The organism is Micromonospora sp. HK10, from assembly GCF_000982955.1.
Lineage (GTDB): Bacteria > Actinomycetota > Actinomycetes > Mycobacteriales > Micromonosporaceae > Micromonospora.
Window position 1 is genome coordinate 57,672 of record NZ_KQ058832.1, and the last position, 55,142, is coordinate 112,813.

Consider the following 55,142-nt stretch of genomic DNA (forward strand, 5'->3'; position numbering starts at 1 on the left):
GACGGCGGCTCCGGCACGAGCCTTCGGTGGCATAAGTCTGTGCGCTCCTAGTTGACTTTCCGGACCGGGTTGCGGCCTTCGCCCACCTCGGCGGTGGCCGACCCGTCATCCGGTTAAGAACTACTTCTTGCCGGGCTTCTTCTTGCCGGCGACGGTCCGCTTCGGGCCCTTGCGGGTGCGGGCGTTGGTCCGCGTCCGCTGGCCACGCACCGGGAGACCACGGCGGTGGCGGATACCGGCGTAGCAGCCGATCTCGACCTTGCGGCGGATGTCAGCGGCGACCTCGCGGCGCAGGTCACCTTCAACCTTGTAGTTGGCCTCGATGTGGTCGCGGAGCTGCACGAGCTCCTCGTCCGTGAGGTCCCGAGCGCGCTTGTCCGGCGAGATGCCGGTGGCGGCGAGCGTCTCCAGGGCACGGGTGCGACCGACCCCGAAGATGTAGGTGAGCGCGATCTCCATCCGCTTCTCGCGGGGGAGATCCACGCCGACTAGACGTGCCATGTGCGGGCGTACTCCTCGTGATGTTGTGGCGGAGGTGTGGACCCGTCCCACCCCGCTACCGACCGTCCCTGTCCTTCCGGCGTCACGCCGGCGACCGGGAGCGGTCGCTGCCCGAGCGGGCCCCGGCCTCCGACCGGGGGTCAACCACGAGGGAGTACGCGCTGCGTACCGCTCGCGGCTGGGACGAGCTGATGATGTGTTCCGGGGATCTGCGACCGGGACCGATCCGACCGGCCGTCACGGCCGGTAGGACTGGTTCAGCCCTGGCGCTGCTTGTGGCGCGGGTCGCTGCAGATGACGATGACCCGGCCGTGCCGGCGGATCACCTGGCACTTGTTGCAGATCCTCTTGACGCTCGGCTTGACCTTCACGGTTGCCTTACTTCCCATCTGGCCCGGGACCGCGCCAACGCGCGACCCGGACGTCGAAGACGGACACGGGGACGTCCCGGCCGCCGTCAGGCTTACTTGTAGCGGTAGACGATGCGCCCGCGGGTCAGGTCGTACGGCGAGAGTTCGACGACGACCCGGTCCTCCGGCAGGATGCGGATGTAGTGCTGCCGCATCTTGCCGCTGATGTGAGCCAGCACCTTGTGACCGTTCGCGAGCTCCACCCGGAACATGGCGTTCGGCAGGGGCTCGATGACCCGACCCTCGATCTCGATGGCTCCGTCTTTTTTCGGCATGTCCTCCGCTGTCCTGACGTCGGTTACTCCGGACGGCCCACAACGTCTTACACGGATGCACTGACCAAGATCAGGACACCCGCGCCAGCCGCGGCTCCGACTCCCACCGAAGCGCTGGGTGGGCATGGCGGAGTGGACGCTGTGCGCCGATCAGAAAGTGTACGCCGCCCCGCACGCCCTCGCCAAACCGGCCGGCGTGCCGGTCACCCGGACAGCTCGGATATGACGCTGGTCACGCGTCAGGCAGCTCCCGCTTGGCCCGCCGCCGCGCCTCCCGCTCGACCCGCCGACGCCGCCGGCGCTCGGCCTCCCGCGCCGGCGCCCCGGTGGCCACCCCCTGCACCGTCTGGTAGACCACCACGGCGCCCCACGGGCCGAGCACCCAGAGCGGCCAGTAGTCGTCGAACTCACCCGAACCGAGCTCGGACACGAACCAGATCGCGGTGAGGATCAGGGCCACCTTCAACCAGGGCCCCCAGATCCCCAGCAGCCAGGCGCTGCGGGCCGCGTCCCCGGCCACCGGCACGGGGGCGGGAGCGGGCGGCGCCACGGCGCTCTCCGCGGCCGCGCGGGGGGCCGGCAGGCTGCCCCCGGCCGGGCCGACGCCGGGCAGGTCGGTCAGCAGCTCGTCCAGCTCGCCGTAGGTCTTCGACCCGTACGCCCGGCGCAGCCGCTCGTCGTACTCGTGCAGGTCGAGCCGGCCCTCGTTCAACGCCGCCCGGAGTTGCTCCGCGGTGGCCTCCCGGTCCGCGTCGGCCGCCCGCATCCGGTTGCGCTCCTCCATGGGAGCAAGCATCGCATCCGGCCGCCACCGCGCCCAGCCTGGACCGGGCACCGGGACGGTCGGCAGCCGTTCCGGTCAGACCGCCGGTGAGTCGGCCGGCTCGCGGGAGGTGACCAGGTCACCCAGGCGGGCCCGGCCGCCGTCCTCGGCGGTCAGCACCCAGACGCCGTCGGCCAGCAACGCCATCGAGTGCTCGACGTGCGCAGCCATCGACCCGTCCCGGGTCACCACCGTCCAGCCGTCGGCCAGCTCAGCGGTACGCGGCGAGCCCATCGTGATCATCGGTTCGATGGCCAGCGCCAGGCCGGGCACCAACCGGGGACCCTTGCCCGGACGACCGTGGTTGAGCACGTGCGGATCCTGGTGCATCTCGGTGCCGATGCCGTGCCCGCCGTAGCCGTCGACGATGCCGTACCGGCCACCCTTGCGAACCGCGTTCTCCACCGCGTGGGAGATGTCGGTGAGCCGGCCCCTGCCGCTCGCGGCGCCCCGGGCGGCGGCGGCGATGCCGGCCCACATCGCGTCCTCAGCCACCGCGGCCATCTTCAGCAGGGCCGGGTCGACCTCGCCGACGCCGACCGTGATCGCCGCGTCGCCGTGCCAGCCGTTCAGCACCGCGCCGCAGTCGATCGAGATCAGGTCCCCCTCGCGGAGCACCTGTGCCGACGACGGGATCGCGTGCACCACCTGCTCGTTGACGGACGAGCAGATCGACGCCGGAAAGCCGTGGTAGCCCTTGAACGAGGGGACGGCGCCGGCCTCCCGGATGGTCGACTCGGCGATCGCGTCCAGGTCGGCGGTGCTCACCCCGGGGGCGACCGCCTCCCGCATCCGGCGCAGCGCGCGGGCGACCACCAGACCGGCGGCCCGCATCAGCTCGATCTGCTCGGGGGTCTTCAGCTGGATGTCCAGCTGGGGACGACGCATGGAGCCGTTACCTTTCGTCACACGGAACAGCGGGGCACGTCGCGCGTACCCCGCTGTTCGCACTCTATCCGCCGGACCGCCGGCCGGACGTCAGCCGCCGTACGAGCGCAGTGCGTCGATGGCGCGGACCGTGACGTCCTCCACCGGCCCGGTCGCGTCGATGCCGACCAGCTTGCCCTGGGCGCCGTAGTAGTCCACCAGCGGCGCGGTCTTCTCGGCGTACTCGCGCAGCCGGGCCGCGATGGTCTCCGGCTTGTCGTCGTCCCGCTGGAACAGCTCCGCACCGCAGCGGTCGCAGACGCCGTCCTGCTTCGTGGCGTCGAACTCGACGTGCCAGATCTTGCCGCAGCCCCGGCAGGTACGCCGGCCGGAGAGCCGCCGGATCACCTCGTCGTCGTCGACGACCAGCTCCAGCACCAGATCCAGCGCGGTGCCCAGGTCGGCGAGGAGCTTGTCCAGCGCGGCCGCCTGCGGCGTGGTCCGCGGGAAGCCGTCGAGGAGGAAGCCCTCGCTGGCGTCCGGCTCGGCGAGCCGGTCCCGCACCATGTTGATGGTGACCTCGTCCGGGACCAGCTTGCCGGCGTCCATGTACCGCTTCGCCTCGACTCCCAGGGGCGTGCCCTGGGAGACGTTGGCCCGGAAGATGTCACCGGTCGAGATCTTCGGCACCGAGAGGTGGGCGGCGATGAACTCCGCCTGTGTGCCCTTGCCCGCGCCCGGCGGGCCAACCAGAACGAGTCGCATCTACCGCAGGAACCCTTCGTAGTTCCGCTGCATGAGTTGGCTTTCGATCTGCTTGACGGTCTCCAGACCGACGCCGACCATGATGAGCACAGCGGTGCCGCCGAACGGGAAGTTCTGGAACTGCTGGTTGTCGAGCCAGATGAAGAAGAAGTTCGGCAGGATCGCGACGATGCCCAGGTAGAGCGCGCCCGGCAGGGTGATCCGGCTGAGGATGAAGTCGAGGTACTCGGCGGTCGGCTTGCCGGGGCGGATGCCCGGCACGAAACCGCCGTACTTCTTCATGTTGTCCGCGACCTCGGTCGGGTTGAACGTGATCGACACGTAGAAGTACGTGAAGAAGATGATCAGCAGGAAGTAGATCGCGATGTGCTCCGGCGCGCTCGCCTTCACGATGTGGTTCGAGATCCAGGCCTGGGTCTTGCCCGGGTTGTTCTGGTCGAAGAACTGAAGGATGAGCGTCGGCAGGTAGAGCAGCGACGAGGCGAAGATGACCGGGATGACGCCGGCCTGGTTCACCTTGAGCGGGATGTAGGTGGAGGTGCCGCCGTACATCCGCCGGCCGATCATGCGCTTCGCGTACTGCACCGGGATGCGGCGCTGCGCCTGCTCGATGAAGGTGACCGCGGTGATGACCACGAGGACCAGGACGATGACGAGGAGGAACATCCCCCAGCCCTTGGTGGTCTTGATCTTCCAGCCCTCGCTGGGGAGCCGGGCCGCGATCGAGGTGAAGATCAGCACGGACATGCCGTTGCCGACGCCGCGGTCGGTGATCAGCTCGCCCAGCCACATGACCACGCCGGTGCCGGCGGTCATCGTCATAACCAGGATCGTCAGGGTCAGCCAGTCCGGGATGCCGGTGCCCTCGGGCACGATCGGGAACTGGTCGCAGCGGTTCTGGAAGAGCTGCCCGGAGCGGGCCAGCGCCACGAACGCCGAGGACTGGAGGATGCCCAGGCCCAGGGTCAGGTACCGGGTGTACTGGGTGATCTTCGCCTGGCCGGCCTGGCCCTCCTTGCGGAGCTGCTCCAGCCGCGGGATGACCACCGTCAGCAGCTGCAGGATGATCGACGCGGTGATGTAGGGCATGATGCCCAGCGCGAAGACGGAGAGCTGCAGCAGCGCGCCACCGGAGAAGAGGTCCAGCAGGCCGAGGACGCCGGTGCCGCTCCCCTGGATGGCGTCGAGGCACTTCTGCACGTTGCCGTAGGAGACGCCGGGGCTGGGCAGCGTGGCGCCAAGCCGGTAGACCGCGATGATGCCTACTGTGAACAGCAGCTTCTTGCGCAGGTCAGGCGTACGGAACGCACTGAGAAAGGCGGACAGCAACTTCTTCCTCCTGCGCGAGGCGGGCCGCCGGTGGTGGTCCCTGGCGGGGCGGGGTGGGTGCCGGGCGAGCGCCCGATATCCATAGCTGGGAAGGGACTCTAACAGCCCGATCCCGGTCCGGGCAGATGCGCCCGGCTACATAAACCGAATCCAATGTTACCCGGCGCACACCGGGCCTGTAGACCATGGCGCCCGCCCAGTTGGGAACAACTGAGCGGGCGCCATGACATGCCTTACAGCTCGGTGACCGAACCACCGGCGGCAGTGATCTTCTCCTTGGCCGACGCGCTGAACGCGTGCGCCGACACCTGGAGCGCCACACCGCCGAGGTCGCCGGTGCCGAGCACCTTGACCGGGTGGCCCTTGCGGACCGCGCCGGCCTCGACCAGCTCGACCGGGCCGACCTGGCCGCCGTTCGGGAAGAGCTCGGCGAGCCGGTCCAGGTTGACCACCTGGAACACGACCTTGAACTTGTTCTTGAAGCCCTTGAGCTTCGGCAGGCGCATGTGGATGGGCATCTGCCCACCCTCGAACGCCGGCGAGATGTTCTTCCGGGCCTTCGAACCCTTGGTACCGCGACCGGCGGTCTTGCCCTTCGAGCCCTCACCGCGACCCACGCGGGTCTTCTCGGTCTTGGCCCCGGGCGCCGGACGCAGGTGGTGGACCTTGATCGTCATTACTCGACCTCCTCGACCTTCACGAGGTGGTTGACCGTGAAGATCATGCCCCGGATCTCCGGACGATCCTCCTTGACCACCACGTCGTTGATCCGCTTGAGACCGAGCGAACGCAGCGAGTCACGCTGGTTCTTCTTGGTCCCGATCTCGGATCGGACCTGGGTGACCTTCAGGCGCGCCATCAGGACGCCACCCCCGCCCGCGACGCCAGCATGGCGGCCGGCGCGACGTCCTCGACCGGCAGGCCACGACGGGCCGCGACCGCCTCCGGCGACTCGAGCGCCTTCAGGGCCGACACCGTGGCGTGCACGATGTTGATCGGGTTGGACGAGCCGAGGCTCTTGGAGAGCACGTCGTGGATGCCCGCGCACTCCAGCACGGCGCGGACCGGGCCACCGGCGATGACGCCCGTACCGGCCGAGGCCGGCTTGAGCAGCACCACACCGGCCGCGTCCTCACCCTGCACCGGGTGCGGGATCGACTGGCCGATCCGCGGCACCTTGAAGAAGTGCTTCTTGGCCTCCTCGACACCCTTGGCGATCGCCGCGGGCACCTCCTTGGCCTTTCCGTAGCCCACGCCGACGGTGCCGTCGCCGTCGCCCACGATCACCAGGGCGGTGAAGCTGAAGCGACGACCACCCTTCACGACCTTGGCGACGCGGTTGATCGCGACGACCCGCTCGAGGTGCGGGGTCTTCTCGACGGGCGCGTTTCCGCGGCCGCCCTCACGGCGGTTGTCGCGGCGACCACCCTCGTTGCCACCGGACCCGCCGCCACGGCGCTGTTGACCTGGCATCAGCAGCCTTCCTTCTCTCTCGTGACGGGGTTTCTAGAACTCGAGCCCGGCTTCGCGGGCGGCGTCGGCAAGCGCGGCGACCCGCCCCGCGTACCGGTTGCCACCGCGGTCGAAGACGACCTTCGAGACGCCGGCGGCCTTGGCCCGGTCGGCGAGCAGGGCGCCGACCTTGCCGGCCAGGGCGCTCTTGTCGCCCTCGGCGCCGCGCAGCGAGGCGTCCATGGTCGAGGCCGACGCCAGGGTGTGACCCCTGGTGTCGTCCACGATCTGGGCGACGATGTGCCGCAGGGACCGGGTGACGACCAGGCGGGGACGCTCGGTGGTACCGCTGATGTTCTTGCGGACCCGGAAGTGCCGGCGCGCACGCCCGACGGCGCGCTTGGCGGCGACGCCGCGGCGGCGCTTGAGCAGCGTGGCGCTCACTTCTTACCTGCCTTTCCGGCCTTGCGGCGAATCACTTCGCCCTGGTACTTGACGCCCTTGCCCTTGTAGGGCTCCGGCGGGCGGATCTTCCGGATGTTGGCGGCAACCTCGCCGACCTGCTGCTTGTCGATGCCGGCCACGTGGAACAGGGTCGGCTTCTCCACCGTGAAGGTGATGCCGTCCGGGGCGGGCACGAGCACCGGGTGCGAGAACCCGAGCGCGAACTCCAGGTCCTTGCCCTTGGCGGTCACGCGGTAACCGGTGCCGGCGATCTCCAGGCTCTTGCGGTAGCCCTCGGTGACCCCGACGATCATGTTGGCCACCAGCGTCCGGCTCAGGCCGTGCAGCTCCTTGGCCTTGCGCTCGTCGTTGGGCCGGTTGACGTGCACCGCGCCGTCCTCGCCCCGCTCCGCCTTGATCGGCTCGGCCAGCACGTGGCTCAGCTCGCCCTTGGGGCCCTTGACCTTGACGGTCTGGCCCTCGATCGTGATCTCGACGCCGGCGGGCACCGGGATCGACTTACGTCCAATTCGCGACATTTCTACCGTTCTCCCGTTACCAGACGAAGGCGAGGACTTCCCCGCCAACGCTCCGCTTGCGGGCCTGCCGGTCGGTGAGCAGTCCCTGGGACGTCGAAATGATCGCCACGCCCAGCCCGCCGAGCACCCGCGGGAGCCCGTCCGACTTGGCGTAAACCCGCAGACCGGGCTTGGACACGCGCTTGATGCCGGCCAGGCTCCGCTCCCGGTTCTGGCCGTACTTCAGCTCGACGACCAGTCGCTTGCCGACGGCGCCCTCCTCGGGCTCCTCGACCGACCAGGTGGCGATGTAACCCTCGGCCTTGAGGACCTCGGCGATGTTCGCCTTGATCTTCGAGTAGGGCATCGTCACCCGGTCGTGGTACGCCTGGTTGGCGTTACGCAGACGCGTGAGCATGTCTGCGATCGGGTCGGTCATCGTCATGAAATTCGTCAACCTTTCTCGCCGGGGTTCCCCGGGCCAGGCCCGGGGCCTACGGCGAAGAGACAGTTCAGCTGACGCGCGGAGCGCGCCGGGCTATTACCAGGAAGCCTTGGACACGCCGGGCAGCTCACCGCGGTGGGCCATCTCCCGGATGCACACCCGGCAGAGACCGAACTTGCGGTAGACCGCCTTCGGACGCCCGCACCGCTGGCAGCGGGTGTACGCGCGAACCGAGAACTTCGGCTTCGCGGCCGCCTTGAGGATCAGCGCCTTCTTGGCCATCTCAGTTCTCCTTGAACGGGAAGCCCAGGAGCTTGAGCAGCGCCCGGCCCTCGTCGTCGGTCGTGGCGGTCGTGACCACCGTGATGTCCATGCCCCGCTGGCGATCGATCTTGTCCTGGTCGATCTCGTGGAACACCGACTGCTCGGTCAGACCGAACGTGTAGTTGCCGTGCCCGTCGAGCTTGCGCCCGTCCAGGCCGCGGAAGTCGCGGATACGCGGCAGCGCGATGGAGAGCAGCCGGTCCAGGAACTCCCACATCCGGTCGCCGCGCAGGGTCACCTTCGCGCCGATCGGCATGCCCTCGCGCAGCTTGAACTGCGCGATCGACTTGGTCGCCCGCCGCACCTGCGGCTTCTGGCCGGTGATGGTGGCCAGGTCGCGCACGGCGCCGTCGATGAGCTTGGCGTCCCGGGCGGCCTCGCCGACACCCATGTTGACGACGATCTTGACCAGCCGCGGCACCTGCATGGGGTTGCCGTAGTTGTGCTGCTCCTGCAGCTGCGCCACGATCTCGTTGCGGTACCGCTCCTTGAGGCGCGGCAGGGTCTTGGTTTCGGTAGCCGTGGTCATCACAGGTCCTTACCGGTGCTACGCGCGATGCGGACCTTCTGGCCATTGTCGTCGATCCGGTAACCGACCCGGGTCGGCTTGCCGTCGGAGTCCAGGACCATCACGTTCGAGACGTGGATCGGGGCCTCCTGGGTGACGATGCCACCGGTCTTGGCGCCACGCTGGGTGGTGCTGATACGGGTGTGCTTCTTGACCCGGTTCACGCCTTCGACGAGGACCTTGTCCTGCCGCGGGTAGGACGCGATGACCTTGCCCTTGGCACCCTTGTCCTTGCCGGCGATGACGATGACCGTGTCGCCCTTCTTGACCTTCACGGTCACAACACCTCCGGCGCGAGGGAAATGATCTTCATGAACCGCTTGTCCCGCAGCTCCCGACCCACCGGGCCGAAGATACGGGTACCGCGCGGGTCCCCACCGTCCTTGATGATGACGGCAGCGTTCTCGTCGAAGCGGATGTACGAACCGTCCGGACGCCGCCTCTCCTTGGCGGTGCGAACGACGACGGCCTTGACGACGTCGCCCTTCTTCACACCGGCACCCGGGATCGCGTCCTTGACGGTCGCCACGATGACGTCGCCGATGCTCGCGTAGCGCCGACCGGAGCCACCGAGAACCCGGATGCACAGGATCTCCCGGGCACCCGTGTTGTCGGCGACGCGCAGTCGCGACTCCTGCTGAATCACGTCTATCTCCTATGTCTGCCGGTTCTCCGGCCGCCCTGGCGGACGGCCGGAGCCTGGCGGAACCTGCGCCCGACCGAAACCGGCCGAGCTCGAGCCTTCGCTACTTGGCCTTCTCGAGGATCTCCACGATCCGCCAACGCTTGGTGGCGGACAGCGGCCGGGTCTCCATGATCAGGACCCGGTCGCCGATGCCGGCAGCGTTCGGCTCGTCGTGGACCTTCAGCTTGCGGGTCCGGCGCATGATCTTGCCGTACAGCGCGTGCTTGACCCGGTCCTCGACCTCGACCACGACGGTCTTGTCCATCTTGTCGCTGACCACGAGGCCCTCACGCACCTTACGGCGGGCCCGCGCGTCGGCGGCGGTGGTGTTCTCACTCATGATGCAGTCACCTCAGTCGGCGCGGCCGAGAGACCCAGCTCGCGCTCACGCATGATCGTGTAGATCCGGGCGATCTCCCGACGGATGACCTGCAGCCGCCGGTTGTTGTCCAGCTGACCGGTCGCGGCCTGCACGCGGAGGTTGAACAGCTCCGCCTTGGCCTCGCGCAGCTTCGTGACCAGCTCCTCCTCGGAGAGCTCACGCAGCTCGGAGGGCTTGACGCCCGCTGCCATCAGGATTCACCCACTTCGCGCGTAACAATGCGGCACTTCATCGGGAGCTTGTGGATCGCGCGACGCATCGCCTCTCGCGCGATCTGCTCGTTGGGGAAGGACATCTCGAAGAGAACCCGCCCCGGCTTGACGTTCGCGACCCACCACTCGGGCGAGCCCTTACCGGAACCCATCCGGGTTTCCGCCGGCTTCTTGGTGAGGGCCTGGTCCGGGAAGATCGTGATCCAGACCTTGCCACCACGCTTGATGTGCCGGGTCATCGCGATACGCGCCGACTCGATCTGACGGTTCGTCACGTACGCCGGCTCGAGAGCCTGGATCCCGAACTCGCCGAACACCACCCGGTTACCACCCTTGGACGCGCCACTGCGGTCCGGGTGGTGCGGCTTGCGGAAGCCCTTCGGGGGCTTGCGCGGCATCAGCATCTGTCAGCCCTCCTGCTGCGTTTCTGCCGGCTGGGTAGCCGCCGGAGCCGAAGCCGCTGCGGCGACCGCGGCGCTGTCGACCGGCTCACCGGCCGGCGTCTCCGCCTGCTGCGCGATGGTGGTCGCGGCAGCGCGGCCGGCCTCGGTGCCACCGGCGGTCGTACCGGACGAGCCCGACCGGCCACGGCGCGGCCGCTCCGGCCGGTCACCGCGGTCGCGGCGCGGGCCGCGCGACGGGGCGGCCTCGGCCGGGGCCTCGCGGCCCGGGACGGCGTCGCCCTTGTAGATCCAGACCTTCACGCCGATCCGACCGAAGGTGGTACGGGCCTCGAAGAAGCCGTACTCGATGTTGGCCCGCAGCGTGTGCAGCGGCACCCGGCCCTCGCGGTAGAACTCGGTCCGGCTCATTTCGGCGCCGCCGAGGCGACCCGAGACCTGGACCCGGATGCCCTTGCAGACCGGGTTCTTCATCGCGGACTGCATCGCCTTGCGCATGGCCCGACGGAAGCTGACCCGGCTGGACAGCTGCTCGGCGACGCCCTGGGCGACCAGCTGCGCGTCCGACTCGGGGCTCTTCACCTCGATGATGTTCAGCTGGACCTGCTTGCCGGTGAGCTTCTCCAGCTCGCCCCGGATCCGGTCGGCCTCCGCACCCTTACGGCCGATGACGATGCCCGGCCGCGCGGTGTGGATGTCGACCCGGACCCGGTCCCGGGTGCGCTCGATGTCGACCTTGGAAATGCCCGCGCGCTCCAGGCCCTTGGACATCATCCGGCGGATCTTGACGTCCTCGCCGATGTAGTCCTTGTAGAGCTTGTCCGCGAACCAACGGGACTTCCAGTCGGTCGAGATGCCGAGCCGGAACCCAGTGGGGTGAACCTTCTGACCCATTACTCGGCACCCTCCGTCGTGCTCTGCCCCTCAGCCGTCCCGGCCTGGTCGGCCGACTCGGCCTTCTTCGCCGGCGCGGCCTTCTTGGCCGACTTCTTCGGCGCGGCCGGCGCCACCGCCTCGACCGCCACGGTGATGTGGCAGGTCCGCTTGCGGATCCGGTACGCCCGGCCCTGCGCCCGCGGCCGGAACCGCTTCATGGTCGGGCCCTCGTCGACGAACGCCTCGCTGACGAGCAGCGCGTCGGGGTCCAGCCGCTCGTTGTTCTCCGCGTTGGCGATCGCGCTCGCGAGCACCTTGTACACCTGCTCGCTCGCAGCCTGCGGCGCGAACTGCAGCACCGTGAGCGCCTCCTTCGCGGGCAGGCCGCGGACGAGGTTGACCACCCGGCGCGCCTTCATCGGCGAGATGCGCACGTGCCGCGCAACCGCCCGCGCGCCCGGAAGCACCGGAGCGTCGCCCTTTCCTGGCATCGCTGTAACCCCTTGTTCCTCTATCCGTATGCCCGCGGCGTCAGCGCCGGCGGCTCTTCCGGTCGTCCTTCTCGTGACCCTTGAACGTGCGGGTCAGCGCGAACTCGCCGAGCTTGTGCCCGACCATGGCCTCGGTCACGAACACCGGGACGTGCTTGCGTCCGTCGTGCACGGCGATCGTGTGCCCCAGCATCTCGGGGATGATCGTCGAGCGCCGCGACCAGGTCTTGATGACGTTCTTCGAGCCCTTGTCGTTCTGCGTCTCCACCTTCTTGATCAGGTGGTCGTCGACGAACGGGCCCTTCTTCAGGCTGCGAGGCATGCTCTATCTCCCTCAGCCGCGCTTACGCGTGGCGTAGCGGCGGCGGACGATCAGCCGGTCGCTCGGCTGGCCCTTACGACGGGTGCGGCCCTCGGGCTTACCCTGCGGGTTCACCGGGTGGCGACCACCGGAGGTCTTACCCTCACCACCACCGTGCGGGTGGTCGACCGGGTTCATCGCGACACCACGGACGGTCGGGCGCTTGCCCTTCCACCGCATCCGGCCGGCCTTACCCCAGTTGATGTTCGACTGGTCGGCGTTGCCGATCTCGCCGATGCTGGCGCGGCAGCGCACGTCCACGCGCCGGATCTCACCGGACGGCATGCGCAGGGTCGCGTACGCGCCCTCCCGGCCGAGCAGCTGGATGCCGACGCCGGCCGAGCGGGCCAGCTTGGCGCCGCCGCCCGGACGGAGCTCCACGTTGTGGATGGTGGTACCGACCGGGATGTTGCGCAGCGGCAGGTTGTTGCCCGGCTTGATGTCGGCGCCCGGGCCCGACTCGACGGCGTCGCCCTGCTTCAGGTCCTTCGGCGCGATGATGTAGCGCTTCTCGCCGTCGGCGTAGTGCAGCAGCGCGATACGCGCGGTGCGGTTCGGGTCGTACTCGATGTGGGCGACCTTCGCCGGCACGCCGTCCTTGTCGACCCGCTTGAAGTCGATCAGACGGTACTGGCGCTTGTGGCCGCCACCGTGGTGCCGCGTGGTGATCCGGCCGTGGGCGTTGCGTCCGCCCTTCTTCGGCAGCGGAGCCAGCAGCGACTTCTCCGGCGTGGACCGGGTGATCTCGGCGAAGTCGGCGACGCTCGAGCCACGGCGGCCCGGCGTCGTCGGCTTGTACTTACGGATAGCCATTGTCTACACCCCTCAGCTGACCGGGCCGCCGAAGGCCTCGATACGGTCACCGTCAGCCAGCTTCACCATCGCCCGCTTGGTGTCCTTGCGCTTGCCGAACCCGGTACGGGTCCGCTTGCGCTTGCCCTCGCGGTTGAGCGTGTTCACCGTCAGGACGCGGACGTTGAAGATCTGCTGGATAGCGATCTTGATCTCGGTCTTGTTCGCGTCCGGGTGCACCAGGAAGGTGTACCAGTTGCGGTTCAGCTCGCTGTAGCTCTTCTCCGAGACGACCGGCGCGACGATGACGTCACGCGGATCGGCGATCGTGCTCACTTGCCACCCTCCTCGGTGGTCTCGGCGGGAACGCCCAGGAACTCGTCCAGGGCCTCCTTGGTGAAGACCACGTCGTCGGCCACCAGCACGTCGTACGTGTTGAGCTGGCCGGCCTCGATCAGGTGCACCCGCGGCTCGTTGCGCAGCGACACCCAGTTCAGCTCGTCGGTGCTGCTCAGCACGACCAGGACGCGCCGGGCGTCGGTCAGCTTCGCCAGCGTGGCCAGCGCGGCCTTGGTCGACGGCTTCTCACCCGAGACGAACGCCTCGACGACGTGCACCTGGCCGGCGCGGGCCCGGTCGGAGAGGGCGCCACGCAGGGCGGCGGCCTTCATCTTCTTCGGGGTGCGCTGGCTGTAGTCGCGCGGCACCGGGCCGTGGACCACGCCACCGCCGGCGAACTGCGGCGCGCGGGTCGAGCCCTGGCGGGCACGACCGGTGCCCTTCTGCTTGTACGGCTTCTTGCCTCCACCGGAGACCTCGCCGCGGGTCTTGACCTTGTGCGTGCCCTGCCGGGCCGCCGCGAGCTGAGCCACCACGACCTGGTGCATCAGCGCGATGTTGGCCTGGACGTCGAAGATGTCGGCCGGCAGCTCGACGGAGCCGCTCTTGGCGCCTTCGACGTTGCGGACGTCAACGGTGGTCACTTGGCCGCACCGCCCTTCTTCACCTTGGTCTTGGCCGCGGTACGGACCAGGACCAGCGCGCCCTTGGGGCCGGGGATGGCACCGCGGACGAGCAGGAGGTTGTTCTCGGTGTCGATCGCCTGGACCGTCAGGTTCTGGACGGTGTAGCGCACGCCACCCATCCGACCCGCCATCCGGGTGCCCTTGAAGACGCGACCCGGGGTCGCGCAGGCGCCGATGGAGCCCGGCGAGCGGTGCTTGCGCTCCACACCGTGGCTGGCGCGCAGACCGTGGAAGCCGTGCCGCTTCATCGGGCCGGCGTAGCCCTTGCCCTTGGTCTTGCCGGTGACGTCGATGATGACGCCGGCGGGGAACTCCTCGACCGTGACCTCCTGGCCCGGCGAGTAGTCCCCGGCGTCCGTGGTCCGCAGCTCGACGATGTGCCGGCGCGGCGCGACGTCCGCCTTCGCGTAGTGCCCGCTGATCGGCTTCTTGACCTTGCGCGGGTCGATCGTGCCGTACGCCAGCTGGACCGCGGAGTAACCGTCCTTCTCGGCGCTACGAACCTGGCTGATGACGCAGGGGCCGGCCTGAACCACGGTCACCGGGACAACCTTGTTGTTGTCCCAGACCTGGGTCATGCCGAGCTTTGCGCCCAGGATCCCCTTGACTTGCCTGTCCATTTGTCCGGTCCCTACAGCTTGATCTCGATGTCGACGCCAGCCGGCAGGTCGAGGCGCATGAGCGAGTCGACCGTCTTCGGGGTCGGGTCGATGATGTCGATCAGACGCTTGTGCGTACGCATCTCGAAGTGCTCGCGCGAGTCCTTGTACTTGTGCGGCGAGCGGATTACGCAGAAACGGTTGATCTCCGTGGGCAGCGGCACCGGGCCAGCGACCTGCGCCCCGGTACGCGTCACCGTCTCGACGATCTTCCGAGCCGAGGAGTCGACGACCTCGTGGTCATAGGCCTTGAGCCGGATGCGGATCTTCTGTCCCGCCATGGTGGCTTCTGTTCCTTCTCTCGATGCCGCTGTGTTGCGGGCACCTGTACCGGCTGGTACAGGCCCACTTCCGCCGACCCCCGCGGTCGGGCGTGTCGCGCCCGTGGACCAGGCTCCGCCCCGGGACTCCGGAGCGATTCTCTGACCACGCGGTGGGTCATGGCGCCGGCCGCGATCACCGCGACCTGAACGCCGTGCGAGGGTGGTTGACCGCCCTGGGGCGATCAACCACCCGACGCGCGACTGTTTGTCGGCCCGGAGGTCCAGCATGCACCGGACGCAGGCGACTAACCGTCGTTACGCAACCTGACTAGTATGCCGCACGACCGGCGGCGACGCTAATCGGGGTTACCCAGCTCACTTGATGATCTTGGTGACGCGACCCGCGCCGACCGTACGGCCACCCTCCCGGATCGCGAACTTGAGGTTCTCCTCCATCGCGATGGGCTGGATCAGCTTCACGGTCATCGTGGTGTTGTCGCCCGGCATGACCATCTCGGTGCCCTCGGGCAGCGTGACGACGCCGGTGACGTCCGTGGTCCGGAAGTAGAACTGCGGACGGTAGTTCTGGAAGAACGGGGTGTGCCGGCCGCCCTCCTCCTTGGAGAGGATGTAGACCGTCGCCTCGAACTCCGTGTGCGGGGTCGTGGTGCCCGGCTTGATGACGACCATGCCGCGCTCGACGTCCTCGCGCTTGATGCCGCGCAGCAGCAGACCGACGTTCTCACCCGCGCGGGCCTCGTCGAGCAGCTTGCGGAACATCTCGATGCCGGTGCAGGTGGTCTTCATCGACTTCTCACGGATGCCGACGATCTCCACCTCCTCGTTCGGCTTGAGGATGCCGCGCTCGGCGCGACCGGTGACCACGGTGCCGCGGCCGGTGATCGTGAAGACGTCCTCGATCGGCATGAGGAACGGCTTGTCGGTCTCGCGCTCCGGCTGCGGAATCGCGGTGTCGACAGCGTTCATCAGGTCCAGGAGCTTCCCGGTCCACTCCGGGTCGCCCTCGAGGGCCTTCAGCGCCGAGACCCGGACGACCGGCAGGTCGTCACCCGGGTACTCCTGCGAGGAGAGCAGCTCGCGGACCTCGAGCTCGACGAGCTCCAGGAGCTCCTCGTCGTCGACCATGTCGCTCTTGTTGAGCGCCACGACGATGTACGGCACACCGACCTGACGGGCCAGCAGCACGTGCTCGCGGGTCTGCGGCATCGGGCCGTCGGTCGCCGCCACCACCAGGATCGCGCCGTCCATCTGGGCGGCACCGGTGATCATGTTCTTGATGTAGTCGGCGTGACCGGGGCAGTCGACGTGCGCGTAGTGCCGCGCCTCGGTCTGGTACTCGACGTGCGCGATCGAGATCGTGATGCCGCGGGCCTTCTCCTCCGGCGCCTTGTCGATCTCGTCGAACGGCGTGTACGGGTTCAGGTCCGGGTACTGGTCGTGCAGGACCTTGGTGATGGCCGCCGTCAGCGTCGTCTTACCGTGGTCGATGTGACCAATGGTGCCGATGTTGACGTGCGGCTTAGTCCGCTCGAACTTCGCCTTCGCCACTGGTGTCCTCCTGTGGACTTTCTTGGTTCGTTCGCCCCGGTGCGCCGGTCGGCGCGTAGGACTCTGTCGACAGCCTTTCCGGCCTGACGGCCGGAGAGCCTTGGTGGGTTCTGCGGCGATGAAGCCTACAGGCCCGGATTCACACAACCCGACCGAGGTGGCCGCGGGCGGGAGATCCCTCCCGCGACCGACCCCGAATCATCCGATCAGCTCAGGGTGAGCGTCACTCACCCGTCGCCTTGGCGATGATCTCCTTCGCCACGCTCTGCGGAACCTCGGCGTAGGAGTCGAACTGCATGCTGTAGCTAGCCCGGCCCTGGGTCTTCGACCGCAGGTCGCCGACGTAGCCGAACATCTCCGACAACGGCACCAGAGCCCGGACGACGCGAGCGCCGCTGCGCTCCTCCATCGCCTGGATGATGCCGCGACGGGAGTTGAGGTCGCCGATGACGTCACCCATGTTCTCCTCAGGAGTGGTGACCTCAACGGCCATCATCGGCTCGAGCAGTGCGGGGTCGGCCTTGCGGGCCGCCTCCTTCATCACCATCGAACCGGCGATCTTGAACGCCATCTCGGACGAGTCGACCTCGTGGTACTGGCCGTCCAGCAGCGTCAGCTTGAGACCCACCAGCGGGAAGCCGGCGAGAATGCCGTACTGCATGGCGTCCTGGGCGCCCGCGTCCACCGACGGGATGAACTCCCGGGGGATGCGGCCACCGGTGACGGCGTTCGCGAACTCGTAGGTCGGCGAGTCGTTGCCCATGGGCAGCGGCTCGAGGCTCACGATCACGCGGGCGTACTGGCCGGAGCCACCGGTCTGCTTCTTGTGGGTGTACTCGACCTTGTCCACCTTGCGGCGGATGGTCTCACGGTACGCCACCTGCGGCTTGCCGATGTTCGCCTCGACGTTGAACTCGCGGCGCATCCGGTCGACCAGGATGTCCAGGTGCAGCTCGCCCATGCCGGAGATGACCGTCTGACCGGTCTGGTCGTCCAGCTTGACGCGGAAGGTCGGGTCCTCCTCGGCCAGCCGCTGGATGGCGGTGCTGAGCTTCTCCTGGTCGGCCTTGGTCTTCGGCTCGATGGCCACCTCGATGACCGGCTCCGGGAAGGTCATCGACTCGAGGATGACCGGGTTCGCCGGGTCGCACAGGGTGTCACCGGTGGTGGTCTGCTTCAGACCCTGGACCGCGATGATGTCGCCGGCCTTGGCGGAGCTGCGCTCCTCCCGCTTGTTGGCGTGCATCTGGTAGATCTTGCCGATGCGCTCCTTGCGGTCCTTGGTGGAGTTGATCACCTGAGAACCGGACTCGAGCGTGCCGGAGTAGATCCGGACGTACGTCAGCTTGCCGAGGTGCTTGTCGGTCTGGATCTTGAAGGCCAGGCCGGAGAACGGCTCCGAGGTCGACGGCTTGCGCAGCATCGGCGTCTCGCCGTCGGTGGCCGTACCCTCGATCGCCGGGACGTCCAGCGGCGACGGCAGGTACGCGACGACCGCGTCCAGCATCGGCTGGATGCCCTTGTTCTTGAAGGCGGTACCGGTGAGGACCGGGTTGGCCTTGCCGGCGATGGTGGCCCGACGGATGGCGGCCCTGATCTCCTCAGCGGAGATCTCCTCGCCCTCGAGGTACTTCTCCATCACCGAGTCGTCGACGTCGGCGAGGGTCTCCATCAGCTTCTCGCGCCACTCCGCGGCGGAGTCGGCGAGGTCGGCCGGGATCTCCTCGATCGCGTAGTCCTCACCCTTCTGGGTCTCGCCACGCCAGGTGAGCGCGCGCATCTCGACCAGGTCGACCACGCCGATGAAGTCAGCCTCGGCGCCGATCGGAATCTGGAGGACCAGCGGGGTGGCGTTGAGCCGGTCGATCATCATCTGCACGCAGCGGAAGAAGTCGGCGCCGGTCCGGTCGAGCTTGTTGACGAAGCACATCCGGGGGACGTTGTACTTGTCCGCCTGGCGCCAGACGTTCTCCGTCTGGGGCTCCACACCGGCCACGCCGTCGTACACCGCGACCGCACCGTCCAGAACGCGCAGCGACCGCTCTACCTCGACCGTGAAGTCGACGTGGCCGGGCGTGTCGATGATCTGGATCGTGTGGCCCTTCCACTCGCACTTCGTGGCGGCGGAAGTGATGGTGATACCGCGCTCCTGCTCCTGCTCCATCCAGTCCATGACGGCAGCGCCCTCGTGGACCTCACCGATCTTGTACGTGATGCCGGTGTAGAACAGGATCCGCTCGGTGGTAGTGGTCTTACCGGCATCGATGTGCGCCATGATGCCGATGTTGCGTACGTTGGCGAGCGCGTCTGCGGCGGCCACTTCAATCCCTACTTATCGTCGTCTCGACACAACTGGTGGCGGTTCCGGCGCCCGGGTGGGCGCCGGAACCAAGGTGTTACCAGCGGTAGTGCGCGAAGGCCTTGTTGGACTCGGCCATCTTGTGCGTGTCCTCGCGCCGCTTCACGGCGGCACCGAGGCCGTTGCTCGCGTCCAGCAGCTCGTTCATCAGCCGCTCGACCATGGTCTTCTCGCGCCGGGCGCGGGAGTAGGTGACGAGCCAGCGCAGACCGAGGGTGGTCGCGCGGGCCGGCCGGACCTCGACCGGAACCTGGTAGGTGGCGCCACCGACGCGGCGGCTGCGCACCTCGAGGGTCGGCTTCACGTTGTCCATCGCCCGCTTCAGCGTGACGACGGGGTCGGTGCCGGACTTCTCGCGGCAGCCCTCCAGGGCGGCGTACACGATGCGCTCGGCGAGCTGCCGCTTGCCGCGCAGCAGGATCTTGTTCACCAGCTGGGTGACCAGCGGCGAGTTGTACACCGGGTCAGCGACCAGCGGCCGCCGCGGAGCGGGTCCCTTACGCGGCATGTCAGCTCTTCTCCTTCTTCGCGCCGTAACGGCTGCGCGCCTGCTTGCGGTTGCGGACACCCTGGGTGTCCAGCGAGCCGCGAACGATCTTGTACCGCACGCCGGGGAGGTCCTTCACACGACCACCGCGAACGAGCACGATCGAGTGCTCCTGCAGGTTGTGGCCGACGCCCGGGATGTAGGCGGTCACCTCGATCTGGCTGCTGAGCTTGACACGAGCGACCTTGCGCAGCGCCGAGTTCGGCTTCTTCGGGGTGGTGGTGTACACGCGGGTGCACACACCGCGACGCTGGGGGGACCCCTTCAGCGCCGGGGTCTTGGTCTTGGTCGTCTTGGCCTGGCGGCCCTTTCGGACCAGCTGCTGAATGGTGGGCACCGGGTTTCTCCGCTCCCTTCGGCCGCTGCGAGGCGACCGCGCCGTCTGCTCTAGCCGGCCTGATGGACGGCTCTCCTACATTCCAACCAGGGCCACCTGACGGGGGTCCCAGCACCCGCGGTCGGGCGTGTCGCCCGGATCACGGTTCCCGGTGCGTCGTTCGCACGGCGTACCGGTGGTTCTGTCACCGGCACAGGACTGCTCCGACGCCGGATCTTTGGGGCTGTGTCGTGCGGCCACGCGATCACCGGCTGACCGGTTCCGGCGCACGCACGCATTGCCCGGGCTTGCCCGGGCACAAGGGGAAAGAGTACCTACCACAGCCGCGCAGGTCAAAACGGAGCGGCCCGGGAGAGCTGCGTCGCAGCCCCGGCCGATCGTCTCGTGCCTGCCCGCCCACGATGGGCACCTACAGTCACCAGTGTACCGGCTTCCGCCGTTGCCGGCCCGGCAGCCCCGCTTCCACCCCGGCAGCGACCCGCCGGCCACCGCTGTCACGCCTGTTCACCGCCGCCGCCGGGCGGCCGGGCACCGGTCAGGTGATCTGCACCACCAACGCCACCGCCAGCCCCAGCAGACTCAGCAGCAGGCCCACCGCCCCGCACACCAGGCCCGCCACGGCCAGGCCACGCCCGGTGAAGCGGACCGCCGGCGGCGGCGCCGGGCGCCGGATCTGCCGGCGGGCCAGCAGCCCCGCGACCACCGCGCCGGTCCCGGCGAGGCCGCCGAGCAGGGTGAACGCCCCCGCCGCCCAGGCGCCGCCGTAGTTCGGCCCGGCGATCCCGAAGCAGAACACCAGCAGCGAGACCAGGATCGAGGCGATCCCGGCGGTCAGCGACCCGACGGCCAGCCCGGAGGTCACCGGCGGCACGTCGAGGTGGACCACGCCGAACGGGGTGCCGGGCACCGCATCCACCCGCTTCGGCGGACGGGAGGCCTCCCGCGGGGGCGGCGGCACCGCGGCCGGCCGGGGTGCCATGGGCGGGGGACCACCCCAGCCGCCGCCGGCCGGCGCGCTCCCCCGGTCCGCCCACCCACCGCCGGACGCCGGCGGGCTTCCCGGGTACGCCCCGGACGCCGGCCAGCCGGGCTGCGGCGAGCCGGGCTGCGACCAGCCGGGATGCGGCGAGCCGGGATGCGGCGAGCCGGGATGCGGCGAGCCGGGATGCGGCGTGACCGGTGCGGGGTCGTACCCCGCGGCGGCGTCCGGCCGCTGCGGGGACCAGGCCCCCGGCGCCCCCCACGGGCTGCTGGCCGGGACCCCCGGCGACGTACCGGCGGCCGCCGAGCCGGCCGGGTCGGCGCCCGGCGGCGGGGCGTCCGATCCGGCGCCGGACCGGGTCGGGTCGCCTCCCGGCGGTGGGGCCGGTTCGGTCACGGGGTCCTCCTGTCGATGTGGCTCACCCGCCACGGGGGCGGACACGGGCCAGGCTACCGTCGCGCGTCCCGCGGGCGGGGCCGGGCGCGGGACGCTCCCCCGCGCGGTCAGTCGACGTTCGGCGCGTAGTCGTGACCGAACGGGGTGCCGGCGAGCCGGAGCACCCCGATCACCATCGCCGCCACCACCGCGGTGACGGCCAGCACCAGGCCGGCCCACGCCAGCCGCTCCCCCCGGCGCAGCCGGTCCCCGCCGGTGAGGAAACCGCCCGAGGCGTACGCCTCCCGGCGGGCCTGCCGGGCCAGGATGAGCGCGATGGTCGACGGCACCACGCCACCGATGAAGAACCCGGTCAGCGCCCCGATCAGCCCGAGGGCGAAGACCGCGCGGGCCTTCGTCGACCGGACCGGCTCAGGGTCGAGCGGGTGGCGCGGCCCCTGCTGGGCGACGGGCACCTGCCCGGGCGCGGTCGTCATGCCCACCATCATGCCCCGACGCGGCCGCGCCCGGTCCCGCCGACGCACGGACCGACGCCGGCACCGTGCTGCCCGGCGGCGTGCTGGCCGACGCCGTGCTGGCCGGCGCCGTGCTGGCCGGCACCGTGCTGGCCGGCGGCGTGCTGGCCGGCGGTGTGCTGGCCGGCGGTGTGCTGGCCGGCGGTGTGCTGGCCGGCGGTGTGGTGCCCGGTACCGTGCTGGCCGGCGGTGTGCTGGCCGGCGGCATGGGGAGCCGGTCCGCCCGGAGCAGCAGCAGCGCGGCGACCGCCACCACGGCCGCCTCGGTGAGCAGCACCGCCCGGTAGTCGAGCACGCCGATCAGGTACGCCCCGAGCCCGATCGACGCGGTCTGCGGGACGGTGGTGGTCACCTCGAAGGCGGTGTACACCCGGCCCTGAAGCCGGTCGGGCGCGCCCCGCTGCAGGACGGTGAGCAGGGCGATCGCCATGACGGTCAGGCCCAGCCCGGAGCTGACCCGGCCGGCCAGCACCACGCCGAGCGTCGGCACGGCGGCCAGCACGGCCCCGGCCGACCAGGCGAGGAACGCCGCCGCGGCGACGCGGATCTCGCCGAACCGGCGGATCGCGACCGTGCTGAGCAGCCCGCCGAGGACCGCACCGATCCCCTGGGCGGCCTGGAGCACGCCGAGGAACTCCGGGGCCCGGTGCAGGCCGCGGTCGACGACCGCGTACCCGGTGGACTCGGCGAAGCCCAGCACCAGGGCGAGCACGGTGCAGGCGAGCGCCACCCGGCGCAGCAGCGGATGGCCGGCGAGGTGCCGGAAGCCCGCGCCGGCCTCGCCCAGCCAGTGCCGGAGCACGCCCGCGGTGCGCTCCGGCCGGTCCGGGGTCGGGTCGGGGCCGCGCAGGGTCCACAGCAGGGCCGCCGCGCCGACGAAGGTCGCCATGTCCAGCACGGCCACCGCCGCGCCGCCGAACAGGGCGAACAGGCCGGCGCCGGCGAGCGGGGCGAGCAGCCGCAGGCTCTCCCGGACGGTGCGCAGCAGCCCGTTCGCGGCGGCCAGCAGGTCACCGGGGAGCAGGCTGACCAGCAGGGCGGACTGGGCCGGTTCGATGACCAGGTGCAGGCCGCCGTAGAGCAGCATCACCGCGTAGATCAACGGCACCTGGCCGGGGCCCCGGACCGCCAGCAGCGGCAGCAGGATCGCCACGCCGGCCAGGTTCGCGACCAGCAGCAGCCGCCGGCGCGGAAGCCGGTCGGCGAGCAACCCGGCGACCGGCGCGAGCAGAGCCGGGAGGCTGAAGAAGAGGAAGGTCAGGCCGGCCGCGCCGTCGCTGCCGGTCAACTCCTTCACCCAGATGCCGCAGGCCAGCCACATCGCGCTGTCTCCGACCAGGGAGAGGGTCTGGGCGGTCAGGTAACGGCGGGCGCGGGGGTCAGCGAGCAGCCGTCGGGTCGACATCCGGCACCTCCGGGGGGCGCGTCGGGTAGCCGAAGAGGAGCAGCTCGACCGGGAGAGCGCCGGCGGGGCGGGCGTCGGAATCGGTGCGCCGCCGGTCGAACCGGGCGGTGAAGCCCGCCACCAGGTCGCGGTACGCGGCGACGAACTCGGCCAGCTCGTCGGCGGTGAGGTGGAAGAGGTGCTGCTGCCCGGTGGCCGCCGCGTACCAGTCGGGTGGATAGGTGGGGGCGTCGTCGACGAACCGGCGCAGCCGCTGGACGTACCGGTCGAGCAGCACCCGGTCGAGCGCCTGGCTGGCGCGGGTCCAGTCGGGGTCCTCCGGGCGGGCGGGCGCGGACCAGCCCTGCCGGGTCAGCCGCCAGGGCCGGGCCCGGCCGCGGCCACCGCCGGCCTCCTCGACGAAGCCGTAGCGGGCCAGCTGCCGGAGATGGAACGAGCAGGTGGTGGCGGTTTCCCCGATCAGCTCGCCGGCCTGGGTCGCGGTCAGCGGACCGCCGCCGAGGGCCTCCATGAGGGCCAGGCGTACGGGGTGGCTCAGCGCCCGCAGCTCGCGGGCGTCGGTGAGGGTGCGCTGTTCCTCGTTCTCCATACCGTCGAGAGTAGTCTGTCGAGAGAGTTCTCTCGACAGACTTCTCTTCATATGGCGCACCCTGAGACGCGACGAGGCCCCCGGCGGACGCCGGGGGCCTCGTCGTTCCTCGTGCTTAGCGGTACGACCCGAAGTCGAAGTCGTCCAGCGGCACCGCCTGGCCGCTGGCCGGCCCGAAGCCGTAGTCGGTCTCCGGGTAGCCGGTCATCGAGTAGACCTTGGCCTTCGCCTCCTCGGTCGGCTCGACCCGGACGTTGCGGTACTTGCTGATGCCCGTACCGGCCGGGATGAGCTTACCGATGATCACGTTCTCCTTGAGGCCGATCAGCGAGTCGCTGCGGGCGTGGATCGCCGCGTCCGTCAGCACCCGGGTGGTCTCCTGGAAGGAGGCCGCCGACAGCCAGGAATCCGTGGCCAGCGAGGCCTTGGTGATACCCATCAGCACCGGGCGACCGGCGGCGGGCTCGCCGCCCTCGGAGACGAGCCGGCGGTTCTCCGACTCGAACAGCGCCCGGTCGACCAGCACACCCGGCAGGAACTCGGTCGAGCCGGAGTCGATGACCGTCACCCGCTTGAGCATCTGGCGGATGATGATCTCGATGTGCTTGTCGTGGATGAGCACACCCTGCGAGCGGTAGACCTCCTGGACCTCCTGGGTCAGGTGGACCTGGACCGCGCGCGGGCCGAGGATGCGCAGCAGCTCGTGCGGGTCGATGGTGCCCTCGGTGAGCTTCTCACCGACCTCGACGTGGTCGCCGTCGTGGGCCCGCAGCTTCACGCGCTTCGAGATCTTGTCGTACACGATCTCGTCGCTGCCGTCGTCCGGGATCACCACGATCTTCCGGGACCGCTCGCCGTCCTCGATCCGGATCCGGCCCGGGGTGTCGGCGATGGGCGCCTTACCCTTCGGGACCCGGGCCTCGAAGATCTCCTGGACCCGGGGCAGACCCTGGGTGATGTCCTCACCCGCGACACCACCGGTGTGGAAGGTACGCATCGTCAGCTGCGTACCCGGCTCACCGATGGACTGGGCGGCGATGATGCCGACGGCCTCACCGATGTCGACCGACTTGCCGGTCGGCAGCGAACGGCCGTAGCAGGCCGCGCAGACGCCCAGCTTCGACTCGCAGGTGAGCACGCTGCGCACCCGGACGGTCTCCACCCCGGCCGCGACGATCTTGTCGACGCCGATCGAGTTGATGTCCTGACCCCGCTCGGCGACCACGGTGCCGTCCGGCCCCTTGATGTCGTCGGCCAGGGTCCGGGCGTGCACGCTGGTCTCGGCGTGCGTGTGCACGACCAGCTTGCCGTCCAGCCGCTCGCCGATCTGCATCGGGATGGCGCGGTCGGTGCCGCAGTCCTCCTCGCGGATGATGACGTCCTGCGACACGTCCACCAGACGCCGGGTCAGGTAACCCGAGTCGGCGGTCCGCAGCGCGGTGTCGGCGAGACCCTTGCGGGCACCGTGCGTGGAGATGAAGTACTCCAGCACGGAGAGACCCTCGCGGTACGACGCCTTGATCGGACGCGGGATGATCTCACCCTTGGGGTTGGCCACCAGACCACGGATGGCCGCGATCTGCCGGAGCTGGAGCAGGTTACCGCGGGCACCCGAGTTGATCATCTTCCACAGCGGGTTCTCCTGCGGCAGCGCGGTGTCCATCTCCTTGGCGACCTCGTTGGTCGCCTTGGTCCAGATCTCGATGAGCTCGCCGCGACGCTCCTCGGCGGTCATCAGACCACGCTGGTACTGCTTGTCGATCCGGTCGGCTTCCGTCTCGTACCGGGCCAGGATCTCCGCCTTGCGCGGCGGCGCGATGACGTCCTCCATACCGATGGTGACGCCGGACCAGGTGGCCCAGTGGAAACCGGCCTCCTTGAGCCCGTCCAGGGTGGCCGCCAGGGCCACCTTCGGGAAGCGCTCGGCGAGGTCGTTGACGATCGCGGAGAGCTGGCCCTTGCGGATCTCGTAGTTCACGAAGCGGTAGCCCGGGGGCAGCGTCTCGTTGAACAGGACCCGGCCCAGGGTGGTCTCCACCGTGACCGTGTCGCCCTCGGTCCAGCCCTCCGGCGCGACCCACGGCTCGGCGCCGGCGCCGTTGTCGACCCCGACGATGTCCCGCAGCCGGATCTTGACCGGGGTCTGCAGGTGCAGCTCGCCGTTGTCGTACGCCATCCGCGCCTCGGCGTCCGAGCTGAACGCCCGGCCCTCGCCCTTGCCTCCCGGAGTGAGGTGGGTGAGGTGGTAGAGGCCGATGACCATGTCCTGGGTGGGCATGGTGACCGGCTTGCCGTCGGCCGGCTTGAGGATGTTGTTCGACGACAGCATCAGGATCCGCGCCTCGGCCTGGGCCTCGGCGGACAGCGGCACGTGCACCGCCATCTGGTCACCGTCGAAGTCGGCGTTGAACGCGGTGCAGACCAGCGGGTGGATCTGGATGGCCTTGCCCTCGACCAGCTGCGGCTCGAAGGCCTGGATACCCAGCCGGTGCAGGGTCGGCGCCCGGTTCAGCAGGACCGGGTGCTCGCCGATGACCTCTTCCAGCACGTCCCACACGACCGGCCGCTGCCGCTCGACCATCCGCTTGGCGGACTTGATGTTCTGCGCGTGGTTGAGGTCGACCAGCCGCTTCATCACGAACGGCTTGAACAGCTCCAGCGCCATCTGCTTGGGCAGACCGCACTGGTGCAGCTTGAGCTTCGGGCCGACCACGATGACCGAACGGCCGGAGTAGTCGACGCGCTTGCCCAGCAGGTTCTGGCGGAACCGGCCCTGCTTGCCCTTGAGCATGTCGGAGAGCGACTTCAGCGGCCGGTTACCCGGACCGGTGACCGGACGACCGCGCCGGCCGTTGTCGAACAGCGCGTCGACGGCCTCCTGCAGCATCCGCTTCTCGTTGTTGACGATGATCTCGGGCGCGCCGAGGTCGATCAGCCGCTTGAGCCGGTTGTTCCGGTTGATCACGCGGCGGTACAGGTCGTTCAGGTCGGAGGTCGCGAAGCGGCCACCGTCGAGCTGCACCATCGGGCGCAGGTCCGGCGGGATGACCGGGACGCAGTCCAGCACCATGCCGAGCGGCGAGTTGCGGGTGTTCTGGAACGCCGCCACGACCTTCAGCCGCTTGAGCGCCCGGATCTTCCGCTGGCCCTTGCCGGAGCGGATGGTCTCGCGCAGGCTCTCGGCCTCGGCGTCGAGGTCCATGTTCTGGACCAGCGCCTTGATCGCCTCGGCACCCATGCTGCCGGTGAAGTACTCGCCGAAGCGGTCGCGCAGCTCGCGGTAGAGCAGCTCGTCGGTGACCAGCTGCTTCGGCTCGAGCTTGCGGAAGGTGTCGAGGACCTCGTCGAGCCGGTCGATCTCGCGCTGGGCCCGGTCGCGGATCTGGCGCATCTCGCGCTCTCCGCCCTCCTTGACCTTGCGCCGGACGTCCGCCTTCGCGCCCTCGGCCTCCAGCTCGGCCAGGTCGGCCTCGAGCTTGGCGGCCCGCTTCTCGATCTCCGAGTCGCGGCTGTTCTCAGCCTGCCGCTTCTCGGCCAGGATCTCGTTCTCGATGGTCGAGAGGTCGCGGTGACGCGCCTCGGCGTCCACGCTCGTCACGACGTACGAGGCGAAGTAGATGATCTTCTCGAGGTCCTTCGGGGCGAGGTCCAGCAGGTAGCCCAGCCGGCTCGGCACGCCCTTGAAGTACCAGATGTGGGTCACCGGAGCGGCCAGCTCGATGTGACCCATCCGCTCCCGGCGAACCTTGGAGCGGGTCACCTCGACGCCGCAGCGCTCGCAGATGATGCCCTTGAAGCGGACCCGCTTGTACTTACCGCAGTAGCACTCCCAGTCCCGCTGCGGACCGAAGATCTTCTCGCAGAAGAGCCCGTCCTTCTCCGGCTTGAGGGTGCGGTAGTTGATGGTCTCGGGCTTCTTGACCTCGCCGTGGGACCACTGACGGATGTCGTCAGCGGTGGCGAGGCCGATGCGCAGCTCGTCGAAGAAGTTGACGTCGAGCACTATGTCCCCTATGTCGTCGTCCGTACAGCTAGATCTCGGGCGGGCTTGGGGGCCGGTCGATCCGCGGAGGGATCAAGCCTGACCGCCCGGAGCGGGTCGATCGGCCCCCAAGACCACACCACCTACACCTCTTCGACCGAGCTCGGCTCGCGCCGGGACAGGTCGATGCCCAGCTCCTCCGCCGCCCGGAACACCTCGTCGTCGGTCTCGCGCATCTCCAGGGCCACGCCGTCGCTGGAGAGCACCTCGACGTTGAGGCACAGCGACTGCAGCTCCTTGAGCAGCACCTTGAACGACTCCGGGATGCCCGGCTCGGGGATGTTCTCGCCCTTGACGATCGCCTCGTAGACCTTCACCCGGCCGAGGACGTCGTCGGACTTGATGGTCAGCAGCTCCTGCAGGGCGTAGGCGGCGCCGTACGCCTGCATGGCCCAGCACTCCATCTCGCCGAAGCGCTGGCCACCGAACTGCGCCTTACCACCCAGCGGCTGCTGCGTGATCATCGAGTACGGGCCGGTCGACCGGGCGTGGATCTTGTCGTCGACCAGGTGGTTGAGCTTCAGGATGTAGATGTAGCCGACCGCGATCGGGTCCGGCAGCGGCTCGCCGGAGCGACCGTCGAACAGCTGCGCCTTGCCGGAGGAACCGATCAGCTGCTTGCCGTCCCGGTTGGGCAGGGTCGACGCGAGCAGACCGGAGATCTCCTCCTCGCGGGCACCGTCGAAGACCGGGGTGGCCACGTTGGTGTCCGGCTCGGACTCGTGCGCGTTGATCGAGCGGAGCTGGCGCTTCCACTCGACGTCGTCGCCGTCCACGCTCCAGCCGGTCTTGGCCACCCACCCGAGGTGGGTCTCCAGGACCTGACCGATGTTCATCCGGGACGGCACACCGAGCGGGTTCAGCACGATGTCGACCGGGGTGCCGTCCTCCAGGAACGGCATGTCCTCGATCGGCAGGATCTTGGAGATGACGCCCTTGTTGCCGTGGCGGCCCGCGAGCTTGTCACCGTCCTGGATCTTGCGCTTCTGGGCCACGTACACCCGGACCAGCTCGTTCACGCCCGGGGGCAGCTCGTCGCCGTCCTCGCGGGAGAAGGTACGCACGCCGATGACCGTGCCGGTCTCGCCGTGCGGCACCTTCAGCGAGGTGTCCCGGACCTCGCGCGCCTTCTCGCCGAAGATCGCGCGGAGCAGCCGCTCCTCGGGGGTCAGCTCGGTCTCGCCCTTCGGGGTGACCTTGCCGACCAGGATGTCACCGGGGACGACCTCGGCGCCGATCCGGATGATGCCGCGCTCGTCGAGGTCGGCGAGCATCTCCTCGCTGACGTTCGGGATGTCGCGGGTGATCTCCTCCGGACCGAGCTTGGTGTCCCGGGCGTCGACCTCGTGCTCCTCGATGTGGATCGAGGTGAGCACGTCCTGCTGCACGAGACGCTGCGACAGGATGATCGCGTCCTCGTAGTTGTGGCCCTCCCAGGTCATGAACGCCACGAGCAGGTTGCGCCCGAGCGCCATCTCGCCCTCGTCGGTGCACGGACCGTCGGCGATGACCTGGCCGGCCTCGACGCGGTCGCCCTCGAAGACGACCGGCTTCTGGTTGACGCAGGAGCCGGCGTTGGAGCGGCGGAACTTGTGCAGCAGGTACGTCCGGCGGTGGCCGTCGTCCTGGTGGACCGTGATGTAGTCCGCGCACAGGTCCTCGATCACACCGCCGACCTCGGCGACGACCACGTCGCCGGCGTCCACGGCCGCGCGGTACTCCATGCCCGTACCGACCAGCGGGGACTCCGCCTTGACCAGCGGCACCGCCTGGCGCTGCATGTTCGCGCCCATCAGCGCGCGGTTGGCGTCGTCGTGCTCGAGGAACGGGATCATCGCGGTCGCGACCGAGGTCATCTGCCGCGGCGACACGTCCATGTAGTCGACGGCCTCCGGCGGCACGTCCTCGGTCTCGCCACCCTTACGGCGGACCAGGACGCGGTCCTCGGCGAACGTGCCGTCCGACTTCAGCGGGGCGTTGGCCTGCGCCTTGACGAACCGGTCCTCCTCGTCCGCGGTCAGGTAGTCGATCTGGTCGGTGACCCGACCGTTGACGACCTTCCGGTACGGCGTCTCGATGAAGCCGAACGGGTTGACCCGGGCGAAGGTGGAGAGCGCGCCGATCAGACCGATGTTCGGGCCTTCCGGCGTCTCGATCGGGCACATCCGGCCGTAGTGGGACGGGTGCACGTCGCGGACCTCGAAGCCGGCCCGCTCCCGGGACAGACCACCCGGGCCGAGCGCGCTCAGCCGGCGCCGGTGGGTCAGGCCCGCCAGCGGGTTGGTCTGGTCCATGAACTGGGACAGCTGCGACGTGCCGAAGAACTCCTTGATCGCCGCCACCACCGGGCGGATGTTGATCAGAGTCTGCGGCGTGATCGCCTCGACGTCCTGGGTGGTCATCCGCTCGCGGACGACCCGCTCCATCCGGGACAGACCGACCCGGACCTGGTTCTGGATCAGCTCGCCCACGGTGCGCAGGCGCCGGTTGCCGAAGTGGTCGATGTCGTCGGCCTCGTAGCCCTCCTCACCGGCGTGCAGCCGGCAGAGGTATTCCACGGTGGCGACGATGTCGTCCTCGGTCAGCGTGCCGGTGGTGATCGGCACGTCCAGCTCGAGCTTCTTGTTGAACTTGTACCGACCGACCTTGGCGACGTCGTACCGCTTCGGGTTGAAGAAGAGGTTGTCGAGCAGGGTCTGGGCGTTCTCGCGGGTCGGCGGCTCGCCCGGACGGAGCTTGCGGTAGATGTCCAGCAGCGCCTCGTCCTGCCCGGCGATGTGGTCCTTCTCCAGGGTGGTCATCATGAGCTCGGACCAGCCGAACTTCTCGCGGATCCGCTCCGCGGACCACCCGATGGCCTTGAGCAGGACGGTGACGGCCTGCCGACGCTTGCGGTCGATGCGGACGCCGACCGTGTCGCGCTTGTCGATGTCGAACTCCAGCCAGGCACCCCGACTCGGGATGACCTTGACGCTGGAGAGGTCGCGGTCGGAGGTCTTGTCCGGCTGCTTGTCGAAGTAGACGCCCGGCGAGCGGACGAGCTGGCTGACCACGACGCGCTCGGTGCCGTTGATGATGAAGGTGCCCTTCGGCGTCATCATCGGGAAGTCACCCATGAACACCGTCTGGCTCTTGATCTCGCCAGTGGTGTTGTTGGTGAACTCCGCGGTCACGAACAGCGGGGCGCAGTAGGTCAGGTCCTTCTCCTTGCACTCCTCGATCGAGGCCTTGACCTCGTCGAAGCGCGGCGCCGAGAAGGAAAGCGACATGGTGCCGGAAAAGTCCTCAATGGGACTGATCTCGTCGAGGATCTCCGCGAGACCCGAGCGTGCGTGCGGGTCGTCCGCCGACCGGCCCTGCCAAGCCTCGTTGCCGACGAGCCAGTCGAAGGACTCGTTCTGAATGGCGAGGAGGTTGGGGACCTCGAGGTGTTCGGTGATCCGACCGAAAGAAACTCGGCGGGGCGCGAATGCGCTCGACGTACGACTGGTCTTCGCAGGGCGGGAAGCTGCCAAGATGCGTCCTTCCGAGGACCGGTGCTGCAGAACGGCTGGTACGCGTGCACTCCAATGACCCCACCAGAAATAGCCGGAATCGGACATTTCTGAGCAGGGGTCAAGACAAAAGGCAGCGCAAACTAGCAGTGTAGCCGAGAGGCTAACCGCTGTCCAGCCCACCCCGCAGGTCGTCGCGGAACTTGCCTCGGGACCTGCGGAAAACAGGTCAACCGGGCCGCTCGGAACGCGACGCTCCTGCCGGGCCGCTCAGGTGTCACGGCGGTGGTGCTGCCGCTCCTCTTACCCAAGTGGTGGCCGTTGCAAGCGCGGAAGGTCTTGCTGGTGTCAGCGTGCCTGTCGGGCCGGTGCCGCGTCAAGGGCCGGTTACCGCTCGGGGTGTCTTTCCCACCGACGGGCTACCGACGCCCCGCCCGGCCGAGCCCGGCGACCGGCGCGTCCGCCCTGCTCACAGCGCTGCCACCGGCACCACCAACACGGCGGGCGGCGATCCGCTTCCGGATCGCCGCCCGCCGCGACGCGGTTTGTGCCCCGGCTCACGTGAGCCGGGCGCGCGTCAGGGGTGGTGCAAGGTCACTTGAGGGTGACCTTGGCGCCCTCGCCCTCGAGCTTGGCCTTGGCCTTGTCGGCGGTCTCCTTGTTGGCCTTCTCCAGAACGGCCTTCGGCGCGCTCTCGACCAGGTCCTTGGCCTCCTTGAGGCCCAGGCCGGTCAGCTCGCGCACGACCTTGATGACCTGGATCTTCTTGCCGCCGTCAGCCTCGAGGATGACGTCGAACTCGTCCTTCTCCGGCTCGGCCTCGGCGGCCGGGCCGGCGGGGCCGCCGGCGGCGGCCACGGCGACCGGAGCCGCGGCGGTGACCTCGAAGGTCTCCTCGAACTGCTTCACGAACTCGGAGAGCTCGATCAGCGTCATCTCCTTGAACGCGTCGAGCAGCTCGTCGGTGCTGAGCTTCGCCATGTCTGGCGTCCTTTCTGAAAGTGAAAACTAAGAACGTGGGTGCGCCGGGTGGCCTCAGGCCGCCTCGGCGCCCTCCTTCTCGCGCTTGTCCTGCAGAGCGGCCGCCAGACGCGCGGTCTTGGCGAGCGGAGCCTGGAACAGGGCCGCGGCCTTGCTCAGGTTGCCCTTCATGGCGCCCGCCAGCTTCGCCAGCAGCACCTCGCGGGACTCCAGGTCGGCGAGCTTCGTGACCTCGGCCGCGGAAATGGCCTTGCCCTCGAAGACACCGCCCTTGATGACGAGCTTCGGGTTGGCCTTCGCGAAGTCGCGAAGCCCCTTCGCCGCCTCGACGACGTCGCCCGAAACGAAAGTCAGCGCGGTAGGACCGGTGAACAGCTCGTCGAGGCCGGAGATGCCCGCATCGGTCGCGGCACGCTTGGCCAGCGTGTTCTTCGCGACCGTGTAGCTGGTCTCCTTGCCGAGCGAGCGTCGCAGCTGGGTGAGCTGGGAAACCGTGAGCCCGCGGTACTCGGTGAGCACCGTGGCCCCCGCGTTGCGGAAGCTCTCGGTCAGCTCGGCGACGGCCGTGGCCTTGTCGGCCCGGATCGGCTTGTCCGCCATGTCCCTCCTCTCTCGTTGCTCGGAGCTGGTACGCCGGCGACGAGCCAGGGCTCGCGACGGCGGCGGAGGCATCACGACAACGAGAAAAGCCCCGGCGCAGGGCGCACGGGGCGAGGGCCGGCATCAGGATCACGGTCGGCGGACCGTGGACCACACCGATTTTCGCTTGCCGCCCTGCGCGGGTCGCCCGTCATCGCGGGACCTTCGACCGTGCCGGGGCACGGTGACCAGCGGTCTTTGGGTGGAACTACGGCACCAGGTTACGCGACCGCCGGCCGAGCGCCAAATCGGCCCCGGGCCCGGCCTTGATCGACTCGGGCTGCGGCAATCCGGGCCTACCCGCCGCCCGGAAGCCCCAACCTGCCGCAACCGGAGTCGATCACCACCGGGACCGCGCGGCGCCGGCCGGGGCAGGCGTCCGATCCGGGCAGGCCGGGTGCGGGGTCAGGCACGGGAGCGTCTGGCCCAGGCGTAGCCGGTGAGCACCACGGCGGACCAGGCCGCGGCCCAGCCGCTGAGCAGCAGTCCGGTGGTCGGCCCCAGGTGGCCGGCCAGCGCCCGGGCGGCGGGCAGCAGCGGCGGCACCAGCCAGGGCACCACCGAACCGGACAGGCCCAGCACCAGCACGCCGACGGCACCCAGGGCGAGCACCGCGACGCCGTACCCGGCGGTGCGGGTCACCGCCCGGCTGGCCAGGGCGCCCAGCGCCACCGCCCCGGGCAGAGCCAGCAGGTGCGCCCAGAAACCGAGGAGCACCCCGGCCAGCACCGACCGGTCCCCCGGCGCGGCCGGCCCGGCCACCCCGCCGACCAGCCACGGCAGGACCAGCGCGACCGCCACCGTGCCCAGCGCCGCCACGGCCGCCGCGAGCAGGCCGGCGGCCCGCTCCCGGGCCGGCCCCAGCACCACCTGGGCCAGCCGGCGCTGCACGTCCGGCTCCACGTCCAGCAGGATCTTGGTCTGCCAGGCCAGCACCGGGAAGAGCACCACCGCTGAGACGCCGTACGCCTCCGCCGGCTGGGCCCGGCCGCCGCCGTAGAGGACGCCGAGGGCCAGCAGGCCAGCCAGCGCGGGAGCCAGCGCCCGGCCGGTACGCAGGAAGCCGGCCAGCCGCAGCCGGACCAGCGCGATCACCGGGTCACCTCCGGCGCCGCCGGGTCGGGGCGTTCGGGTGCGGACGGGTCGACGGGCGGCCCGGGTCGCGTGGCCGGGGGCGGGACGGGGTGGTCGCGTACCCGCAGGACGTGGTGGCCGTCGGCGCGCAACCGGGCGACGGCGGCGGCCACGGCGGCGGCCGGGACCGCCAGCTCGACCACCGCGACGGCCGGCTCCCCGGTCGGCGACTGCTCGGTCACGGTGCCGCCGGCGACCGACCACTGCCGGGCGCCCGGCAGCCGCACGGTCTCGCCGCGGTGGTCGCTGACCAGCACCGCGCCGCCGCCGGCGAGCACCTCCCCGATCACCTCCGGCACCAGGTCGCGGGCGGCTGCGTCCAGCCCCTCCCAGGGTTCGTCGAGGACGAGCAGGCCGGGCGGGCGCAGCAGCGCCTGGGCCAGGCCCACCTTCTGCGCGGTGCCCTTGGACAGCTGCGGCAGGCGGACGTCGTGGAACCGGCCCAGCCCGAGCCGGTCGACCCAGCGCCGGACCGCCCGATCGGCGGCCGGGCCGGGCAGGCCGGCGACCCGACCCATCGCGGCGAGGTACGCCCCGGCGGTGAACGGCTGGTCGGCGGGGAACCGCTCGGGCACCCAGCCGACCACCGGGGGCCGCTCGACGACCCGGCCCCGGCTGGGCCGGAGCACGCCCGCGGCGAGCTGGAGCAGGGTGGACTTGCCGACCCCGTTGCGGCCGAGCACGACCGCTACCTCACCCGGTTCGATCCGCACGTCGATCTCCCGCAGCACCCACGGACCACGCCGGTGGTACCGCAGCCAGACGTCCTCCAGCCGCATGCGCCGAGCCTGCCACACCGGACAGACGGACGGGGCCCCGCCACCGGTGTGGTGGCGGGGCCCGTCCGGGCAGTGGTGCTCAGGCCTCGGCCGAAGCCTCCTGCAGGTTCTTCACGATCTTCGGGTCGACCGGGACGCCCGGGCCCATGGTGGTGGTGAGGGTGACCTTCTTGAGGTACGTGCCCTTGGCCGCGGACGGCTTCGAGCGGAGCACCTCGTCCAGCACCGCCGCGTAGTTGTCGACCAGCTGGGACTCGGTGAACGAGGCCTTGCCGATGATCAGGTGGAGGTTCGAGTGCTTGTCCACCCGGAAGGTGATCTTGCCGCCCTTGATGTCCGAGACGGCCTTGGTGACGTCCATGGTCACCGTGCCGGTCTTCGGGTTCGGCATCAGGCCGCGCGGGCCCAGGATCCGCGCGATCCGGCCGATCTTGGCCATCTGGTCCGGGGTGGCGATCGCCGCGTCGAAGTCCAGCCAACCGCCCTGGATCCGGGCGACCAGCTCGTCGGTGCCCACCTCGTCCGCACCGGCGGCGGCGGCCTCCTCGGCCTTCGCGCCGGCGGCGAAGACGATCACGCGGGCGGTCTTACCGGTGCCGTGCGGCAGGTTGACCGTGCCGCGGACCATCTGGTCCGCCTTGCGGGGGTCGACGCCGAGGCGCATCGCGACCTCGACCGTGGCGTCGAACTTGACGTTGGTGGTCTCCTTGGCCAGCTTGACGGCCTCGACGGGAGAGTAGAGCTTGGACCGGTCGATGACCTCGGCGGCCTTGCGGTAGCTCTTGCTGCGCTGCATTTCTCGTAACTCCTGTGGTCTATGGCGGGCCCGCGACGTCCGCGGCCCTCCCACGAGCTGATCTGGTGGAGCGGGTGGAGCGAGGTCAGTCGGCGACGGTCAGACCCATCGACCGGGCGGTGCCGGCGATGATCTTCTCGGCCTGGTCGACGTCGTTGGCGTTGAGGTCCGCCATCTTCTTCTCGGCGATCTCGCGCAGCTGGGCGCGGGTCACCGAGCCGACCTTCTCCTTGTGCGGGACGCCCGAGCCCTTCTGCACGCCGGCGGCCTTGATCAGCAGCCGAGCGGCGGGCGGGGTCTTCAGCACGAAGGTGAAGGTGCGGTCCTCGTAGACGCTGATCTCGGCGGGGACGATGTCGCCCCGCTGGGACTCGGTCTGCGCGTTGTAGGACTTGCAGAACTCCATGATGTTCACGCCGTGCTGGCCGAGCGCGGGGCCGACCGGCGGCGCCGGCGTGGCCTGGCCCGCCGGCAGCTGAAGCGTGAACGTCTTGACGAGCTTCTTCTTCGGAGGCATGTCTCTTCCTGGGGCTTGGAACCGGGATTTTCGGCGGTCCGCGGGCACGCACGGTCAGCGCGTGCGGACAGCCGACGTTCTAGAGTAGCGCAGCCTTCCGCCGCCCCCTCGGCCGAGGTCCGTCGGGGCGCCGAAACAGCGCACCGGCGGCGGGCCGGAGCCCACCGCCGGTGCGGCCGTCAGGTCAGATCTTGGCGACCTGGTTGAAGTTCAGCTCGACCGGGGTCTCCCGGCCGAAGATCGACACCAGCACCTTGAGCTTCTGCTGGTCGGCGTTGATCTCGCTGATCGTCGCCGGCAGCGAGGCGAAGGCGCCGTCGGTGACGGTGACCGAGTCGCCGACCTCGAAGTCGAGGACCTTCACCTCGGGCTTGGCCTTCTTCTGCTCGGTCTCCACCGCCGGGGCCAGCCACTTGAGCACCTCGTCGAGGCTGAGCGGCGCCGGGCGGTCGGCCCGGTCGGTCGCCCCGACGAAGCCGGTCACGCCCGGGGTGTTCCGGACGCAGGAGTAGGACTCGGCGGTCAGCTCCATCCGGACCAGGATGTAGCCCGGGAAGACCTTCGCCTGGACCTGCGACCGCTTGCCGTTCTTGACCTCGACCTCTTCCCGGGTCGGCACCTCGACCTGGTAGATGAAGTCCTCCATGTCGAGGGAGGTGATCCGGGTCTCGAGGTTGGTCTTGACCTTGTTCTCGTAGCCGGCGTAGGAGTGCACCACGTACCAGTCACCGGGCGCGTAGCGCAGCTTCTGGCGCAGCTCGGCGACCGGATCGAAGTCCTCGTCGGGGGCGGGCTCGGTGGTCGGGAATTCCGGCTCGCTGGCGGCCTCGACCGACTCGTCATTGGCCGCCGTCGCCACCGTGGACTGCTCGTCCGGGGTCTCGGCGGTCTCGTCGTACTCAGGCACGCTCGCTCACTTCCGTCACTATCGCTGTTGGCCCGTCAGCTGTTGTTGCCGAAGACGAACAGCACCGCCTTCGCGAAGCCGTAGTCCAGGCCGGCCACGATCGCCAGCATCACCGCGACGAAGGTGACCACCACGGCCGTGTAGGTCAACAGCTCCTTGCGGGTCGGCCAGATGACCTTACGCAGCTCAGCCACGACCTCGCGGAAGAAACGCGCGATGCGGGCGAAGAGCCCGATTCGCTCGGTGTCCTTCCGGGTCTTCCGACCCTCGGTCGACTCCGCGCGAGCCCGCTTACGGGTGGCGGTGCCGCCCCGGGAAACCGGCTCCTCCGCTTCGGTGGCGTCGTCGTCGGCCACGTCGTCGTCGGCCACGCCGTCGACGGTCGCGTCGTCGTCCAGACGCTCGTCGCCGGCGTCCTCGCCGCGCCGCTTGCTCTCGGCCACTTCGCCCTCCGTGCGGGATGTCGGGTCGCACGCCGATGGGCGTGCGCGGCGTGTGGTCACGCCGGCCGGACCAACCGTCCCGCGACGGGCCGCGGCCGGCGGACCGACCGGGAGGGCCCCGAATGCCTCGGGAACCACCCCGCCGGTGCCACCACCACGGGCCGGACGCCGCCATCCGGGCGGCGCGACCCACGGGAACGGTCAGGCCTGAGGCGCAGGGGTGACAGGACTTGAACCTGCAGCCTGCGGTTTTGGAGACCGCTGCTCTGCCAATTGAGCTACACCCCTGTGCGGCGACGGTCGCCCCACCCGAGCACATGGTGCCGAGCAGGGGTCACTTGCCCCACGGCGGACCAGTGTACGGGTAGTCGTGCGACTTTCCCAACCGGTCTGCCCCATGCAGATCGACGGGCTGGTCAGCGCGCCGGCCGGACAGTCGCCCGAGCCTGCGACAGCACCTTCTCGCCGAGGCAGGTCGCGGTCACGTCGAGCCTGGTCAGGCCCTCCTCGGTGACCTCCTTGACCACCGCGTTGACCTCGATCTCGGTGCCCTCGTCGGTGTCCGGGACGACCACCGGGCGGGTGAACCGGACCCCGAAGTCGACCACCGCGTCCGGCGAGCCGGCCCAGGTGGTGACCGCCCGGCCGACCAGCGCCATGGTGAACATGCCGTGGGCGATCACGCCGGGCAGGCCCACCTTGGTGGCGATGCGGTCGCTCCAGTGGATCGGGTTGAAATCCCCCGAGGCGCCGGCGTAGCGGACCAGGTCGGCCCGGGTCACCCGGAAGGTCTGGGTGGGCAGTTCCATGGCTCAGGCCTCCCCGCGTACGACGATCTTGAACCAGACGGCGACCACCGGCTCGCCGGCGGCGGTGCTCACCTCGGTACGGGTGGTCAGGAAGCCGTGCCCGCCCCGGTTGGTGATCTCCTCGATGGTGTTCACGCAGACCAGCTCGTCCCCCGCCACCACCGGCCGGGTGTACGCGAAGCGCTGGTCGCCGTGCACCACCCGGCTGTAGTCGACGCCCAGCGCCGGATCCTCGATGATCTGCCGGTTGGCGGCCATCGTGAGAACCATCGGGAAGGTGGGCGGGGCCACGACGTCGGGGTGCCCGAGCGCCCGGGCCGCCGCCGGGTCGTGGTACGCCGGGTCGGTGGCCCCGATGGCGGTGGCGAACTCACGGATCTTTTCTCGGCCCACCTGGTAGGGGGCGGTCGGCGGGTAGCTCCGGCCGACGAAGGACGGGTCCAGGGACATGCCGCGAACCTACACGGAAAGCACGAACGCCGATCCGTACGGTCGGACGGCGCGGGGCCGCCTTCCGTGCGGATCGGCGTTCGAGATGCTGTGGGACCGGGCCGGCCGAGCCGGCCGCGGATCAGCGGGTCTCGCGGTGCAGGGTGTGCTTGCCGTCCCGGGGGCAGAACTTCTTCAGCTCGATGCGGTCCGGGTCGTTACGACGGTTCTTACGCGTGATGTAGTTGCGCTCCTTGCACTCCACACACGCCAGAGTGATCTTCGGCCGGACATCGGTCGCCTTCGCCACGGCGGAGTGCCTTCCTCGCTAACGGGTAACAACTACGGCGCATCAGCCTACTCACTGATGACGCAGACATGCAAAGTGGGCGCCTGTGGCGCCCATCCCACCGGCCACCGGGGTAAACCCGGAGGACGAGAGTAGCGGTGGCCGGACTTGAACCGGCGACACAGCGATTATGAGCCGCTTGCTCTGCCATCTGAGCTACACCGCCGTGGCGGGTCCAGCCGGACCCTCTGAGCCCCCTTACGGAATCGAACCGTAGACCTTCTCCTTACCATGGAGACGCTCTGCCGACTGAGCTAAGGGGGCCTGCCCGACCACCCGCGGGGTGTCGCGCAGAGGAAACAGTACACGACCCCGCCGCCGAGGTGAAATCGGATCCCCCCGGACGATGTCCGCCCAGCTCAGGGCACGACGCGCAGGCGCGGCAGCTCGCCGGCGGAGATCGTCTCGGGGTCGACCTGGGCACCGAACCAGGCCTCCAGCCGCTCGTACGGCAACGGCCGGCTGAACAGGAAGCCCTGGCCGATCTCGCAGCCGATGTCCTGGAGCAGCTCCAGGGTCAACTCGCTCTCCACACCCTCGGCCACCACGGTGAGGCCGAACTGCTGGGAGAGGGTCACCACGGCGTTCACGATCGCCAGGTCGCCGGGATCGGTCGCCATCCCCTGCACGAAGGAGCGGTCGACCTTGACCTCGTGCACCGGCAGCCGGCGCAGCTGGGCCAGCGAGGAGCGGCCGGTGCCGAAGTCGTCCACCGAGAGCCGGACCCCGAGGTCGCGCAGGCGCAGCAGGGTCGGTATCGGGCGCTCGGTGCCGTCCAGCACGCCGGCCTCGGTGATCTCCAGGGTGAGCCGCTGCGCCGGTACGCCGTACTCGTCGAGCAGGTCCCGCACCAGGGCCGGGAAGTGCTGATCGGTGAGGGTACGCGCGGCGAGGTTCACCGCGACGGCCAGCGGCTGCTCGCCGTGCGCCCAGTCCCGGCTGCGCCGCAGGCTCTCCCGGAGCACGAACTCGGTGAGCCGCCCGAGCTGGCCGGTGTGCTCGGCCACCGCGACGAAGTCCTCCGGGGCCACCGTGCCGTGCGCGGGGTGCTCCCAGCGGGCCAGGCACTCCACCCCGACCAGCCGCCGGTCCCGCAGCGTCACCTTCGGCTGGAAGTAGACCTCCAACTCGCCGTCGTCCAGGGCCCGACGCAGATCGGCGGCGAGACCGAGCCGGCGCAGCGAGCGCGACTCCAGCGCGGGGTTGTAGAGCTGCACGCTGCCGGGGACCGACTTGGCCGCGGTCGCCGCCAGGTCGACCCGCTGGAGCAGGGTCACCGCGTCGCTGCCGTGGTCCGGGTGCACGGCCACCCCCACCGCGGTGTCCACGTCCAGCGTGAGCGCGTCGAAGACCATCTCGTCGCGGATCTGCTCCCGCAGCTGCCCGGCCAGCTCCAACGCCGCCTCGGCGCTCTCCAGCCGGAGCGTCACCAGGAACTCGTCGCCACCGGCACGGCCGACCAGCGCCGAGGAGGGCACACAGGTGCGTAGCCGCTCGGCCACCTCGACCAGGACCTTGTCCCCGGCCGCGTGCCCCAGCGACTCGTTGACCTGACGCAGCCGGTCGACGTCGAACAGGAGCAGGGCCACCACCTCACCCGGTGCCGCGATCTTGACCGCCTCCACCACCGCCGCGGTGACTCGTCGCCGGTTGGGCAGCTTGGTGAGCGCGTCGTGGTTCGCGTCGTGCCGCAGCCGGTCGACCAGCCGGGAATTCTCCAGCGCGACGGCGGCATGCGCGGCGACCGTCTCGAAGACGGGGATATCGCTGGGCGCGAAGTGACCGACGTCGCTGAGCCGGTTGGCCACCTCCAGGGTGCCGATCACCGCCTGCCCGGAGCGCAGTGGCACCACGATGGCGTCCTTGACCTTCGCCTCGTTGGCCGCCCGGGGCTGGCCGGGCTCGACGCCGAACACCCGGCCGACGGCCACCGTGCGGCCCTCCTTCGCCGCGGACTCCCGCAGCGCGGCCGGCGTGTGGACCACGTCCAGCAGGCCCGGGTCGTCGACCCGGGCGGTGAGCAGCACCTCGGGATGCCGGCCCTGCGCCGGCAACCAGAGCGTGGCGTACTCGGCCTGCATCAGCGCGCGCACCCGGCCCAGCAGCGCGTCCACCAGCGTGCCGTCCTGGCCGCGTTCCCCGATCGCCCGGGTCAGGTCGTACATCTGGGACAGGGTGCGGTGCTGGCGGAAGAACTGGGCGTAGGACCGGTAGACGAGGACGAGCGCCGCCGCCAGCGCGCCGACCAGCACCAGCGACCACCACGTGGTGCGGACCGCGATCAGGATCATCAGGCCGATCGAGGCGTTGATCGCGGCGGTGAGCAGGGCGGGCGGCGCCGAGCGGAGCGCATCCCGCCCGGCGTGCCAGCTCTGCAGGAGAGTGTGGACACCGACGACGGCGGCGAGGCTCATGACGATCACCGAAGCCACCCCGGTGAACAGGATCAGCCAGGTGCCCGGGCCCACCCCGCGCATCGGCGGCAGGCCCTGGAGCACGAGCACCGCGAGCGAGGTGCCGGCCGCCGCCTTGGCCACGTTGAACCAGAACTTGGCCGGCGCGAACCGGTGCCGCGTCTGGGTGAGCATCGACGCGATGGTGTAGATCACCACCACGGTCAGCGGTGGAAGTAGGAAGAGCGCGAGGACCAGCGGAATCTCGGTCAGCGTCACGCCGAAGGACTGGCGCCGGACCACGAAGTTGAGCACCGGCATGCCGACGACCACCATGGCGACGAGCAGCGCCGCCGCCAGCGGCCACTTGCCGAAGGCCGGGTCGGCGATCAACCCGGTGATGGTGGCGCAGACGATCGCGAGGATGGTCAGCGGACCGGTGATGAACCAGGCGTGATCGCTCGACCTGCGCCACGCGCGTCCACGCCGGGCCATGGGACTCCTACTGCTGAGGTTTACCGACTCCTGCCCCCGTCAGGCTTTACCGCGTCGGTCAGAGCCCGTCGTCGGCGGATGAGTTGGGGCCCAGCGTCCAGATGATGTCCTGGGTCTGGTAATCATGGACGGCGCCGATCAGCGAACCGGCGCTGAACGCCATTGCCGCCGCGGCCGCGATCGCGAGGAGCGAGCCAAGCAGTCGGCCCAGCCTTCGACCAGACATGATTGCTCCTGTCGAGGAAGTCTCATAGGGGTTGGAGGTGCCACGATCCTGCCACACGGGGCAGGGGCAGGAAAGCGGAGACGGCGCCGGCGGCACGAGTAGCCGCCAGGTTCCGCCGTTCGGCCCAGGCCTTCCCATCTCGTCGTGTCAGCTAGCTGGCCGCCCAGGCCAGCGCGGGCGCCCGCACCAACCGCCCAATCTCACCAACATCCCAAATCCGGTGAGATCACCTTGGGTCCGACCAACGGGACGCCGGCCGGTGGCCCCACGAGCCGACCCATCGACCACCATAACTCACTTGGCGTAGCGGGCAAGGGCGGGGTCCGTGAATGACTCGTAACTGACAGCCCGCGACCTAAGCCGCCCCCACCCCGCTCCGCCACGGCTCCCGCGGTCGAGGCGGTCGCCGGGCCGCCGGCCTCGCGGGCCGCGCCCCTGCCCGCCTAGAGTCGCGGGCCGATCCCCTGCCCGCCTAGAGTCGCGGGCGTGCGGATCCGGCTCGAGGGCGAAGACCTGCCGGGGCGACGCGCCGGCGTCGAGGCCGACCGGCTGCGGCTCGGCAACGTGCAGGTGGGCGTGCAGTGCAGAGCCGAGGTGGTCGAGCGGGTACCGGCCGACGCGCCGCAGGCGACCTGGCAGTTCGAGGTCACCAGCCGCGAGGTCGACGGGCTGCTGGACGTGGGCGGGCCGTGGGTGCACGGCCGCCCCGGCGCCCGATTCCTCTACCTGAGCTGGGGCGCCGTGACCGACGACCGGTTCGAGATGTTCCGCCGGGCGAAGCTGCTCTTCGGCGACGTACCGACGGACCTGCTACGCGCCGCACACGACGGGGCAGGGACGCTGGTCGGCCGGCTCCGGCTGACCGGCACCGACGGCGGCCCGGTCTGCGCCCGGGTCCGCCCGCCCGACATCACCTGGTCAGTGGAGCGACGCGCCACCTAGCCCTGGAGCCGCTGCGCCCAGTACACCTGCCCGTCGGGGCCGAGGTAGGCCAGGGCGAGCAGCAGGTCGGCCAGCGCCACCGGCGCGCTCGCCACCGGCAACTCCGGCTCCGGCTCCGCCATGTGGGGAAAGAGCGCGACGAACGTGAGCGGTGCGACCCGCTCGTCCGACACGTGGAGTCTGTTGCCGTTGCTCCGCCACTCGTTCTGCCCGACCCGGACGTCCCCCGCTCCTCGCAACCAGGAATAGCGCTCGGCGATCCGGTTCTCCACACCCGCGCTCCCGATGCCGACCGCCTTCTCGTGTGCCGCCCGCACGCCGAAGATCTCGGGCTTGCGGTCGGTGCGCTTGTCGATGAGGAAGACCGCGAAATAGCCGCCGTCCAGCGGCTTGGGTGGGGTCCGCCAGGAGACCCGGCCGAGCACCAACTGATCGCCTCCGGAGGCGTACGGAGCATGTGCCCGATCACCGAGCGCGGCCTGAGCCTCCTCATTGGCCACGAGACGGAGCGAGGACGTGAGCGCCAGCGCTTCCGGGCCGTACGGCGGACGGTCGTGCCACCACCGCCAGCCGCCGACGGCCACCACCAGGAAGGCCGCCGAGACGACCGCCACCGCGCGAGTCCACCGCCCCGTCACAGGCGACATCGAACCACGCGAAAACCACCTCGCGCGCACCCTCGGCCGGCGGGGCACTCGCCGTCCGGTTCGGCGGCATCGGCGACGGGTACCCGTGACGGGCCAGTCAGCCATCCATGAAGGACCGCAGAATGATCACTCTCGCCGCCCGCACGCCGATGCCGGCACCCGTCATGGCCGCGTTCTTCGTCCTGGTAGCGGTGGCCCTCGTCGCCATCCTCTACCTGCGCAGCCGCCGCCGCTGACCGGCCGCCGGCCCGGCCCCGGCCCGAGGGCCGGGCCGGCGCTCGGCGACCGCGACCTGGCAACGGTGGAGCGTCATCGGTAACGGCTCACGACCGGGTCGGCTCCGTGCCGGAGGTCGAGGAGGGTGACCTTCCCGGGCCCGGCGGGATTGTCACAGTACGGGCCGTGCAGGTCCAGCGAGGTCAGGTCCGCGGCGATGACCCGGCCGTTTCCGAAGTACGCACCCGCCAACTCGAAGCGCACCCGCGTCCCCGCTCCCACCGGTGCGTCGACCTCCCGCGGCTCGGTGAGCGGACGCAGACCGGCGAGTTCCTGACGGAGGCCCCGCCCGTCTCGCCACACCTCAACCACGGTGTGCGAACACACGCCAGCCGCGGCGGCGCTGACCCACCGCTCGGGACCGAGCAGCGAGCCGTGGTAACCCGGGCGGGCGGAGCCGAGCCCGTCCAGGGCATCGGCGCGATCGTCCTCCACCGCGAAGGCGAGGTCGCCGCTGACCTCCGCCCTGATCCGCAGCGCGTGCGGCGCGGCGACCCGGGCGGCCGGATGGAGCCCGTACGCGAGCACGGCACACAGCACCGCACTGGCCAGGTCAGGATCACGCCGGCCCACACCGAAGTACATGGCGGGGCGGCTCCGCACGGACTCGTCGAACTCGGCGATCTGGATGCCGGACGCGCTGTACCTCTCGGCCACGCAGGCACCCTACGCGCCCGGCGGCTGCCGGCGGAGTCCCTCGCCGCGCCGCCCTGGGCTACGTCCCACCAGGCCCGACCGCGGCTACCCGCCCATCACCTCGACCGGACCGGCGTCCCCAGCCCGATCGCCCAACCGACGATGCGGCCCCCGGCGACCGCGAGGGGAAAGCCGAGGAGAAAGAGCCCGGCCGTGCCACCCCAGATGCCCACGATGCCTGTCACCACTCCGGCGACGACCAACCCGCCGCCGACAAGGCCACCGACCCGACGCTTCGTCATGCGATCAGTTCAGCAGACCACCGCTCGTCGGTGGGGGCAGCGCCCGGCCTTTGGCCGCATCGCCGGCTGTGGCGGGCACGGCGCTCAGTGACGAGTCAGGGTCACGAACCAGGCTCGGTGAGCGCGGTGAGCAGCGCCGTGCGGACGGCACGGTCGCGGTCGTCCCGGGCCGGGTGCCACGGGCACGCGATGTCCAAGGCGACCACGCGGCCGGTGGCGAACACCCGACGGACCGCCCGTAGGACCGCATCAGTGGACGGCCCACCCGACACCGGGAACCGCAGGTTCGGCAGCTCGCCGGCATCGACCACGTCGACGTCGACGTGCAGGACGATCGGTCCCTCGGGAAGGACCATGTCGTCCAGCTCATCGACCGCTCGCCGCACCACCCTGCTCTGGGCCAGGTATGCCACCTCGGCCGGATCCAGGTCACGCGCGTCGACGAGGACGGCCCGATCCTCAGTGACCGGACGCAGGCCGAGAGGCTCGGCCAGCAACTCGTCGTGTGCACCCATGGCCAGGCGCAGTGCCAGACCACCGAGGTATCCCGACGTCGAGGTTTCCAGGGTGTGCACGTCACCGTGCGCGTCGAACCACACGACCCCGGGATCGGCGCCAGCCCGCTGAACGCCGGCAATCGTCGCCAGGGCGACCAGGCAGTCACCGGAGACAACGGTCGGTACCGCGCCCTCGCGGGTGTGCTCTGCCACGGCGGCGGCGACGGCGTCGTACAGCACCGCGAGTCGCTGCCAGACAGTCCCGTCCGGTAGCGCGGCCTCGACGGTCGCGGTGTCGGCGGCGAACACCGGGAGACTGTCGTCAGCCAGTCGCTCGTCCTGGTGGTACGGCACAAGAATCGTCGTCACCGGCGCAGGATAGGCACGCACGCAGAGCGCTGACCACGTTCACCATGGTGCGACGTGACGCCCGGGCCCGGCATTGGATAGGCGGCCGGCCCGTCGCCTGCCCACTACCCGCCCGCGCCCGTCGCCCCTGCGACCAGCCGGGCCAACCTTCCCAGCCGGCGACAGTAGGTGGCCTCGTCAGGATCGCCGAGCAGGTCGAGGACCTGGTCGAGATCACCCAAGCGCCGTTCCAGAATCCGCAAGCGTCCGTCATCCTTCGTCCCGCCCGCCGAACGCCACACCGAAACACATCCCGCCAGATCAGCATCGAGCAACACCATGCTGACGCCGGCAACATCCGCTTCCCTGAGCCGATCCGGGAAGGGCGCCCGAAGGTGCTCCTGCCAAAGCTCGGTGACAAGCCGCTCGCGCTCACTCCGGGTCGTCATGTCGCGATCGCCCCTGTTCGAAAATCCGCCGCGCTGTGCCACCACCTGATGGTCTCGCCTTTGATGGTTCAGGCAAGCGCGTCACCGATCTTGTCGTTGCTGGTGCCGTCGCCGCCTTCGATGCAGTTGGCGTAGACGCGGAGCGGGACGCGAGGCCGTGGCCCAGGCGCCGGGCGACCTCCGTCGGAGGAACGCCGGCATTCAGCCAGAGCGAGGCCGGAGACGCTCCGGCCGCAGACCATCCGGGACGCCTCGAATGGCCACCCTTGACCCCGACCGGGTGCCGCAGTCCTTGGCACCTATCAGGGGGATGGGAGCAGACTGGCGGCCACCCTCCGCAGAGAGCCGGACGGTCTACGACTACCTCAGGCCGGGCCGTTGACGAGGAGGGCTTTGTGATGGCTCCAGAGCCACTGCAGGTACTGCTGCACTTCGTCCGGCGTGGCGAGCCATCCGTTGTCCATGTAGTTGAGGATGCGCTTGATCTCGCCGGGTACGAGGGCGTAGGCGGTCGCTCCGGTTTCCGGGACGGGTGTGTCAGGGGGGACGGCCACGGGCATCGGGATCATGGGGAGGCGAAATCCACTCCTGGTGAAGGCTTTGAGGACCGTGAGGTAGACGCGGGCCAAGTGGTAGGGCGAGACAGCGAGCGCGAGGCTGGTGATGCCGCGGGCTTGGACCTGGTTGACGATCCATGCGGCTTGCAAGCCGGTGTTGGGGGCCGGATCGGCCTGGAGGTAGACGCCATCGGTGCGACGGAGGCCGAGGGTCCGCAGGTAGTCGAGCGTGATCTCGACGTAGGTCTCTTCATTCGGATTCCCGTTCGCCACCAGGAGGAAGCGGAGCGCTGGGTTCGCCTCCCAGTTACGGATCGCATGAGTGAGACGCCATTCTTCGCCCTGACCCGTGGCCACCACGAGCGCGTCGACGTGCTCGGCGGCAGACTGGGGCAGGGTCAGGATCACCGTGAGGACTTTCATCACCTCCACGAGTTGGCCAGCTGTGAAGCCGGCTAGGTCCTCTTCCACCACAACCCGAGGGACCGCCCTGCTGAGATTCACCGAAGCGCCCCGGCCGCATCGTTGTAGACGCCGGTGCGCAAGACCAGGGACGCCAGGTCGCCGGGCTGAGGTAGAGAGATCACGCACCTGATCTTTCCAGCTCTCAGCCCTCCCCCGCGGGCCCGATACGTGCCCGATGGGCCGGTTGATCAGCGGGCAACGGCGGTCAACACCAACAACAAACGACAAAGGCCCCTGATCTACGTTTCCGCAGGTCAGGGGCCTTGCCGTTGCCTGGTGGCGGGTAGAGGATTCGAACCTCTGTAGCTTTCGCGACGGATTTACAGTCCGCTCCCATTGGCCGCTCGGGCAACCCGCCAGGGCACACCACCGCGTCGCAACGCGGCGGCGGAAGCAAGGATAGCGGTTGTCCCCCGGGCCGCCGCAAGCGGGTACCGTCAGGGGGTCCCACCCGGTCAGGGTGGGATGGAACAGGACAGACCGCCGGACAGCAGGAGCATGAGCATGGCAGCGAACCCGTCCTTCGACATCGTGAGCAAGGTCGACCGGCAGGAGGTCGACAACGCCGTCCGCCAGACGGAGAAGGAGCTCGCGACGCGGTTCGACTTCCGCGGGACGGGCGCGGAGATCTCCTGGTCGGGCGAGGAGGCAATCAGCCTCCAGGCGGAGACCGAGGAGCGCGTCCGGGCCGCGCTGGAGGTCTTCAAGGAGAAGCTGATCAAGCGGAACATCTCCCTCAAGTCGCTGGACGCCGGCGACCCGCGTTCCTCCGGCAAGATTTTCAAGATCGACGCCAAGGTGATCCAGGGCATCGATTCGGACAAGGCGAAGGCGATCAGCAAGAAGATCCGCGACGAGGGCCCGAAGGGCGTCCAGGCGCAGATCCAGGGTGACCAGCTCCGGGTCACCGGCAAGAAGAAGGACGACCTGCAGGGCGTCATCGCGCTGCTCAAGGGTGAGGACTTCGGCGTCGCCCTGCAGTTCACCAACTACAGGTAAGGAGCCCCGGCCGGCCTGGCCATCGGGCCCACTACGCCTTGTCACCTGGGCAGACGTCGTCACCAATGGTCGTCGTTGGTCGCTCTCGCTCGACCTCCGACGGCCTGGTGACGGCCTGGATCCGGCCCTCGTCGACCCCTTGACCCCCAGGCAACCAACAGGAGTCGCTGACCTGCATGCCCACGGGCCTTTAGCTGCGACAACCATCCACCAGAGTCCGTGGACGTCTGCTGCCGCTCATGCCCGTCGTCACCCAGCCGGTCACCCACCTACTCGGCACCCGAACCATCCTGATCTCCGGCTAGACGTCCGAGGAGGTGCCGCGCTCCGCCATCTCCGGATCGCGCTCGCTGTCGCAGATCCTCCAACCGGCCTTCGTCGTAGAGCAGCCGGTTCAGCCGCCTACGGGCATGCACATCGTGTTGGGCGAGAGCCGCCAGCTCGACATGACGGCCGGCGCGAGCAAGCAGATCCATGTGCCACAGGTGTGCGTTATGCCGCTCGTGGTCCGTGCCGTAGCACTCCGCAACAGCACCGACTACCGCGATTGCTCGGTCCCAGTCGCCCTGCTCCTCGGCGACGGCCGCAGTCTCAGAGTAGTGACGCACGGACATCATCGTAGGTAGCGCATGCCCTCAGCTTGGGAATCTGGTTGATCCACACGCGCAGCAACCATGCCGACAACTCAATATGCACTGAGCGTGCGAACCGGTGTTGACCGTTGTATCGGGCATGGGTCGGGCACGGCGGCTGATCATGCGCCTTGGCCCCCTGGTGCTGGTCTAGCGTCAGACTCCGGTGCTGAACTTGCGGGTCGTACATACCACTCGGAGGGGTAATCCACCCGAATGATCAACTGGTCCGACTCCAGGTAGTCGCCGTCATCAACGATGGCGTCGGTAACTACGAATTGATCGTTGCCCCATGGGTCAGGATCACCAGAACTCGGACCATAAGCTACCTCTGCCCTCAGCACCATGTCATCGGGGAGACCATCCAGCGCAGCCCGTAGCTGTCCGACAGTCCACCTCTCAACGTCGTGTCGGTACCGCTCGATTGGTCCTCTCCACCATGGTTCTGACGGCGGAGGCTGGCTGCTCGACATGGCGCGAGGCTATCTGGCGCACCACGCCGGGCGCACTACGTCAAGCGGATCTTGACGCACGTACGGACCGTGTCGGAACAGACTGAGTCGGCTCTCGTGTCACCGACCGCGCCCCGGCGGACACCGCCACAGTGGCGCAGTTGACCTAACCTCGCCCGGCACGGACCCGGCTCCCGGGGTCGCAGCTGGCCACCGGGCGGCCACCCCTCCCCCTCCCAGGCGAGCGGTTGACCTGACCTTGAGCGGCCAGGGAGCCGGCTCCTGGACGACCGCATGCCTTCCGCGGCCACCGCCCCCATGCTTGGGGCTTGCCGCGCGGACCCCGCAGGCCGGCTGCCGGCGACGAACCTCCACCACCCTCCCCGCATCCCGTCTGCGGCGGCCCTGGGCTTTCCGCTGTCCGCGCCAGCCGCCAGGCATCCGGCGTGACGGCCGCAGAGCGACAGCGGTAGCGGCTGGGGCGCGCCCAGGCGGCGGCGCGTGCGGCCCGTTCAGGGCCGACTTGGCCCGACACCTGGAGGACTTCCCTCCGGTGCCGGTAACGCTGCCGTGGGAAGTGCCCGGCGGCCGTCAATCTGGTCCACGGACGCACGAACGTCGCGATGGACCGCCACACGCTCAACCGGGACTACCCTCAGTTCACCAACTACCGGTAAGCAGGCTGCGGCCGGCCGCATGACGAGGCCACCGGATCAGGGCGCCGCCGGTCAGCGGGTGAAGATCAACAGCAGCACCACGGTCAGGATCGCGCTGATCAGGATCGACCCGAGGCAACCGATCCGGTTCGAGAAGAAGAGGAACATCCCGCCCGGGTACCCGGTGGAACGGATCTGATCCGTCCCGGTCAGGCGGCCAACGGCTGCTCGGCGCGGACCGCGGCGGCCTCGGCGCGGGCGATCGGGCCGGTGGGGAGCGCGGCGACCGCGGCCCCGACGGCGACCGCCGCGCCGGCGAAGGCGAAGGCCCACGGCACGCCGCCGGCATGGTCGACGATCAGGCCGGCCACCGCGCCGCCGGCGGCGCTCGCCGCCACCGACATGGTGACCACCCAGGTGTACGCCTCGTTCAGCATGCCGGTCGGGGCGATCCGGCCGACCAGGGTGTTCTCCAGGGTCAGCGCGGGGGCGATGGTGGCCCCGCCGATCACCAGGGCCACGCCGAGCGCCGCCGGGCCGGGCATCAGCGCGAAGACGCCGAAGCTGGCCGCCACGGCGCCGAGCAGCCAGGCGAACTGGCGGGTCATGTTGACGGCCGGCGGGCGTACGCCGAACCAGAAGCCACCGGCGGCGCTGCCGATGCCCCAGACCGCGAGCAGCACGCCGGCCAGGCTTTCCGGGTCCCCGGTGCCGGCGGTCCCGGCGAAGGCCGGGACGATCACGCCGGCCGCGCCGAACGCGATGCCGATGGTGGCGACGCAGAACAGCAGGGCCGGAAAGCCGCCGACCCGCAGCGGGCCGAGGCCCTTGGCGTGGTGCTCGCGCGGGTGCGGGCGCCAGCCGCGCATGACCCGGCCGAGCGCGACGGCGGAGGTGCCGACCAGGGTGACCACGGCGGCGCCGACCAGCGCGGCGGCGGCGTCGGCGAGCAGCACGAACGCGGCCACCAGCAGCGGGCCGAGGACGAAGACGACCTCGAAGAGCGAGGTTTCCGCGGCGAGCGCGGTGTTGCGCAGGTGGGCCCGGCCGGAGGCGGGGGCGGTGAGGTCGTTCCAGGCGCCCCGGATGGCGGCGGTGAGCGGCGGGTAGGTGGCGCCGGCGATGCCGGCGGCCAGGTAGATCAGGCCCAGGTTGCCGGTCCCGGCGCGGCTGACCGCGAGCAGCCCGAACAGGGCGAGCGGGTGGGCGACCGCGGTGGCCAGCAGCACGGGGGTGGGGCCGACCCGGTCGGCGATCCGGCCGGCCACCGGGCTGAGGGCGGCGCCGGAGAGGGCGTAGACGCCGCCGGCGACGGCGGCCAGCGCGTACCGGTGGGTCACGTCCTCGACCACGAGCAGGAGCGCCAACGGGGTCATGCCGATCCCGAGCCGGCCGACGATGCCGAGCACGAGCAGCATCGGCGCGCCGGGGATCCGCCAGACGCCGAGGTATTGGCGCAGTGCGGCCAAGGGTGCACCTCCGGTAGGGAGTGGTAACGAGTGGATATCCCTCCGACCCTAACGCCGCAGGTCGCCCCGGGGACGGTCGGCTGCCTCACACCACCGTCCGGGGCGGGGCTGCTTCGACGGCGCGGAGAGGGTAGGTTGCTGATCGAACTGGGTCCATGGCTCCGCAGACTCCGCCCGACGCCGTACGGAGGTTTGATGACCGGCACCACCGTCGAGTCGCCAACGGTCGGGGCTGGGCCCCGGCGCGGCGGGAAAGCGGACCAGCCGAGCCGATGACCGACGCCGACGAACGGCTCGCGCCACCCCCCGGCTACCGGGCGCTGTTCCGCCACCCGGTCGCGTCCCGGCTGGTCATCGCCCGTGGCGTGTCCGAGCTGGGCGACTTCGTGGGGCTGGCCGCGCTGCTGCTGCTCGCCTACGACCAGACGCAGTCGGTGCTCGGCCCGGCCGCCGTGTACGCCGCCCGCGCGCTGCCCGCCCTGCTGGTCGCCACCGTGTTCAGCGGCTGGCTGGACGTGCCGGCCCGGCGCACCATGCTGGTCGGGCTGTCGCTGGCCGGGGCGGCCCTGATCGCGGTCCCCACGGTGACCCCCCGGGCGGTGCCGGCGATCGTGGCGGCCGGCCTGCTGGGCGCGGTCCGGGCGGCGTACTCGAGCGTGAACGTGGCGATCGCCGCCGAGGCCGTCGACCCCCCGCTGCGGCTGCCGCTGTTCGGCCTCTCCGCCTTCGCCAACCAGGCCGGCCAGGTGACCGGCCTGCTCACCGGGGCCAGCGTGACGGTGGCGCTCGGCCCCCGGGTGGCGCTCCTGGCGGACCTCGTGTCCTTCCTGGTCGCGGCGGGCATCCTGGCCGGGCTGCCGGCCGGCGGGGGGAAGCACCGGACGGCGAGGCCGCCGGCCACCGCGGGCGTACGCACCATCGCCGGCCATCCGGTGCTGCGCGGCGTCGCGGTGCTCACCCTCGGCACGGTGCTGTCCGGTGCGCTGCCCGAGACCCTCGCCCCGGACCTGGCCGGCGGCGGCTGGCGCCCCGTCGTGCTGGCCGCCGCGCCGCTCGGCGGCGCGATCTTCGTGCTGGTCGCGGGGCGGCGGGCGTGGCTGGGCCGGGTCGGCGGTCAGGTGGTCGCGGTCGGGGCGCTCGCCGGAGCGTTCCTGCTCGCCTCGGCGCTGGTCGCCGGGCACGCGGCGGTGTGGGCGCTGGCGGTGGCGAACGCGTTGATCGGCGCGGGCGGCGGCTGGCTGATCGGGGCGCAGGCCACCTTCGCCCGGCTCGCGCCGAAGGAGCGGATGGGGCAGGTCGAGGCGACCATCGTGGCCGCGAACATCGTCGTCGCCGGCTGCGGGGTCTTCCTGCTCGGCAGCACCGCCGAGCTGTTCGGCGCGGCCGCCGCGTACCTGGTCGCGGGGGTGGTGCTGCTGGTCGCGGTGCTGGTCACCCGCCCTGACCGGTTGCCCGGGGCCACCACCTGAGACGCCCATTTCGGCTGGGACACGACTCCGCCCGCGTCCGGCCGGACGCGGGCGGAGGTCGCTGGGCTCAGCGCTGGAACTGCACCGGGCCGGCGTTGCCGGCCATCTGCTCCAGGCGGGCCACCCGCTGCTCCATCGGCGGGTGGGTGGCGAACATCGCGGCGATGCCGCCGCCCCGCTTGAACGGGTTGTCGATCATCAGGTGCGCGGTGCTGGTGAGGTTGCCCTGCGCCGGCAGCGGGCGCAGCTGCGTACCCCTGTGGATCTTGCGGAGGGCGCTGGCCAGCGCCAGCGGGTCCCGGCTCAGCTCGGCCCCGGACTGGTCGGCCTGGAACTCGCGGCTCCGGCTGATCGCCAGCTGGATCAGGGTGGCCGCGATCGGGCCGAGGATCAGGGTGAGCAGCAGCACGGCCGGGTTCGGGCCGTCCTCGTCGTCGGAGGAGCCCAGCGGGATGAACCAGGCCAGGTTGGCCAGCATGGTGATGATGCCGGCCAGGCCGGCCGCCACGCTGGAGATCAGGATGTCCCGGTTGTAGACGTGCGACAGCTCGTGTCCGATCACGCCGCGCAGTTCCCGGTAGTCCAGGATCTCCACGATGCCCTGGGTGACACAGACCGCCGCGTGCTGCGGGTTCCGCCCGGTGGCGAACGCGTTCGGCTGCGCCGTCGGGCTCACGTAGAGGCGGGGCATCGGCTGGCCCGCCTGGGTGGAAAGCTCCCGCACCATCCGGTACAGCTCGGGGAACTGCGCCTCGCTGACCGGTTGCGCCCGCATCGAGCGCAGCGCGAGCTTGTCGGAGTAGAAGTAGGTCACGCCGTTCATCAGCAACGAGACGACGACGGCGATGACGAGTCCGCCGCTCCCGCCGAACCAGTAGCCGACCGCGAGGATGAGCGCGGTCAGCAGGCCGAGCAGCGCTGCGGTCTTGACACGGTTGTGATGCACGATCGCTCCTTCGGTGCGCGGGCCCGCGCGGGGACCCGCTGACCGGTTCAACACACCGGTACCCGTCAACCATCCGACCCATGGCTGAAAGTTGGCTGAGGAATCCTGTGTGCGGGCTGTACGAGCCGGGCAGCAGGGGACGAAACACCCCTCAGCGGCCGGCCACCTCCAGCACCACCTGCGGCGCGAAGCCGAGCAGCACCGCCAGCGCGGTGGCCACCCCGAGCGCCAGCGCCACCGCCCGGCCCGGCCGGGCGGTCGCCGGGCCCGGCGCCGCGTACAGGGTGGCGGCCAGCCGCAGGTAGTAGGCCAACCCGAGGACCGCGTTCACCGCCACCACCAGGGCGAGCCAGCCGGCGTGCCCGGCCAGCAGCGCGCGGACCACGGTGACCTTCGCGAACAGCCCGGCCAGGCCCGGCGGCAGGCCGGCCAGCCCGATCAGCGCGAGCGCGAAGGCGCCACCCACCCAGGGGTGCCGGCGGGCCGCGCCGGACAGGTCGGCCAGGGTGCCGCCGTCGCCGTCCGCCGGTCGCAGCGCCACCACCCCGGCGAAGGCGGCCAGTTCCAGCAGCACGAAGAAGACGACGTACGCCACGGCCGCCGCGTACGCGCCCGCCCGGGCGTCGGCGGTGCGGCCGCCGGCCAGCGCCAGCGCGCCGAGCGGGGCGAGGATGTAACCGGCCTGGGCCACCGAGGACCAGGCGAGCAGCCGGACCGTCCGCCGCTGCCGCAGCGCCACCAGGTTGCCCACCGTCATGGTCAACACGGCCAGCGCCGCCAGCACCGGCCCGGTGACGCTCGCCGGTAGCGCCCGCTCGACCACCGCCAGCAGCGCCACCACGCCGCCCAGCTTGGAGGCGGTGGAGAGGTACGCGGCGACCGGCAGCGGCGCCCCGTCGTAGGTGGCCGGCGCCCAGGCGTGGAACGGCACCGCGGCGACCTTGAACGCCAGCCCGGCCACCACCAGCGCCACCGCGACCGTGGTCAACGGCAGGTCCAGCAGGTCGTCCCGGGCCGCCAGGGTGGCACCGAGCCGGTCCAGGTGCAGGCTCCCGGCGACCGCGTAGAGCAGCGCCGCACCGAGCAGGGTGAGCGTGGTGGCGACCACGCTGACCACGAAGAAGGTGACCGCCGCCTCCGCCCCGGCCAGGCTGCCCCGGCGGAGGCCGACCAGCACGTACAGCGGCAGGGTGAGCGTCTCCAACGCGACGATCAGGGTGATCAGGTCACCGGCCGCGCCGAGCACCACACCACCGGTCAGCGCGCAGGCGAGGAGGAAGCAGTACTCCCCCACCGGCACCCGGCCGGAGCGCAGCAGCGGACCGGAGAGCGCCAGCACCCCGAGGGTGAGCAGCGCGAAGACCACGGCGACCAGGGCCGCCCGGCCGCCGTACAGCCAG

Annotated in this window: 65 protein-coding genes and 4 tRNA genes (2 of these 69 cut by a window edge); 3 read left to right on the plus strand and 66 right to left on the minus strand. The window is 70.2% G+C overall.

Annotation, left to right across the window (positions count from 1 at the left end; genetic code table 11):
* The 55 genes from rpsK to LQ51_RS32810 all read right to left on the minus strand — a co-directional run.
* Positions 1-33, minus strand: the 5' portion of a protein-coding gene (gene rpsK, locus LQ51_RS17710; protein WP_007073011.1) for a 30S ribosomal protein S11. Its footprint begins 375 nt before the window's first position; 33 of the gene's 408 nt are visible here — the first part of the coding sequence; its start codon is at positions 31-33; its stop codon lies off the left edge, out of view.
* 87 nt (positions 34-120) lie between these two features.
* A complete protein-coding gene (gene rpsM / locus LQ51_RS17715) occupies positions 121-501 on the minus strand; it encodes a 30S ribosomal protein S13 (protein WP_007073012.1) in 381 nt (126 codons plus the stop codon).
* 257 nt (positions 502-758) lie between these two features.
* Entirely contained in the window at positions 759-872 is a 114-nt protein-coding gene (gene rpmJ, locus LQ51_RS17720) for a 50S ribosomal protein L36 (RefSeq protein WP_046567181.1), read from the minus strand.
* A gap of 92 nt (positions 873-964) precedes the next feature.
* Positions 965-1,186 (minus strand): translation initiation factor IF-1, encoded by a 222-nt coding sequence (infA, locus tag LQ51_RS17725; RefSeq protein ID WP_007073013.1) that lies wholly within the window; start codon positions 1,184-1,186, stop codon positions 965-967.
* A 232-nt stretch (positions 1,187-1,418) separates the two neighbouring features.
* Positions 1,419-1,952 carry a DUF1707 SHOCT-like domain-containing protein gene (locus LQ51_RS17730; protein WP_046567299.1) on the minus strand — a complete coding sequence of 178 codons (534 nt, stop codon included), beginning with the start codon at positions 1,950-1,952 and terminating at the stop codon, positions 1,419-1,421.
* Positions 1,953-2,045: 93 nt separating this feature from the next.
* The gene (map, locus tag LQ51_RS17735) at positions 2,046-2,897 is read right to left on the minus strand and encodes a type I methionyl aminopeptidase (protein WP_046567184.1); all 852 of its coding nucleotides are present in this window, start codon (positions 2,895-2,897) and stop codon (positions 2,046-2,048) included.
* Positions 2,898-2,987: 90 nt separating this feature from the next.
* Complete coding sequence (locus tag LQ51_RS17740; RefSeq protein ID WP_046567186.1) at positions 2,988-3,641, minus strand: adenylate kinase; 654 nt, start codon at positions 3,639-3,641, stop codon at positions 2,988-2,990.
* A complete protein-coding gene (secY, locus tag LQ51_RS17745) occupies positions 3,642-4,970 on the minus strand; it encodes a preprotein translocase subunit SecY (RefSeq protein WP_046567187.1) in 1,329 nt (442 codons plus the stop codon). It lies immediately after the preceding gene.
* 233 nt (positions 4,971-5,203) lie between these two features.
* Complete coding sequence (gene rplO / locus LQ51_RS17750; protein WP_046567189.1) at positions 5,204-5,647, minus strand: 50S ribosomal protein L15; 444 nt, start codon at positions 5,645-5,647, stop codon at positions 5,204-5,206.
* Positions 5,647-5,829 (minus strand): 50S ribosomal protein L30, encoded by a 183-nt coding sequence (gene rpmD / locus LQ51_RS17755; protein WP_013473693.1) that lies wholly within the window; start codon positions 5,827-5,829, stop codon positions 5,647-5,649. The genes rplO and rpmD overlap by 1 nt, the downstream gene beginning before the upstream one ends.
* The gene (rpsE, locus tag LQ51_RS17760) at positions 5,829-6,443 is read right to left on the minus strand and encodes a 30S ribosomal protein S5 (protein WP_046567191.1); all 615 of its coding nucleotides are present in this window, start codon (positions 6,441-6,443) and stop codon (positions 5,829-5,831) included. Before rpsE ends, rpmD begins: the two co-directional genes overlap by 1 nt.
* 33 nt (positions 6,444-6,476) lie before the next feature.
* On the minus strand, positions 6,477-6,866 hold the full coding sequence (gene rplR / locus LQ51_RS17765; protein WP_046567193.1) for a 50S ribosomal protein L18: 390 nt from the start codon (positions 6,864-6,866) through the stop codon (positions 6,477-6,479).
* A complete protein-coding gene (gene rplF / locus LQ51_RS17770; RefSeq protein ID WP_046567194.1) occupies positions 6,863-7,405 on the minus strand; it encodes a 50S ribosomal protein L6 in 543 nt (180 codons plus the stop codon). Before rplF ends, rplR begins: the two co-directional genes overlap by 4 nt.
* Positions 7,406-7,421: 16 nt before the next feature.
* A complete protein-coding gene (rpsH, locus tag LQ51_RS17775) occupies positions 7,422-7,829 on the minus strand; it encodes a 30S ribosomal protein S8 (RefSeq protein ID WP_013288624.1) in 408 nt (135 codons plus the stop codon).
* 96 nt (positions 7,830-7,925) lie between these two features.
* Positions 7,926-8,111: a type Z 30S ribosomal protein S14 gene (locus LQ51_RS17780; RefSeq protein WP_007073023.1), complete on the minus strand. Its 186-nt coding sequence runs from the start codon at positions 8,109-8,111 to the stop codon at positions 7,926-7,928.
* 1 nt (position 8,112) lies between these two features.
* A complete protein-coding gene (gene rplE, locus LQ51_RS17785; protein ID WP_046567202.1) occupies positions 8,113-8,682 on the minus strand; it encodes a 50S ribosomal protein L5 in 570 nt (189 codons plus the stop codon).
* The gene (gene rplX / locus LQ51_RS17790) at positions 8,682-9,002 is read right to left on the minus strand and encodes a 50S ribosomal protein L24 (RefSeq protein WP_197087816.1); all 321 of its coding nucleotides are present in this window, start codon (positions 9,000-9,002) and stop codon (positions 8,682-8,684) included. Before rplX ends, rplE begins: the two co-directional genes overlap by 1 nt.
* On the minus strand, positions 8,999-9,367 hold the full coding sequence (gene rplN, locus LQ51_RS17795) for a 50S ribosomal protein L14 (protein ID WP_007465279.1): 369 nt from the start codon (positions 9,365-9,367) through the stop codon (positions 8,999-9,001). The genes rplX and rplN overlap by 4 nt, the downstream gene beginning before the upstream one ends.
* A gap of 100 nt (positions 9,368-9,467) precedes the next feature.
* Entirely contained in the window at positions 9,468-9,746 is a 279-nt protein-coding gene (gene rpsQ / locus LQ51_RS17800) for a 30S ribosomal protein S17 (protein ID WP_046567205.1), read from the minus strand.
* Positions 9,743-9,979: a 50S ribosomal protein L29 gene (gene rpmC / locus LQ51_RS17805; RefSeq protein ID WP_013288628.1), complete on the minus strand. Its 237-nt coding sequence runs from the start codon at positions 9,977-9,979 to the stop codon at positions 9,743-9,745. Before rpmC ends, rpsQ begins: the two co-directional genes overlap by 4 nt.
* Entirely contained in the window at positions 9,979-10,404 is a 426-nt protein-coding gene (gene rplP / locus LQ51_RS17810; protein ID WP_007465292.1) for a 50S ribosomal protein L16, read from the minus strand. The genes rpmC and rplP overlap by 1 nt, the downstream gene beginning before the upstream one ends.
* 3 nt (positions 10,405-10,407) lie before the next feature.
* On the minus strand, positions 10,408-11,295 hold the full coding sequence (rpsC, locus tag LQ51_RS17815) for a 30S ribosomal protein S3 (protein WP_046567207.1): 888 nt from the start codon (positions 11,293-11,295) through the stop codon (positions 10,408-10,410).
* On the minus strand, positions 11,295-11,768 hold the full coding sequence (gene rplV, locus LQ51_RS17820) for a 50S ribosomal protein L22 (protein WP_046567210.1): 474 nt from the start codon (positions 11,766-11,768) through the stop codon (positions 11,295-11,297). Before rplV ends, rpsC begins: the two co-directional genes overlap by 1 nt.
* 40 nt (positions 11,769-11,808) lie before the next feature.
* Positions 11,809-12,090, minus strand: a complete 282-nt coding sequence (gene rpsS, locus LQ51_RS17825) for a 30S ribosomal protein S19 (RefSeq protein WP_046567212.1) — start codon at positions 12,088-12,090, stop codon at positions 11,809-11,811.
* Positions 12,091-12,102: 12 nt separating this feature from the next.
* Entirely contained in the window at positions 12,103-12,942 is an 840-nt protein-coding gene (gene rplB / locus LQ51_RS17830) for a 50S ribosomal protein L2 (protein ID WP_046567215.1), read from the minus strand.
* Positions 12,943-12,954: 12 nt separating this feature from the next.
* Positions 12,955-13,257: a 50S ribosomal protein L23 gene (gene rplW, locus LQ51_RS17835; protein ID WP_013288632.1), complete on the minus strand. Its 303-nt coding sequence runs from the start codon at positions 13,255-13,257 to the stop codon at positions 12,955-12,957.
* Entirely contained in the window at positions 13,254-13,904 is a 651-nt protein-coding gene (gene rplD, locus LQ51_RS17840; protein ID WP_046567218.1) for a 50S ribosomal protein L4, read from the minus strand. Before rplD ends, rplW begins: the two co-directional genes overlap by 4 nt.
* The gene (gene rplC, locus LQ51_RS17845; RefSeq protein WP_046567221.1) at positions 13,901-14,566 is read right to left on the minus strand and encodes a 50S ribosomal protein L3; all 666 of its coding nucleotides are present in this window, start codon (positions 14,564-14,566) and stop codon (positions 13,901-13,903) included. The genes rplD and rplC overlap by 4 nt, the downstream gene beginning before the upstream one ends.
* Before the next feature lie 11 nt (positions 14,567-14,577).
* Complete coding sequence (gene rpsJ / locus LQ51_RS17850; RefSeq protein WP_007073037.1) at positions 14,578-14,886, minus strand: 30S ribosomal protein S10; 309 nt, start codon at positions 14,884-14,886, stop codon at positions 14,578-14,580.
* A gap of 357 nt (positions 14,887-15,243) precedes the next feature.
* A complete protein-coding gene (tuf, locus tag LQ51_RS17855) occupies positions 15,244-16,437 on the minus strand; it encodes an elongation factor Tu (RefSeq protein ID WP_046567223.1) in 1,194 nt (397 codons plus the stop codon).
* A gap of 223 nt (positions 16,438-16,660) precedes the next feature.
* Positions 16,661-18,757: an elongation factor G gene (gene fusA, locus LQ51_RS17860; protein WP_046567224.1), complete on the minus strand. Its 2,097-nt coding sequence runs from the start codon at positions 18,755-18,757 to the stop codon at positions 16,661-16,663.
* 76 nt (positions 18,758-18,833) lie between these two features.
* Positions 18,834-19,304 carry a 30S ribosomal protein S7 gene (rpsG, locus tag LQ51_RS17865; protein ID WP_046567226.1) on the minus strand — a complete coding sequence of 157 codons (471 nt, stop codon included), beginning with the start codon at positions 19,302-19,304 and terminating at the stop codon, positions 18,834-18,836.
* Between the two features lies 1 nt (position 19,305).
* A complete protein-coding gene (gene rpsL, locus LQ51_RS17870; protein ID WP_007465318.1) occupies positions 19,306-19,680 on the minus strand; it encodes a 30S ribosomal protein S12 in 375 nt (124 codons plus the stop codon).
* Between the two features lie 535 nt (positions 19,681-20,215).
* On the minus strand, positions 20,216-20,596 hold the full coding sequence (locus tag LQ51_RS17875; protein WP_046567304.1) for a hypothetical protein: 381 nt from the start codon (positions 20,594-20,596) through the stop codon (positions 20,216-20,218).
* 569 nt (positions 20,597-21,165) lie between these two features.
* Entirely contained in the window at positions 21,166-21,534 is a 369-nt protein-coding gene (locus LQ51_RS17880; protein WP_046567305.1) for a hypothetical protein, read from the minus strand.
* A complete protein-coding gene (locus tag LQ51_RS17885; protein ID WP_052744946.1) occupies positions 21,470-22,978 on the minus strand; it encodes an MFS transporter in 1,509 nt (502 codons plus the stop codon). The genes LQ51_RS17880 and LQ51_RS17885 overlap by 65 nt, the downstream gene beginning before the upstream one ends.
* Entirely contained in the window at positions 22,953-23,567 is a 615-nt protein-coding gene (locus LQ51_RS17890; protein WP_052744947.1) for an ArsR/SmtB family transcription factor, read from the minus strand. The genes LQ51_RS17885 and LQ51_RS17890 overlap by 26 nt, the downstream gene beginning before the upstream one ends.
* A gap of 115 nt (positions 23,568-23,682) precedes the next feature.
* Complete coding sequence (locus LQ51_RS17895; protein WP_046567228.1) at positions 23,683-27,570, minus strand: DNA-directed RNA polymerase subunit beta'; 3,888 nt, start codon at positions 27,568-27,570, stop codon at positions 23,683-23,685.
* A gap of 122 nt (positions 27,571-27,692) precedes the next feature.
* A complete protein-coding gene (locus LQ51_RS17900; protein ID WP_046567230.1) occupies positions 27,693-31,124 on the minus strand; it encodes a DNA-directed RNA polymerase subunit beta in 3,432 nt (1,143 codons plus the stop codon).
* A gap of 573 nt (positions 31,125-31,697) precedes the next feature.
* Complete coding sequence (rplL, locus tag LQ51_RS17905) at positions 31,698-32,084, minus strand: 50S ribosomal protein L7/L12 (protein ID WP_046567231.1); 387 nt, start codon at positions 32,082-32,084, stop codon at positions 31,698-31,700.
* Between the two features lie 54 nt (positions 32,085-32,138).
* Positions 32,139-32,684: a 50S ribosomal protein L10 gene (gene rplJ / locus LQ51_RS17910; protein ID WP_046567232.1), complete on the minus strand. Its 546-nt coding sequence runs from the start codon at positions 32,682-32,684 to the stop codon at positions 32,139-32,141.
* Between the two features lie 444 nt (positions 32,685-33,128).
* Positions 33,129-33,818, minus strand: coding sequence for a hypothetical protein (locus LQ51_RS17915; protein ID WP_046567233.1), 690 nt, complete (start codon positions 33,816-33,818; stop codon positions 33,129-33,131).
* On the minus strand, positions 33,815-34,636 hold the full coding sequence (locus LQ51_RS17920; protein WP_046567235.1) for an ABC transporter ATP-binding protein: 822 nt from the start codon (positions 34,634-34,636) through the stop codon (positions 33,815-33,817). Before LQ51_RS17920 ends, LQ51_RS17915 begins: the two co-directional genes overlap by 4 nt.
* A 79-nt stretch (positions 34,637-34,715) precedes the next feature.
* Positions 34,716-35,432, minus strand: coding sequence for a 50S ribosomal protein L1 (gene rplA / locus LQ51_RS17925; protein WP_046567237.1), 717 nt, complete (start codon positions 35,430-35,432; stop codon positions 34,716-34,718).
* Between the two features lie 85 nt (positions 35,433-35,517).
* The gene (gene rplK, locus LQ51_RS17930) at positions 35,518-35,949 is read right to left on the minus strand and encodes a 50S ribosomal protein L11 (protein WP_046567238.1); all 432 of its coding nucleotides are present in this window, start codon (positions 35,947-35,949) and stop codon (positions 35,518-35,520) included.
* A 184-nt stretch (positions 35,950-36,133) separates the two neighbouring features.
* Complete coding sequence (gene nusG / locus LQ51_RS17935) at positions 36,134-36,856, minus strand: transcription termination/antitermination protein NusG (RefSeq protein WP_046567240.1); 723 nt, start codon at positions 36,854-36,856, stop codon at positions 36,134-36,136.
* 35 nt (positions 36,857-36,891) lie between these two features.
* The gene (secE, locus tag LQ51_RS17940; protein WP_046567241.1) at positions 36,892-37,299 is read right to left on the minus strand and encodes a preprotein translocase subunit SecE; all 408 of its coding nucleotides are present in this window, start codon (positions 37,297-37,299) and stop codon (positions 36,892-36,894) included.
* Positions 37,300-37,514: 215 nt separating this feature from the next.
* Positions 37,515-37,587 (minus strand) — tRNA-Trp (locus tag LQ51_RS17945).
* Between the two features lie 128 nt (positions 37,588-37,715).
* Positions 37,716-38,108, minus strand: a complete 393-nt coding sequence (locus LQ51_RS17950) for a MaoC family dehydratase (RefSeq protein ID WP_046567242.1) — start codon at positions 38,106-38,108, stop codon at positions 37,716-37,718.
* Positions 38,109-38,111: 3 nt separating this feature from the next.
* Positions 38,112-38,558, minus strand: a complete 447-nt coding sequence (locus LQ51_RS17955) for a MaoC family dehydratase N-terminal domain-containing protein (RefSeq protein ID WP_046567244.1) — start codon at positions 38,556-38,558, stop codon at positions 38,112-38,114.
* A gap of 121 nt (positions 38,559-38,679) precedes the next feature.
* Complete coding sequence (rpmG, locus tag LQ51_RS17960; RefSeq protein ID WP_046567246.1) at positions 38,680-38,847, minus strand: 50S ribosomal protein L33; 168 nt, start codon at positions 38,845-38,847, stop codon at positions 38,680-38,682.
* 132 nt (positions 38,848-38,979) lie between these two features.
* Positions 38,980-39,052: transfer RNA gene (locus tag LQ51_RS17965), tRNA-Met, on the minus strand.
* A gap of 25 nt (positions 39,053-39,077) precedes the next feature.
* Positions 39,078-39,150: transfer RNA gene (locus tag LQ51_RS17970), tRNA-Thr, on the minus strand.
* 95 nt (positions 39,151-39,245) lie between these two features.
* Positions 39,246-41,774, minus strand: a complete 2,529-nt coding sequence (locus LQ51_RS17975) for a bifunctional diguanylate cyclase/phosphodiesterase (RefSeq protein WP_046567248.1) — start codon at positions 41,772-41,774, stop codon at positions 39,246-39,248.
* A 58-nt stretch (positions 41,775-41,832) separates the two neighbouring features.
* Complete coding sequence (locus tag LQ51_RS32810; protein ID WP_156313135.1) at positions 41,833-42,000, minus strand: hypothetical protein; 168 nt, start codon at positions 41,998-42,000, stop codon at positions 41,833-41,835.
* A 486-nt stretch (positions 42,001-42,486) separates the two neighbouring features.
* Between LQ51_RS32810 and LQ51_RS17980 the strand changes: the two genes are divergently transcribed.
* Positions 42,487-42,942, plus strand: a complete 456-nt coding sequence (locus LQ51_RS17980) for a DUF5990 family protein (RefSeq protein WP_046567250.1) — start codon at positions 42,487-42,489, stop codon at positions 42,940-42,942.
* Here LQ51_RS17980 and LQ51_RS17985 read toward each other — a convergent pair.
* From LQ51_RS17985 to LQ51_RS18015, 7 genes are all read right to left on the minus strand, one after another.
* Positions 42,939-43,556: a hypothetical protein gene (locus LQ51_RS17985; RefSeq protein ID WP_231605789.1), complete on the minus strand. Its 618-nt coding sequence runs from the start codon at positions 43,554-43,556 to the stop codon at positions 42,939-42,941. The genes LQ51_RS17980 and LQ51_RS17985 overlap by 4 nt on opposite strands.
* A gap of 342 nt (positions 43,557-43,898) precedes the next feature.
* Entirely contained in the window at positions 43,899-44,522 is a 624-nt protein-coding gene (locus tag LQ51_RS17990) for a hypothetical protein (protein WP_046567252.1), read from the minus strand.
* Positions 44,523-44,617: 95 nt separating this feature from the next.
* On the minus strand, positions 44,618-44,803 hold the full coding sequence (locus LQ51_RS17995) for a hypothetical protein (protein ID WP_046567254.1): 186 nt from the start codon (positions 44,801-44,803) through the stop codon (positions 44,618-44,620).
* A gap of 101 nt (positions 44,804-44,904) precedes the next feature.
* Positions 44,905-45,669, minus strand: coding sequence for an arginase family protein (locus tag LQ51_RS18000; protein ID WP_046567256.1), 765 nt, complete (start codon positions 45,667-45,669; stop codon positions 44,905-44,907).
* Between the two features lie 104 nt (positions 45,670-45,773).
* Positions 45,774-46,139, minus strand: coding sequence for a hypothetical protein (locus LQ51_RS18005; protein WP_197087817.1), 366 nt, complete (start codon positions 46,137-46,139; stop codon positions 45,774-45,776).
* Positions 46,140-46,462: 323 nt separating this feature from the next.
* On the minus strand, positions 46,463-47,062 hold the full coding sequence (locus LQ51_RS18010; RefSeq protein ID WP_369799867.1) for a YdcF family protein: 600 nt from the start codon (positions 47,060-47,062) through the stop codon (positions 46,463-46,465).
* Positions 47,063-47,393: 331 nt separating this feature from the next.
* Positions 47,394-47,477: transfer RNA gene (locus tag LQ51_RS18015), tRNA-Tyr, on the minus strand.
* A gap of 146 nt (positions 47,478-47,623) precedes the next feature.
* Between LQ51_RS18015 and LQ51_RS18020 the strand changes: the two genes are divergently transcribed.
* Positions 47,624-48,118 carry a YajQ family cyclic di-GMP-binding protein gene (locus LQ51_RS18020; protein ID WP_046567264.1) on the plus strand — a complete coding sequence of 165 codons (495 nt, stop codon included), beginning with the start codon at positions 47,624-47,626 and terminating at the stop codon, positions 48,116-48,118.
* A gap of 754 nt (positions 48,119-48,872) precedes the next feature.
* Here the strand turns inward: LQ51_RS18020 and LQ51_RS34580 are convergent.
* Both LQ51_RS34580 and LQ51_RS18030 read right to left on the minus strand, forming a co-directional pair.
* Positions 48,873-49,223, minus strand: coding sequence for a DUF6225 family protein (locus tag LQ51_RS34580; protein ID WP_369799868.1), 351 nt, complete (start codon positions 49,221-49,223; stop codon positions 48,873-48,875).
* Positions 49,224-50,067: 844 nt separating this feature from the next.
* Positions 50,068-51,327 carry an MFS transporter gene (locus tag LQ51_RS18030; RefSeq protein ID WP_046567267.1) on the minus strand — a complete coding sequence of 420 codons (1,260 nt, stop codon included), beginning with the start codon at positions 51,325-51,327 and terminating at the stop codon, positions 50,068-50,070.
* 272 nt (positions 51,328-51,599) lie between these two features.
* Between LQ51_RS18030 and LQ51_RS18035 the strand changes: the two genes are divergently transcribed.
* A complete protein-coding gene (locus tag LQ51_RS18035) occupies positions 51,600-52,796 on the plus strand; it encodes an MFS transporter (RefSeq protein WP_046567269.1) in 1,197 nt (398 codons plus the stop codon).
* Between the two features lie 67 nt (positions 52,797-52,863).
* On the opposite strand, the gene htpX is transcribed toward LQ51_RS18035, so the two are convergent.
* The gene (gene htpX / locus LQ51_RS18040; protein ID WP_046567270.1) at positions 52,864-53,742 is read right to left on the minus strand and encodes a zinc metalloprotease HtpX; all 879 of its coding nucleotides are present in this window, start codon (positions 53,740-53,742) and stop codon (positions 52,864-52,866) included.
* A gap of 151 nt (positions 53,743-53,893) precedes the next feature.
* Positions 53,894-55,142 carry the 3' portion of an NADH-quinone oxidoreductase subunit N gene (locus LQ51_RS18045; RefSeq protein ID WP_046567272.1) on the minus strand. It continues 215 nt past the right edge of the window, so only the last 1,249 of its 1,464 coding nucleotides appear in the window; its start codon lies off the right edge, out of view — the gene reads right to left on this strand; the stop codon is at positions 53,894-53,896.

Coding starts and splice junctions, on each gene's coding strand:
- rplB (WP_046567215.1), bottom strand. CDS start 12,942: ATGGCTATCCGTAAGTACAAGCCGACGACGCCGGGCCGCCGTGGCTCG.
- rpsC (WP_046567207.1), bottom strand. CDS start 11,295: ATGGGTCAGAAGGTTCACCCCACTGGGTTCCGGCTCGGCATCTCGACC.
- LQ51_RS17885 (WP_052744946.1), bottom strand. CDS start 22,978: ATGTCGACCCGACGGCTGCTCGCTGACCCCCGCGCCCGCCGTTACCTG.
- rplV (WP_046567210.1), bottom strand. CDS start 11,768: ATGCCAGGAAAGGGCGACGCTCCGGTGCTTCCGGGCGCGCGGGCGGTT.
- rplK (WP_046567238.1), bottom strand. CDS start 35,949: ATGCCTCCGAAGAAGAAGCTCGTCAAGACGTTCACGCTTCAGCTGCCG.
- rplL (WP_046567231.1), bottom strand. CDS start 32,084: ATGGCGAAGCTCAGCACCGACGAGCTGCTCGACGCGTTCAAGGAGATG.
- rplE (WP_046567202.1), bottom strand. CDS start 8,682: ATGACCACGGCTACCGAAACCAAGACCCTGCCGCGCCTCAAGGAGCGG.
- rpsQ (WP_046567205.1), bottom strand. CDS start 9,746: ATGAGTGAGAACACCACCGCCGCCGACGCGCGGGCCCGCCGTAAGGTG.
- rpsE (WP_046567191.1), bottom strand. CDS start 6,443: ATGCCAGGTCAACAGCGCCGTGGCGGCGGGTCCGGTGGCAACGAGGGT.
- LQ51_RS17955 (WP_046567244.1), bottom strand. CDS start 38,558: ATGTCCCTGGACCCGTCCTTCGTCGGCCGGAGCTACCCGCCGACCGCC.
- LQ51_RS17740 (WP_046567186.1), bottom strand. CDS start 3,641: ATGCGACTCGTTCTGGTTGGCCCGCCGGGCGCGGGCAAGGGCACACAG.
- LQ51_RS18020 (WP_046567264.1), top strand. CDS start 47,624: ATGGCAGCGAACCCGTCCTTCGACATCGTGAGCAAGGTCGACCGGCAG.
- rplF (WP_046567194.1), bottom strand. CDS start 7,405: ATGTCGCGAATTGGACGTAAGTCGATCCCGGTGCCCGCCGGCGTCGAG.
- LQ51_RS17950 (WP_046567242.1), bottom strand. CDS start 38,108: ATGGAACTGCCCACCCAGACCTTCCGGGTGACCCGGGCCGACCTGGTC.
- rplA (WP_046567237.1), bottom strand. CDS start 35,432: ATGCAGCGCAGCAAGAGCTACCGCAAGGCCGCCGAGGTCATCGACCGG.
- LQ51_RS17880 (WP_046567305.1), bottom strand. CDS start 21,534: ATGACGACCGCGCCCGGGCAGGTGCCCGTCGCCCAGCAGGGGCCGCGC.
- LQ51_RS17920 (WP_046567235.1), bottom strand. CDS start 34,636: ATGCGGCTGGAGGACGTCTGGCTGCGGTACCACCGGCGTGGTCCGTGG.
- LQ51_RS32810 (WP_156313135.1), bottom strand. CDS start 42,000: ATGTCTGGTCGAAGGCTGGGCCGACTGCTTGGCTCGCTCCTCGCGATC.
- rpsG (WP_046567226.1), bottom strand. CDS start 19,304: ATGCCGCGTAAGGGACCCGCTCCGCGGCGGCCGCTGGTCGCTGACCCG.
- LQ51_RS18035 (WP_046567269.1), top strand. CDS start 51,600: ATGACCGACGCCGACGAACGGCTCGCGCCACCCCCCGGCTACCGGGCG.
- LQ51_RS17780 (WP_007073023.1), bottom strand. CDS start 8,111: ATGGCCAAGAAGGCGCTGATCCTCAAGGCGGCCGCGAAGCCGAAGTTC.
- rplP (WP_007465292.1), bottom strand. CDS start 10,404: ATGCTGATGCCGCGCAAGCCCCCGAAGGGCTTCCGCAAGCCGCACCAC.
- LQ51_RS17730 (WP_046567299.1), bottom strand. CDS start 1,952: ATGCGGGCGGCCGACGCGGACCGGGAGGCCACCGCGGAGCAACTCCGG.
- map (WP_046567184.1), bottom strand. CDS start 2,897: ATGCGTCGTCCCCAGCTGGACATCCAGCTGAAGACCCCCGAGCAGATC.
- LQ51_RS17890 (WP_052744947.1), bottom strand. CDS start 23,567: ATGGAGAACGAGGAACAGCGCACCCTCACCGACGCCCGCGAGCTGCGG.
- LQ51_RS34580 (WP_369799868.1), bottom strand. CDS start 49,223: ATGTCGAGCAGCCAGCCTCCGCCGTCAGAACCATGGTGGAGAGGACCA.
- LQ51_RS17995 (WP_046567254.1), bottom strand. CDS start 44,803: ATGACGAAGCGTCGGGTCGGTGGCCTTGTCGGCGGCGGGTTGGTCGTC.
- rpsM (WP_007073012.1), bottom strand. CDS start 501: ATGGCACGTCTAGTCGGCGTGGATCTCCCCCGCGAGAAGCGGATGGAG.
- rpmD (WP_013473693.1), bottom strand. CDS start 5,829: ATGGCGCGCCTGAAGGTCACCCAGGTCCGATCCGAGATCGGGACCAAG.
- rpsJ (WP_007073037.1), bottom strand. CDS start 14,886: ATGGCGGGACAGAAGATCCGCATCCGGCTCAAGGCCTATGACCACGAG.
- rpsS (WP_046567212.1), bottom strand. CDS start 12,090: ATGCCTCGCAGCCTGAAGAAGGGCCCGTTCGTCGACGACCACCTGATC.
- rplO (WP_046567189.1), bottom strand. CDS start 5,647: ATGACGATCAAGGTCCACCACCTGCGTCCGGCGCCCGGGGCCAAGACC.
- rpmC (WP_013288628.1), bottom strand. CDS start 9,979: ATGGCAGCGGGCGTCAAGCCCTCCGAGCTGCGTGAGCTCTCCGAGGAG.
- rplJ (WP_046567232.1), bottom strand. CDS start 32,684: ATGGCGGACAAGCCGATCCGGGCCGACAAGGCCACGGCCGTCGCCGAG.
- LQ51_RS17975 (WP_046567248.1), bottom strand. CDS start 41,774: ATGGCCCGGCGTGGACGCGCGTGGCGCAGGTCGAGCGATCACGCCTGG.
- rpsH (WP_013288624.1), bottom strand. CDS start 7,829: ATGACGATGACCGACCCGATCGCAGACATGCTCACGCGTCTGCGTAAC.
- infA (WP_007073013.1), bottom strand. CDS start 1,186: ATGCCGAAAAAAGACGGAGCCATCGAGATCGAGGGTCGGGTCATCGAG.
- rplC (WP_046567221.1), bottom strand. CDS start 14,566: ATGGACAGGCAAGTCAAGGGGATCCTGGGCGCAAAGCTCGGCATGACC.